Origin of the sequence: Psychrobacter sp. 72-O-c (genome assembly GCF_904846605.1) — a bacterium.
In the GTDB taxonomy this organism is placed as follows: Bacteria; Pseudomonadota; Gammaproteobacteria; order Pseudomonadales; family Moraxellaceae; genus Psychrobacter.
This window is the reverse complement of the sequence record NZ_CAJHBI010000027.1, coordinates 1-46,988: the sequence shown is the minus strand read 5'-3', so window position 1 is coordinate 46,988 and position 46,988 is coordinate 1. Positions and strand designations below refer to the sequence as shown.

Genomic DNA, 46,988 nt, shown 5'->3' with positions numbered 1-46,988 from the left:
CAGATAATGGATGGGTAATACTATTATTATGCGTGACCACAATAGCCTCATCTATAATATGCTGACTGACACCGCGCTTACGTAGCGTCTCAATGAACACCTCATCGTGCGCTAACGTATAGTCTTGATGATCACGGTCAAGACCTTGGCGAATGTATAAACGAATCAGCCATTGAATACGTTTAAAGCCAAGCTCTGATGATGTGGCCTCTAACAGCTCAATCATCTCCTCAGAGAGGCGAATACTAATCGGTCGCATGATTTTTTGCGGATGATCAGAAAATTTATTTTTTATGCGTACAGGTATCATAATAAACCATTACTGTGAGTGAGTAGGAATAAAGAACTTGAACCAGAACTAGAGATAACGCTTAAACATTAGACAACTTTTTAATAAACAGCCTTTAAGCTATTCGCTAACAGCGCCACTACCATCTGAAAATTTTTACGATAGAGGCTATTAACCAAAAGTTATCAATAATACTTACCATACAACAAAACCGCTCAAAAGAAAACTACAGAAGCGCTAATACAGCATCCATAAAAAAGCCTTCATCGGATAATGATGAAGGCTTTCCATAATATGGCTCCTCAACCTGGGCTCGAACCAGGGACACACGGATTAACAGTCCGTTGCTCTACCAACTGAGCTATTGAGGAATAAGCTGTGATAACAAAAAACTGGCTAAACAACAACGGTAATAACCGCTAAGCCCGTTCGCGTTATGTGGTGCACATTTTAGCCAAGGTTTTGATATCTGTCAACCCCAGCCTCATAGATAGTTCTGCTTATTGCTATAAATGTGAAAATTAAGGTCAATAACTCATGGTTGAAAGCGAGAATAGCTTTCTAATCGAGTAGCATCAGAGATATTCAATGTCTTAAAATAGTAGCCATAAAAAAACCCTCATCAAAGTGATGAGGGTCTTGGCATATGCCATAATCGAATCAAAGTTGACTCAAAAAATTTACTAACTACTACTAAAATTTGGCTCCTCAACCTGGGCTCGAACCAGGGACACACGGATTAACAGTCCGTTGCTCTACCAACTGAGCTATTGAGGAATGTGCTGTAAGTGTCTATTATCTTACAGTTAGCTCAACACAGACTCTTTCAAGTTCGTGCTAAGTGGGGCGTATTCTAGCAAAGATAAAAAATAGGTCAAGCCTTTTTTGCACTTTACATGAAAAATATAAGATTTAGTGCTTAAACACTGAATTTTATACGCTAAATTCGATGAACAATAGATTCAGTAATAGAAAGAAAGACGCCCTTGATAGGACGCCTTTCTTTGATTTTAAAACCACTTTTAAGAATCATCTTTCAAACTAGCTAATTATTAACGCTTATTCAGTAACGTCTAAGTCCGCAACGGCTTTTTCGATCCGTGATAGTGCATCTTTTAGCGTGGCTTCATCAGTGGCATAGGAGATACGCATATGACCACCAAGACCGAACGCATCACCAGGAACAACAGCAACGCCAACTTTCTCTAGTAACCACTCTGAAAACTCAGTACAAGAAGACAAGCCAGCAGCTTTAATCAAAGGCACAATATTAGGGTAGACGTAGAATGCGCCGTCAGGACGCAAGCAAGTAATGCCTTTAATTGCATTTAAGCCGTCAACCACTAAGTCACAACGCTTCTCAAACGCTTCTACCATTGGCACAAGGACGCTTTGGTCACCACTGATAGCCGCTTCGGCAGCGACTTGACTGATTGACGCTGGGCATGAGGTTGACTGCGACTGTACTTTTTTCATCGCGCCAATCAATTTGGCAGGGCCACCCGCATAACCAATACGCCAGCCAGTCATCGCATAGGCTTTTGATACACCATTTAAGATAATAGCGCGCTCTTTTAGCTCAGGTGCCGCATTCAAAATATTATAGAACTTATCACCGGTCCAGCGAATGTGCTCGTACATATCATCTGATACGACATAGACTTGTGGATACTTTTTGAGCACTTCAGCGATAGCTTTTAGCTCATCTAAGGTATAAATCATACCCGTGGGGTTAGAAGGGCTGTTTAGTACTAACATTTTGGTTTTGTCAGTGATGGCGTCTTCTAACTGTTCTGGTGTGATTTTAAAATTTTGCTCAGAAGGACATTTGACGATGACCGGCACGCCTTCTGCGATGATGACCATGTCAGGGTAGCTGACCCAGTACGGTGCTGGGATGATAACTTCATCACCTGAGTTAATAAAAGCTTGTGCAAGGTTAAAGAATGACTGCTTACCACCGACTGATACTAAGATTTCATTAGGCTCATAGCTGAGATCATTATCACGCTCGAATTTCTCAATGATTGCTTTTTTAAGCTCTGGCGTACCATCGACGGCGGTATATTTAGTAAAGCCATCATTAATCGCTTTAATCGCTGCTTGTTTGACATGCTCTGGGGTATCAAAGTCAGGCTCGCCCGCACCCAGCCCGATAATATCTTTGCCAGCCGCTTTTAGTTCTTTGGCTTTATTGGTGATGGCAAGGGTAGGTGACGGCTTGATGTTATTGACACGGTCAGACAGTTGCAGTTCGCTCATGAGAGATCCTTTTTATCTGTGGTTGAGGTTTAGGGAAGTCAGATAATGATTATATAACGTTTTGATGATTTTCATAACGCTTTGATAGGTATCAGGGCACGGTAGGGACACGATTAGGTAAAAAATGTAGCTTTGCCTAATCGATACGTAGATAAATGAGTGCAGTTTTGGCATTGTAGCATGCTGATATTATTCTGTCTTAGGCCGCTGGTAACAGAAGAATTATAGTCTGCACTGATTATCTTCGCATTAAAATTACCGCGAGTTAACCGTATTAGTTTTCATATTGTCTTAATAAGTTGGCTCAATAAAAGCTGATAGCTAACCATGCGCTTGCGAAGTTACAACAATAGCCGTGCCACCTTATACTATAATTGTCTAAATACTGATTATTTAGATTTGGTAAATCAAAGCAGTTCTTTGATTAGCTTAGCGTGAATAAAAATAATTACTGCTCGCATACAATAAGGCATATTTTAAAAGTTTGATGTCCCTCCATAGCGATTTAAAAGGATATTTAAGATGACAAGTTCTCCTAAAAAACTTCATATTTTGATTACTGGTGCGACTTCTGGTATTGGTTATCAATTGGCCAAGGACTACCTTCTAGCAGGTCACGAAGTATATGCGGTCGGCCGTGATGATGAAGCGCTTGCCGAGCTTAAAGACCTAGGCGCAACGCCGGTTGATTTGGACTTAATGGACCGTGATAAGGTCATCGAGGCCTTTGAAAAAATCAGTCAGGTTGATTTAGCAATTTGTGGCGCTGGCATGTGCGAATATCTAGATATGCCAAACTTTGATAGCAGCGCATTTATGAAAGTGATGTCGGTCAATATGGGTACCTTGTCACATGCTATTGAAGGCGTGTTGCCACAGCTGATTGCTTCAAAAGGTCGGCTAGTAGGAATCGGTTCAGCGTCTGCTTATGTCCCGTTCGCACGTGCAGAAGCTTATGGTAGCTCAAAGGCGGCCATTCATTATCTAATGAAAACTTTGCAAATTAGCCTTGCGCCACATGAGGTATCAGTAAGCTTAGTCGTACCGGGGTTCGTAGAAACCGCAATGACCAAACAAAACGACTTCCCAATGCCATTTCTTCAAACACCAGAACAGGCCAGTCGTGCTATTCGTAACGGTATTGAAAACGGTGATGAGGTGATTGAGTTTCCTAAAAAGCTAACGTTACCACTAAAGGCTTTGGGTACGTTACCGGATATGGTTTGGCAGCAAGTTAGCAAGAAAATGAATAAAAAGTAGTTAGCAATATGCTATCCAATAGAATGTCTAAATAGAGTACAAAGGAAAGTGTTTATGTCGTTTATTCGTCGCCAGCGAACGCCTGTAAAAAATAGCAGTATTGTCAAAGACTCATTACATACTCAGACAAAAAAAAGAATAGCTATTATTGGCTCAGGGGTATCAGGCCTGACTTGTGCGCACTATTTGGCTAAGCAGTATGATGTGACGGTATTTGAAGCTAATGATTATATCGGTGGGCATGTTAATACTATTGATGTGGCGCTGCAAGACGGTAAAAAACCAAAAGCGAGTAAAACAGAGACTAGCGCGATTGACACTGGGTTTATTGTTTTTAATGAGCGAACTTATCCTAATTTTTTCCGTTTGTTACATGATTTACAAGTGCCATTTCAAGCGACTGATATGAGCTTCTCGGTCAAAAACACTGATCGCAACTTTGAATATAATGGTCATACGCTCAACACGTTATTATCGCAACGTAAAAACATACTTAGCCCCAAGTTTTGGCGGTTTATAAAAGATATTTTACAGTTTAATAAACATATTCTTCAGCTTAGTAGAGATTATGACAATGCTCGCTCGCAAGGACGAGACACCAGTGTATTTACCGAGCAAACGCTGGGTAGTTATTTAGCCAGTAAACGTTATGGCCAGTTATTCACTGATAACTATCTATTACCTATGGTATCAGCCATCTGGTCAACCAGTCTGGAAAAAGTTGAAGACTTTCCATTGGTGTTTTTCGCACAGTTCTTTGATAACCACGGTTTACTGGAGGTCGTCAATCGTCCGCAATGGTTCACTATCAAGGGTGGCTCTAAGCAGTATGTCAATAAGTTGGTGAGGCGCTTTGTCAAAGCGGGCGGTACAGTGCGGGTGAATAGTCCAGTACAGTCCATTAAACGCTATGATGACAAGGTTTCCATAACTTTTACAGATGCTAATGTAAATACCAATATAAATACTGATGCAGAGACTAAAACTAGCGGCGACCTGCAATCGTTAACATTTGATGAGGTTATCTTTGCGTGCCATGCCGATACCGCTTTGCGTTTACTGAGCGATGCCAGCACAGATGAGTCAGAAGTGCTTAGCCATTTTCACTTTACCAAAAATACTGCCGTACTCCATACTGATACCAGTGTGTTGCCCAAGAAGCCTTTGGCATGGGCGAGTTGGAATTATCTGATAAACAACAAGGTAGATATAGAAGCTGATGTAAGAAATAACCAAAAAACTGCTGCTAATGATACTACTGTTAATGATAATAGTAAGCAAGTCACATCAAAACCAGTGCTCACTTATCATATGAATATCCTACAGCGCTTGACCAAGCAACATAACTATCTAGTGACTTTAAACCGTGACATTGATCCGGCACAGGTGATTAAAAGTATCGGCTACAGTCATCCGGTCTTTGACAAGGCGATGATTGCTGCCCAATCTCAGTGGTCACGTATTTCCGGTAGCGGTCTGCATACTCACTTTTGCGGGGCATATTGGTTTAATGGTTTTCATGAAGACGGAGTACGAAGTGGTCTTCGCGTTTGTCAGGCTTTAGGTAGCACTATTGAAATTAAGGATGAGGTTGATCCCAGTCATCTGCCTGATGCTGAGAGTGCGCATACGCCATTTCGCTATCAGGATTTACCGGTAAAAGCGGATAAGCAGCCGCGCAAACTTAAGAAACGTCAGGTGATGACTGCTACTACCAATCAAGAGCTGGTTGATCATATTGCTACCTTACAGACGGATGCTATTAGCCATACAGACAAGGTGAAACGCGGATTTTTCGGACGTCGCCGCTAGGTTGCATATACCGTGAAATAGTTTATAAGTAATACTGTCATTAAGTCACTTTTTATTTAAGAGAACATTATGTCACCCTTGTCACCCTTGTCACCGTCGTCTGAATCTATCCATTCAAAGGTGTCGCAAACGATGCCGCATCAGCTGTTTGATGGTACGACGTGGCATAGTCGCCTGCTGCCAAGTGTGCACAATTTTACTTATCCGTACCGTTATTGGGGCGTGAATATCAGCGCTTTAGCAGCAGGGCAGGCCCTACCAGAGGTAAAGACGCCAACAATAAGTAAGCGTATCCGTTTTAAGGGACTTCCTTTATTCTCGGCAAAGCATAAGGCATTACAGCAGTTTTGCGCCGAAGATTATTTAATGGGTTTAGAGGGATCAGAAGATGTCGATGGCAATAATGGGGACAGTAACGATAACACTGCTAATATTTCTGACAATGCAAATGACGACTGTAACGCCGGCCAAGCAACCGCTCAAAAATTAGCAAAACGTTTACATCATGCGTTTATGAAGCATACCGGTAGCGCGCCGACAGGCGATATCATCGGGCTGGTAGTCTGCCGTAACGTAGGGGTATATTTTAGCCCAGTAAACTTCTATTTGGGCTTTGATAATGAGCAGATGCCGACTCATTTATTAGCTGAAGTCTCTAACACACCGTGGAATAAACGCCATTATTATGGATTTTTATTAGATGGGGTGGACACTGAGTTTTGTCACGATAAAAACTTTCATGTGTCCCCCTTTAATCCCATTGATCAGCAGTATCGCTGGCAGGTTTCGGTAAAAAAACAAAGCAAAGAGCCATCTAATTGCTTGCAAGTTCGTATTGCGATCAATATCAGTGACGCGCGCGGTGAAGTATTAAAAACGGGCATAAAGATGTCTGGCGTACCGATGACTGCTGATTCTGTTCGGTACAGCTTACGGAAAAATCCGCTAATGAATATTAGCTCATTGACGCGCATTTATTGGCACGCTTTTAAGCTCTATGCCATCAAAAAAGTGCCCTATATTAATTATGATGAGAAGTTAGCAGATAGCCAGCAGAAAGAGGGTAGTTCTACCAAAGCGAATGATAAAGAAAAGAATTTTTCAGAATTGCAAGCTCAGTCACAACACCCAAAGCATATACAGAAGGATACTAGTACGATGCCAGCAAGCCCAACCGACCGCACGCCAACTTCAGCCTTAGAAAAAATGACTGCCCGTATGAGCCAAACGGTGAATGATAGTGCCCTCTTAAAGCCTATCAGCCATAGTGTGAATTATTTAGCAAGGCAGGCCGTATTTCGCGCGTTAAATCACCTACAATTCGGCATTATTACGGTGATCGAAGATTTTGATGAGCAGGGCCCATATAAGAAAACTTTTGGAGACACAGCTAAGGATCTGAAAGTCACCGATTCAGCACCGCTTAGCAGCTCGGCAGTAGGGCGGCATAGTCTGAATGTGACTTTAATAGTTCATGATAGCAAGGTCTATCGTCAACTGTTATTTGGCGGCTCAATTGCCTTAGCAGACAGCTATATCGATGGCGAGTGGGATACTGATGACTTGACGGGTCTTATACGATTGGCGGCGCGCAACTTGGCCGTTGTTAATAAGTTAGAGAACCGCTTTGCCGGTATCAGTAAGACTTTAGAGAAGGCCAAGCATCAGCTACGTAGTAATGATAAGTCCGGCGCGAAATCAAATATATTAGCGCATTATGACTTGGGCAATATCATGTATGAGCGCTTTTTAGACCCGACTATGATGTACTCATCAGCGGTATACCCTACGCTTGATAGTTCACTTGCACAGGCGCAGCAGCACAAGCTGGAGCTTATTTGTCAACGCTTGCAACTCAAAGCTGATGACCATGTGATTGAAATTGGCACCGGCTGGGGCGGATTTGCGATTTATGCTGCCAAGCATTATGGCTGTCAGGTGACTACTACCACAATTTCTGATGCGCAGTACCAAGAAGCGCGTCGCCGTGTTGAAGCAGCTGGCCTGTCTGACAAGATTACCTTGCTCAAACAAGACTACCGCGAGCTGACAGGGCAGTACGATAAATTAGTCAGTATTGAGATGATCGAGGCCGTCGGGCATGAGTATTTGCCAACATTCTTCGCCAAGTGTAATAGCTTACTCAAGCCTACAGGTTTGATGGTGCTGCAAGCCATAACCTTTAACGACCAGAACTATTATGATTATGTGGAGTCAGTTGACTTTATTCAGACTCATATTTTCCCAGGTGGTTGCCTGCTATCAAACCAAGAGCTGACCACCCAATTCGCTGAGCAGACCGATATGGTCGTTAAGCAGCTACACGATTATGGCTTTGACTATGCTTATACATTGCGTGATTGGCGTGCGGCTTTTATGTCACAGCGTACAGAGATCAAAGCGCTCGGTTACGATGAGGCCTTTATTCGTTTATGGGAATTTTACTTTTGTTATTGTGAAGGTGGGTTTTTGGAGCGTACCATTGGTGTGGTGCAGGTGACTGCAGTCAAGCCAGATAATATTGATAGCTTGCATTGATAACTTACATTTTACTGATCTACCGTATGCATGGCCATCTGTTAAGTAGATGGACGAATAGTTTTCATACTAACAGCGCCGCATTATAAAAAGCACTGCTATAAGAAAGCACTGTTATAACAAGTCTCATTATAAAAGGATATTATCATGGGTTATGTATTTATCTATCTTGCTGCCGTTGTCATATTTTTAGGTGTCGATGCGGTTTGGTTAACCACCATGAAAAGCGCGTTTTATGAGGAGCGTATCGGGCACTTGCTTGCTGACGAACCAAATATGTTGGCCGCTGGTGTGTTTTACATGTTCTATATACTAGCGCTGTGCATATTGGTGTTGTATCCACAAATCAAGGCCGGTAGCTCAGTTGGATATATTTTCTTGCTTGGTGGCTTAATAGGTCTGATGGCATACGGAACCTATGACTTTACCAACCTTGCATTATATAAAGGATTTACGCTAGATACCGCATTGGTAGACTTTGCATGGGGTGGATTTTTAACCGGATCAGTCAGTGCTATCGTGGCATGGTTGGCTTATCACTTTAATTGGTTAAGCTAGATATTTTAAAGATAGCTTGTATAGTTGGAGCCAATTTAAAACGAATACAGTATGGCTGGGAGAAATTTTCGAAGCCTCTAGAGTGACGCAGTCGCACAGCAAGCTAGAAAATTTTTTACCCGCTATACAAAATCTTATGTGTATCCATTTTATTTGGTACTGACTATAGCGGATTACAAGTTGCTTAGCTGCCGGAAATCAGGTTGAGCATATAAGCCTCGATTGGCTACACTTAGTCGCGTAGTGTGATACAAATACTTGCTTATGTACCAAAGCAGGTATCAAGAGCCTACTATCCAACTGGTATTAATTTGCGCTGGATTAGTTGTTAGTTTATAAACGCTGTTGTATAAATATCTCTCAAAATAAATAAGTCTCAAACGCTAGTAAGGAATGTAATGTCTCAAGCCAATACTACCTCAACCGCCAAAAAAGCCCCTTTAAATCATGAGTTATACATGTCGGTGCTCATGACGCCTGATATGGCCAACTTTATCGGTAATGTCCATGGGGGCGATCTACTCAAAATGCTTGACCAAGTCGCCTACGCTTGTGCCAGTCGTTATAGCGGTAGTTATGTCGTGACCCTATCGGTCGACCAAGTGATGTTCCGCGAGCCTATTTACGTGGGTGAGCTGGTGACCTTTGCTGCTAGTGTCAACTACGTAGGGACCACTTCGATGGAAATAGGCATCCGGGTTGAGGCTGAAGACGTACGAGCACGAACCATTCGCCATACTAATAGCTGTTATTTCACTATGGTAGCCATTGATGATAATGGTAAACCGACGCCCGTTCCGCCACTCAAACTTAACACACCGATTCGCCAGTGCCGTTTTGACGCTGCCCTAGAGCGTAAAAATTTACGCACGGAAGGCTCGAGTCGACCCAGCTGTGATATCTCTAACATAGCCGATGAACAGGCTAATCCTCATGATAACGCCGCTGTAAATAGCGACAGTTAATCATACAAAAACTCAAAATCTAAACAGTGATTCACTAAAAAATTACTGATATCTTTGCCTTCATATTTTAGGCTAAGATATCTTTTAATCTAAGTATCTTTCAACCTAGGTAATTTTTAACCTAAGTAATAGTGCATTTATGGTCAGTATATTCATCATAAACATATCATTTTATAGAGTCTAGTATGAGTTTAAAGCCATCTTTCGCCAATCCAAAAACCACTCTAAATGTCACGCCGCCGTTGCACAATCCTCCTCGTGCTCGCGGTGCTGGCAAGTCTAGATCTCCCAATGATACTGATTTTAATCCCAATCCTGCGCCTGATAGTGATGAGAAGCACTCAAGCTCACTAATCACGGTATTTATTGCCGTTGGTGCCAATCTCATCATCGCTATTGCTAAGACTGTTGCCGCATTTTTGACTGGGTCAGCCTCTATGATTGCCGAAGCGGCGCATTCATGGGCAGACGCTGGAAATGGTACGTTACTGATCGTTGCAGAAAAAAAATCAATCAAACCTGCTGATAGAAGCCATCCATTAGGCTACGGCAAAGAGTCCTATGTTTGGTCGATGATTGCAGCTTTTGGCGTGTTTATGGCAGGTGCAATCGTTTCTATCTATACTGGCATTATAGAATGGAATGCTGCTGAAACTGAGACCAATTACACTATCGGCTTTATCGTGTTGGCGGTAGCATTTCTGCTCGAAGGGTTTTCCTTAATACAAGCTTATCGGCAAAGTAAAAAACATGGTGAGGCGATTAACGTCAGCGCCATTGGCTATGTGATGGATACCTCAAACCCTACCTTGCGCGGAGTATTCTTTGAGGATCTAGCGGCCGTTATTGGTTTGGTCGTTGCCGCTGCTGCCATGGGCATGCACGCTTACACGGGTCAGCCATTTTGGGATGCGCTCGGCTCTATTATTGTGGGCTTGTTATTGGGTGTGGTGGCGATATTTTTGATCAGCCGTAACCGCGATTTCTTAGTTGGCTATAAAGTCACCGATAGAATGCATCACTATATTTTAGGCGAGCTACTGGATCACGCAGATATTGATAGCATATCGTATCTACACCTAGAATGGGTCGGGCCTAAAAAGATATTTATGGTGGCAGCAGTAGATATCGCGGGCAACCAAAAAGAAGAAAAGATTGCGCAAAAATTTGAAGATATTGAAAACCAATTCCGTGCCAATCCGCTGTTTCAAGAAGCTATCTTAACGTTGTCAGTGCCTAATGCCGAACCTTTAAAACTAGCAGACAATCAAGGGTAGCTGAGAAGCCACCAGATACCGTTACAGACCAAGCGAATTACTGCCACAAATTATTAAAGATATTTTATAAAGTAGGGTAAAGTCTAATTTTAAGGGTCTTTTATTCAATATTTTAATTAGAAGCCTTCAATTGATCATGCCCTAAATTCAGAAGATTTATAATCTTGCAAGCATAAAAGAGGTCACCAATATGGTGACCTCTCTATAATCTAAGTTTAAATTTATATTATAAAAGCTTTATTTTTTAGCGCTATTACTTGTTGGGAGCATTGGCACCGATGAACCATGCGTCTTTGTCGATAATGCGGCTGGCTTCTGTAAACAAGTCAGCGGTATCTTCATCACCGGCATCGCCTGCAGCTTCGATTGCTTTACGTAAAGTAGCAGCAACCTTTTTATAGCGACTGGTTAGCTCACGTACATGCTCGGGCACTTCAGTGATATTTGTTGGGTAATCCTCTAAGATAGAGTCTTTGGCAACTCGACTTGCTAGACCATTCGGCTCACCGCCCAAGATAACAATACGCTCAGCGATCATGTCTGATACATCACGTAGACGATCAGCAGTGTCATCTAATAACTGATGCACACCAATAAAGCCAGTACCTTGTAAGTTCCAATGGCACTGTTTGCCATCTAAGGTTAAGTCAATGACGTTTGCTAAGTTAGCATTTAACAAATCTGACATTTTTTGTGCAGTAGCGTCGTCTATTCCACTTGCGTAACGTTCTCTCATATTCTTACTCCGTTATTTGAAATTATTTTATTGAGTTTTTATTTATAAGTAAATTAATTAAGTAATATTTACCTACGGTTGCTCTGAAATATACATGTTCGGAACAACTATCTTGCCTATATATTGTTTGTTAACTATATTGCTCATCAATTCATTATTGATAATACCAGCTTGTATCGAAGATTGAACCCCTAAGCGTTAGGCTTTGTTAAGTGGTCGTGTAACGACTTTGTTAACCATGAAAAGCTTTGTAAAGCTAACTGATAGTGCAGGCAAGTTTATACAGGAAGTTTGATGTTTATTTGTAGATCTTGTTAAGCTTATTAATCAGACTGCTGCTGGGTTAATTTTTTAGTAACGTTAGCGAACTCATAATAGTCGGGCTTTTTATCAATGAAAATTTGACTTTCAAAGTTAAAGTCGGGGTGGTCTTGAAATAGCCCGAGCGATAAGGCGTAGGTCTCAGAGCCAAGCTTATGATAGTATAAATTGGTACCGCAATGGTTACAAAACGCGCGCTCTGCCCACTCCGATGATTGATAGACGGTCATTGACTTTTGACCCGTAATAGCAACTTTCGAATTACTATGTACCGCCATCAGTGGACCGCTACCCCAGCGCCGGCACATACCGCAGTGGCAGGCCTCAAAGGTGTTAATATCTTCTATTTCAACGGTCACATTACCGCACAGACAGTTGCCTTTCATAAAACATTCCTTCATTACTATTATGATTACTGTTATTAATGATTCGCCTTAGACTATACCTGATTTTTTAGGCTTTCCTTTCACCGTGTTTTGTCGTTGGAATGTATTTAGTTCTCATTTACATCTATCATAGCTAGCCATCGAAGAATACTTAAACTTATTGTTTGCAAGGGTACCTGTTCACCTATTTGTCTAGGTTGAAGTGCATCCGTATCAGGCCTTATCTACTGTCAGATTAATCCATTAATCCTAATGACAAATCCCTCAATTGTCCTTTAAAAATAGCCGCTTAGCCCCCACATTGTTATAAACCTTAAGAAGAAGAAAGCCGTTATGCGTATGCCCGAACCGCGCTCATCGCGTCAGTTAAACCAATTGGCCACTCAGCTGCAAGGCGAAGCTGAAATTAGTGGTGTCAATGCATCAGGAACGCAAATAGCGAGTCGGCCCTTTGAGATGGTCACGGAATTTGAGCCCGCAGGCGATCAGCCACAAGCGATTGATAAGTTGGTAAAAGGTATTAATTCTGGTATGGATGAGCAGTTATTGCTTGGCGTAACTGGCTCTGGTAAGACCTATACCATGGCCAAAGTCATCAGCGAATGTCAGAAGCCAACTATTATTATGGCGCATAACAAGACCTTAGCCGCACAGCTATATGGCGAGTTTAAAGCGTTCTTTCCGAATAATGCCGTTGAGTATTTCGTTAGTTATTATGATTACTATCAGCCTGAAGCTTATGTAGCCGCCAGTGATACCTTTATCGAAAAAGACAGCGCTATTAATGATCATATTGACCAAATGCGCCTGTCAGCAACTCGTGCCTTACTAGAACGCCGTGATGCAATTATTGTTGCTTCGGTATCCTGCATTTATGGTTTGGGCGATCCCGAAAGTTATCTGAAAATGCTGCTACATATCGTAGTTGGTGACCGCATAGATCGTACTGCGACTATCAAGCGCTTGGTTGAAATGCAGTATATGCGTAATGAGCTGGATTTTGGGCGCGGTACTTATCGCTTACGTGGTGAGATATTAGATATCTATCCAGCAGAGTCGGAGCAATTGGCCGTACGCGTGCATTTGTTCGATAATGAAGTAGAGAAAATTACTTGGTTTGATCCGTTAACTGGTAAAACGGTACGCAGTGTGCCACGTATTACCATTTATCCAAAGTCGCATTATGTGACCCCGCGTAATAAGCTAGAGGCTGCAACTCATACTATCCGAGCTGAGCTTGAGCCGCGTCTTGAATATTTCCGTGATAATAATAAATTGATTGAAGCGCAGCGTCTAAAAGAGCGTACCCAGTATGACCTAGAGATGATTCAACAGCTCGGCTACTGTAATGGCATTGAGAACTACTCACAGCATTTATCTGGTCGTCCATCAGGGGAAGCGCCGCCGACCTTGTTTGATTATATTCCAGAGGATGCTTTGCTATTCCTTGATGAGTCGCATGTCACGGTATCGCAGATTGGCGCGATGTATAAAGGCGATAGATCACGTAAAGAAAACTTGGTTAATTATGGCTTTCGTCTACCAAGCGCGATGAATAACCGTCCGATGAAGTTTGAAGAGTGGGAGCGTATCAAGCCAACCACTATCTATGTCAGTGCAACGCCAGCGTTATATGAGTTTGAGCACAGCGAACAAGTGGTCGAGCAGGTGGTGCGTCCAACCGGTCTTATTGACCCTGAGATTGAGATTCGTCCGGTATTGACCCAAGTTGATGATGTTTTATCGGAAATCAGCAAACGCCGCGAAAAAGATGAGCGCGTATTAATCACCACTTTGACTAAGCGTATGTCGGAGGACTTGACTAGTTATCTAAAAGAATACGATGTCAAAGTCGCTTATCTCCATTCAGATATTGATACCCTTGAACGCATGCAGATTATTCATGAGCTACGGACTGGCGTGCATGATGTGTTGGTCGGTATTAACTTGCTGCGCGAAGGTCTCGATATGCCAGAAGTATCATTAGTAGCGATATTTGATGCGGATAAAGAGGGCTTCTTGCGCTCTGAGCGTGCCTTGATTCAAACCATTGGTCGTGCTGCGCGTCATATTAATGGTAAAGCCATTCTTTATGCGGATCGCATTACGAACAGTATGCAAAAAGCGATAGAGGAGACAGATCGTCGCCGCGAAAAACAAGTGGCCTTTAACCTTGAGCATAATATTACTCCAAGGGGCGCGCGCCGGAACGTCACGGATAAGATTGATACTGGTGAAGACCTCGATGCCAATGACAATCAAGCTATTCCGGTCAAGAGTAATTTGCCTGATGTCGATATCAGTATTTTACGTAGTCCTGACTTATTGGCTAAAGAAATCAGTCGTCTTGAGAAGTTAATGAAGCAGATGTCGCGTGATTTGAAGTTTGAGGATGCAGCGAAAACTCGCGACAAAGTGTTGGAGTTGAAAGCACATTTGCTTTAAAGGGTGATGTTGTCGAATTTTAATTAGCGATAAAAAAGGTGACTTGCATATTTTGTGGCTCACCTTTTTTATCGATCACACTATTCAAAAGAGGTTCAAGTCAAGCTTAGCTTCTATCGTTTAGTATTTAAAAAAAACAGCCTAGCAATTAGAGCTTGTAGAGCTGGTAACAAACTGTCTTTTTTACCTATTAATATTAATAACTAATTTTTGGGCGCTACAACACTTGTAATCATACGAAATGCGCCTTAACATGATGTTAATTACCCTTATAAAATACTTATAAATTAGACGGATTATCTACTATGCATACCAATAAACCATTGGAGTTGAATGCCAATGAGAACTCACTAGGCATGTCAGATTCTGCCAAACAAGCTGTAACAAACGCTTTAGATGTCGGTTTTCGTTATCCAGATAATCCACGCGCTGCATTAATTGCTAAAGTGGCTGAAATTAATGGCGTGACAGAAAATCAAGTCTCATTAGGCAATGGATCAAGCGAAAATATCCGAGCTGTCGTGCAAATGTTGCAAAACCAAGCCTTAAAAGACGGCAGAAAATTTCAATTAGTGGTGCCCGATCCAACGTTTTCTTGTGCAGAATTGTATGCAAACTATATTGGCGCGCCCGTAGTAAAGGTGCCCCTAACAGCTGAAAATTATGATTTAGATTTTCAAAATCTGCAAAAATCTGCCGACGAGTTTGACGGTGTCAGCTTATTTTATCTTTGCAATCCTAACAACCCAACAGCAACGATCACTTCAACGCCAAAGTTAAAAATGTGGGTAGATACTGCCCCAGAGAACCATTACTTTTTACTAGATGAAGCTTATTCGGAGTACGTCACAGATCCAAGTTTTGAGAGTGGTGTTGAGTGGGTAAAACAGGAGTTATCAAAAAACCTTATCGTTGTTCGTACTTTCTCAAAATTACATGCTCTAGCCGGTCTGCGAGTAGGATATGCAATTGCAAACCCGCAAACTATTGAAGCAGTCGAAGATTTTACGTCGATAGACAACACCAATTTGTCAGGTGCTGTAGCTGCTTTGGCAACGTTAAATGATGAGGCATTCTTAGAGTTGAGTTTGCGAACTACCAATCAATCGCGCCAGATGGTTGAAGCGACGCTAGATGAGCTGGGACTTCGTTATTTGCCCTCACAAACCAACTTTATTCTTCATGAAATAAAAGGTGATGTAAAAACATACATCGACAGAATGGAAGACAATGGCATTTTGGTTGGTCGAGAATTTCCACCCATCACAGGGTTCAATCGCCTAACGCTCAGTACATTTGATGAGATGAAAGTGTTTGTCGAAGTACTAAAATCTTTTCGTCAAAAGGGCTGGGTTTGATTTGGTTGATGAGGTGAAAGAGGCAAGTTAATATTTTGACTTTAGGAAGTTACAGACCCATAGTACATGCTTACTAAATCGCATTGTTTTTTTAGTTAAATAAAGCCAATAATGGTGCAACGTATTTGCTGTTATCAGCTTAAGAGACTGCAGTCAATTGAGGATAAATAGAAACGAAGTTTGGCTAGAAACAAACTTGTATGACTGCTATTTTGAATTGATCACGTTTACAAGTTTTTGAACTTTAGGGATGTAACTATGTTTGATATTAAATCGTTTTTAAAAAGAGGAATAGAGAAAGAACTACTTGATGTGGATGATTATATCTTCATGCCTGAGAATGTAGAGATGGTGGTTGAAGAGGGTGAGCTAAAGTGTGTCTTAAATAGTGATGGCCGAGTCAATATTTTTTATACTAAGCAAGGTGTTACTAGCGTAAGAGCAGCGGCTCGTAAACATCCATTTACCTCTTTTGACCAGGAACTGAATCACGGAATTTATGACGACGTTATCGACGACTTAGTCAAAGAAGTTAACAAAATCCTCGATGGTAAATCTAAATACTTTCACAAAGTTGTCTTACCTTCAACGGCCTCTTTACCCTTAACTGCCCCTTTAAAGCCAGAACCATTTGCAACAGATAAGTTCTAAAATTTTCTGCTTTATATGCCTTCGTTTTATAGAGTCTGATATAAGTCTCTATAGTGGCACAGGGTGCCTTGTAATTTATTAGCGCGCCCTGTGTTACTGTTCATTATTTATTAATAATAAGTTATTTATTTTGTGAAACTTGCATAACAACTCTGTAGAGATTTAGCGACGACTCTAGTAACCAGTCGTGTACGATATTGTGAATCTATTGCCGCATTACCCAACTCAACGATGGTTACTTGCTGAGGTGCTTGTTCACTCACGCAGCCACAGACGTTACTTTGTACCGCTTCTTTTTGTTCGGCAGTCATGACAGCACTGGCAATCCGCCACGCATTTTGCTTTTGGATTTCGCTACGGCACTGATTATCGATAGCCGCTTTAAATACATTCATACCAATATTGTTTGCTGTGCCAATAGCATTGCCTGCAGTAGTGTTTGCCCCTGTTGTCGTCGTGCATCCCGCTAGGGCAAAAGTAGCAAGCATAGTAATTGAAACTAAGAATTTTTTCATGGTTGTATCCTATAATGTTTATGAATATTGTTTAAAAACGGCATAAAAAAGGGCTATTCAAAAATGACAAATACTGCTCAATTTGATGTACTGATAACAACCTGCAATTATTGCATATTTTTATAACTTTGCATTTTTATAATGTTGATTTACACCTTATATAGTAAAATCAGAATATGTTAGAGATGTCCTAACCCACGCTCCACTTATTGATAATCAAAAAAACCAGCCAAGTTATCCTTAGCTGGTTTTTATTTTTGGAAAATTAGTTCCAAGTTCTAGATCTAAGCTTTAGACATTCTTACCCTGTTGCTTTGTTTGAATATCTTTGGCTAGTTTGTAGCATTCTTCGATATGGTCAAAGGCGATTTTCTTAAAGATCATATAACCCATGGTAGCGGCGACCAGTTGTCCACCCAATGGGATAAACTTAGTGACTTGCTTAGCAGCAATACGGCCGCCGAAGCCCTGAACCGTCTTTTTGACAATACCACGCGTTGCCATGAGACCCGCAAAATCGACCGTGCGATCTTTTAAAGCACCCCAATGAATAGCGCGTGACTCTAAGTCCACTGCGGATTCACGATCTTCAATTAATCCAAAGCGTTCACTGATATCAGGTAGCAGTTGGGTTAACATGCCAGCATCTATGGCCACATCAAAGAAGGGTACAGGGACGATGGCCACACCTGCAGAGAACTTGGCGCGTTTTTTGACTATTGCCTTACATTCTTTTTTAACTTGATCAAGGTTTAGATTCGGGTCAATCGTACTTGGGACTTTTTCAGCTTTTGGAGTGGTTTTCATAGCGTCTTCCTTATAAAATGATTAAATAGTAAATGAATCTCAAGTATTACAGTTATTTATCATTCTATGGATTTATGAGCACTATACAATTATAGCTTTGTATCAAAATACAAAGAAGGGCTGTATCTATGCAAGGTTTTTGTAAATTATAAGTGCGATAGAGGACTGAGGCGGCTTGATAAGGGTGCTGTGAAATAAAAAAACCAATGACCTTTTACAATAAACTAATCTGCTATAAATTAGCATTGTGGCCGCCTACTAAAGCCAGTAGAATACGGACATGCTAAATTTAACCCCCCGTTATACCGGCACTCGCATTGACGAGCTGCCCACCGCGCTGCAATCACTTGCGGCTCAATCTTTGACCCTTGCCAAGCTTTATGCAGGTCGCGGTATCCTTGAGCCTGATGAGCTTGAAACCCAGTTATCCGGTTTACTGCCTGCTGAGATGCTGCATGGTGTCACCGAAGCTGTGCGCTTATTGGATGTGGCCATTGATGAGGGTCAGCGTATTCTTATCGTTGGCGACTTTGACTGTGATGGTGCGACCAGTACCGCGCTGATGATGCGTGCCTTAACCAAAATGGGCGCAGTCGTCGATTTTCTGGTACCAGATCGTTTTAAATATGGTTATGGTTTGACGCCTGAGATTGTAGAGTTAGGCATTGAGACCTATCAGCCGCAGGTCATTGTCACCGTAGATAATGGTATCTCAAGCCATGAAGGCGTGGCACGCGCGCAGGCCGATGGCATCACGGTCATTATTACCGATCACCATTTAACCACCAAATCGGTACCGCCCGCTGAAGCAGTAGTCAATCCCAATCAACAAGACTGTAATTTTATCAGTAAGGCTTTGGTCGGGGTAGGTGTGGCTTTTTATGTACTCGGACGCTTGGCAAAATTGCGTCGCGAAGCTGGCAAGTCTACTGTGCAAGTGAGTCAATATTTAGACTTAGTGGCACTTGGAACGATTGCTGATGTTGGGATACTGGATAAAAACAATCGTATTTTAGTCCATCATGGGCTAACCGCTATCCGTCAAGGTCGATGCTGTATGGGTATCTTAGCACTCCTTGAACAAGCAGGTCGTGACCCGAAGCAATTGCAGGCGCAGGATTTTGGCTTTGTATTAGGGCCAAGGATTAATGCCGCTGGACGTATGGACAATATGCGTGTGGGTATCGAATGTTTACTGACCGAAGATTGGTCTACCGCTCAGCGTTTAGCACAGGAGCTTGAGCAGCTAAATCGCGAGCGCCGTCGGGTCGAAGGTGACATGCGCTCGCAGGCTGATAGCATTGTGGAAACCTTAAATGCTAATAGTGAACTTATTGATAATAGCGAGGACAGCACCGAAGACGCTACTGATAACACTATGAATAATGATGACATTATTCCTCACAAAGTAGCGGATCAAAAAACGTTTGATGGTGACAACAATAATAGCAATCGCAGCATTATTTTATATCGAGATGATTGGCATCAAGGGGTCATCGGTATTGTGGCAGGACGCTTAAAAGAAAGTCATTATCGTCCTAGCATTGTGTTTGCACCAGCAGATACGCAGCGTGTAGGTGAGGACGACGCGATTAAAGGTTCAGCGCGCTCGATTGCTGGCGTACATATACGTGATGCTATTGAGCAAGTAGCAGAGCAGAACCCCAATCTAATCAGCCACTTTGGTGGTCATGCAATGGCGGCAGGTTTGACCCTTAAGCGCGGCAATTTTGACGCTTTTGTTGGTGCCTTTGATAACGTCATGGCGCAGCTTGACGATGATGTTTTTGCAGAGCAGAAATTCACCGATGGGTCACTACAGGCCGTAGACTTTAGCTTATGGTTTGTCGATACATTAGCCGAGGCCAGCATTTGGGGTCATGGTTTTGCACCGCCGATATTCGATGGCGTGTTTGAAGTACTTAGCTTTAAAGTGTTAAAAGACAAACATCTGAAGTTATCGCTGCGCTATCCCGATGTACAATATCCGATTGACGCTATTTATTTTAACTTTGATAGTAGTGCTTGGGATTATCGCGCTGAAAAAGTGCACTTATTGTTTGAGCTCGATATTAATGAGTGGAATGGTAAAAAAAGCTTACAGCTAATGGTTAAAGATTTGGCTGTTATTGATGCGTAAAGCGTCGTGACTTTCGAAATATCGTATCTTGCTATTACAACCTGCTATGCTAAGTTAGCAAGTTATGATCGATGTACTGTTCATGTGGTCTCTGCGGCGTTTGGCTTAATTGATGACGCGCCCTAGCAAAATTTGCTACTATGTATTTTTTAGATTTTATGATTTAGGTGATTGGATTATGGCCAAAAACGCCCTACAAGCTCAACTTTTAAAAGCTGGATTGGTTGATAGTAAAAAAGCCAAGCAAATAAGCAAACAGTCTCAGCATGCCAAGCGTACTGGCGATTCATCAGATGTTGAAGTCAAAAAAGCGGTGGCAGAAGCTCAAGAAAAAAAACTAGAAAAGGATCAAAAGCTTAATCAAGAAAGACAACAGGTTTTAGAGCAGAAGATGCTAAAAGCTAATATTATTCAAATGATTAAGCAGCATCAGATTACTGATATACAAGGTGACGTCAGCTATCAGTTTGTTGATTACTCTAAAGTGAAAAAAATCAACATTACCCAAAAATTATATGATCAAATAGTGGCAGGCCATGTGGCTATTGCGCGATTAGAAGAAAATCATGACCTAAGTTATGCTCTGCTCCCTCGTCCCTTAGCAGATCGTATAGATGCAAAATTGGAAGGTTTTATGGTTGTGTCTAACGATACAGCAAATGTTGAGCTGACGACTGATGATCCTTATGCGGCCTATGTGATTCCAGATGATTTAATGTGGTAGTGATTGTTATTTAAGAGAATGATTTCTAAAAGTGATGGTTTTTATTTTTGTCTTATGAACCTAGCAGCTACCCACGTAAACCATCCCTTAAAACGGATGGTTTTCCATTAGTCCAATATCTGGAAATTTCCAATCATAACGGATTGCCAGCATACGCAAGGTAAAGATAGTGCTCATGGCGGAGATATCTGCAATCCACTCAATCACACCAAATGCGTGCATAACGAAGTAGAGCATGCCACCAGCTAAAGCCGCGGTGATATAAATCTCTTGTTGAAGCACGAGTGGAATCTCGTTACAGATCATATCGCGGATGATACCGCCGACAATGATGGTAATCACCCCAAGCAATAGCGCCACGGGGATGTTCGCGCCCATACTGTTTGCAACCTTGATACCAATTAAGGTAAAAGCTGACAATCCAATGGTATCGGATAGCTTGAGGAATTTATCGACGTGCCTTGAGTTGGGATGAAAGAATATCTGCATGACTAGTGAAGATATGGTGATGACCGTAAGGTAGCTCATATCTACCATCCAAAATAGCGGATGACGATCCAAAATAACATCGCGCACGGTGCCACCGCCAATAGCCGTGACTATTGACACCAGTAAGCAACCAAACACATCAAAGTTTTTGTACTTGGCTAGTATTGTGCCTGAGATACTACAAGCCACAATACCAATCATGTCAAATAGATATAGCAAAGATCGTGGGTCAAAAGTAGTGATCAGCGCAGCAGGATCCAAGGTGTTCAATGCGATAGCCAGCATGTGTAAGTCTCGCTAAAATATTTAATTATTGTCAAATCGTAACGTGTTGCTTTGTCTTTATTTCATTTGGCAAGGAGTACCAACTGCTTATTTAACCAGGCGGATAGAGGGAAGGTGCCAATCAAAGCGCAGTGCCAACATACGCACCGCAAAGATGACGCTAAGCATAATAAATTCATTGATTCCGGGATTAACACCGAAATAATCAAGCAGCAAATAAGTCACTGATCCTGCAACGCTCGCACTGATATAAATCTCGCGCTGCAGCACGAGTGGTATCTCATTACAGATAATATCGCGTAGCAATCCGCCAATAATAGCAGTCCATACACCCATCATAACGGCAATCAGGGGTGACATATCTTGCGTTAAAGCGATCTTAAAGCCAATGACACTAAATGATGCTAGACCTATAGCATCAAAGAATTTAAGCGGGTTATCAATCTTATGATAAAGATGAAAAAATACTTGTAAGATAAGAGAGGTAACTGTGATGACAATCACATAATTGAGATCTGTCATCCAGAATAGAGGATGTCGATCTAGTGCCATATCACGTAGCGTGCCACCGCCAATTGCATTGACCATTGCTACCAAGATACAGCCTGAAATATCGAAGCCTTTGTGCTGCGCAAGCAACGTGCCAGCTATAGCGCAGGCAATGACCCCAACCATATCCAATAAGTACAGCAAGATATCGGGGAAAATGAAAGTATGGACCATCGTTATTTCCCTAAATGTTGCTCAACATAAAATTTGCTTATCATAGTGATTATCTATCTATAGTCAAGGCTAAATAAAAGTGATACGTAGATAAATGCCTGCAACTGGTAAAATTTTCTAGCGTGCTGAGCGCTGTCGCCAGACAGAGGCTGCAAAGATTTCTACCAACCACACTGTATCTGTTTTTAAAGTGTACCGACTATATTAGCCATTAAAGTTAGCTATTAAATTGATTTTAGCCGTCTTTTGCAAACAGGATCAACCCCAGCATAATAAGACCAATACCGATCAGACCCATAGCCGAGGGCAGAGCGTTATTGAGCAGTAGTATACCGCCAATCAAGGCAAAGATAACCTCACTAGCTTGGGTAGAGTCCACACCAGCAACTTCGCTGGAAGTCACGGCTCTCTCACGCGCATATAAAAAGATGCTGGTCGCTCCAACCCCTGCTAATAAAGCCACAAGCGATGTATTGAACACCTGTGAGGTACTGGGTAATTCAGGACGCAATATAATGCCTAAAAACAGCCAAAACGGCAAACTGCCAAGGGTCATTAACCACACTTTATTAAACGCATTTTGTAAGAGGTCAGTCTCAATAGCAGGGATGCGGGCGATTAGTTTTTGAAGCATGGACTTGGGCTGAGTTTGGGTCGTGTGCCCTTCTTTTAAAGCGCTACTTTCGCTCGAAGTATTATCGATATCGACAGATAGAGTGGGTGCTTCAGTGACGAGTTGCTGCGTATTTTCGTCAAAGTCGTTTTGATATGCGCGGTTTTGATTAACATTGGCTTCGCGTAGTTTACGCAACTCGGCAGTATGCTTTCGGGAATTGTAAGACACTTGCCAGACCAGCTGATTGCCAATGGGATAACTAAAGGCTGCTACTAGAGCTGGTAGTGCGCCGTAGAGCAGCATATCTGTCATTGAAGCAGAGGAAGCCATATCTGCCACATCGGAAGCACGTAAACCTTCGCTGACGTTTACCAGTACCACACCAAGAAATACCAATAGAGCGTAAATAATGAATTTTTTATCAAATCGCTGTCCAAAGGCTAGCAGTACCAATAAGCTAGTCACCACGGTAAACATAAAGGTGGCTGCTACTACCCAGCCAGCAACGTGGTCGCCAGCATAGCAAATACCGGTATAAAACACCCCAAAGCCAATACTACCGGTAATACACCAAAAGCCCCAATTCTCACGGAAGATAACGGTCAATTCCTTGATGCGACCAAACCCATACTGCATGGTGATAATCATAGTAATCATCAGCCACATAAAAATATAACGTAAGCTGGCTGACCAAAACCAATCGCCACCCGCAGAACTCATTACCTCGTTTAAGACAAACGTTGAGCTAAATAGTGCACCGGCCAATAAGCCCAATAAAATTAGTTTGACCATCCCTGTGTCCTTGCCGTTTTCTGTCTTTGAATTAACTTTGGTTGTTCCGCTAAGGCTTTTCTTTTAATTATTTACCCTTAGCATCTGCCCAAATAATTTTATGCAATTGCAACTGAAAGCGCACCGGTAGAGCATCGGCTAACATCCATTCAGCCAGCTCGCGCGCTAAGAGCGGTACATCGGGACTGTTATTATTTAAAGCATCATCTTCCGCTACATTGAACATCGGTGAAAACCAAACGGTACCAACCAGCTTATCTAACTGGTGTTCGATAAATTTGGCCTTGGCCCAGTCGTAATCTTCGCGGTTCATAATGACAAACTTAAGCTGATCGTGCTGAGTAAGATAATTAAGGTTAGACCATAGGTTTTTATCTACCTCTCCTGAGCTTGGCGTTTTAAGATCCATCACTTTGCTGACTGCTGGCGGGACATTTTGTACTGAAAGTGCGCCTGCGGTTTCTAAAGAGATTTCATAATCCTCGGCAAGCAAACGTTTAATCAGCTCAATTGCATTTGGCTGGGCTAAAGGCTCGCCACCGGTCAGACAAATCCGTTTGCATGGATAGCTTTTGATAGTCGTTATGATGGTCTCTAGTGACTGGCGCTCGCCGCCACTAAAAGCATATTCAGTATCACAATACACACAGCGTAGCGGGCAGCCGGTCAGGCGCACGAATATGGTCGGCAAACCTGAAGTCAATGCCTCACCTTGCAAAGAATAAAAAATCTCAGTAATTCGTAACCCAGCTTCAGGGTCAGTCACAGGGATAGCAGGGCTGCGTAGCGGTAGATCAGTCATAACATTTTCAAATAGGATAGGGTGTCGATACCGCGTTTAAGCATTCTAAATAGAGTAGAAATGCCTATCTAAAAAAACTACTACAATGCGGTTATCAGACAAGATAAAAATAAGACACATGAGAGCTGGCAAGTATAAAAACTTGATGCATGGCATGTGTAAGATTGGGTAGTGCTTATTTGGCTGTTTCTTTTTTGGATAGTGCTGATGCAGGTGCTTTTTATTCAAATACTGCTTATTTAAGACCCGTTTATTCACATACTATTGGATAAAACCATCCATCAAAAAATACCGCGATAGTGGCGGTATTGGATAAGGTATTCGTCTATTAAGATGAATTATAACGTAAGCCATCATATTAAGCTGTAAAAAAGACGCTGAAGTTCACCCTCAGCATCTCATTTTTAATTAATACGGTTATTAAAGATTAATAAAGGTATCGCGACTATCTATAAGGAGTAATCGCTTGTTCGCTAAATAATCAATCTAAACGTAATAGCTCATTTACTGCGGTTTTAGCACGCGTTTGGGCATCGACCTTTTTTACGATGATAGCAGCATATAAGCTATGTGTACCATCTTTAGAAGGTAGAGAACCTGGTACGACTACTGAGCCGGCTGGTACGCGACCACGATGGATCTCACCAGTTTCGCGGTCATAAATACGCGTTGACTGACCGATATAGACGCCCATCGAAATGACTGCACCTTCTTCTACGATTACGCCTTCAACGATCTCAGAACGCGCCCCGATGAAGCAGTTGTCTTCAATAATAGTTGGGTTGGCTTGCAATGGCTCTAAGACACCGCCGATACCAACGCCGCCTGATAGATGCACATTTTTACCAATTTGTGCGCATGAGCCCACGGTTGCCCAAGTATCTACCATTGCACCTTGATCGACGTAAGCACCGATATTGACATAAGACGGCATTAAGACCGCACCTGGTGCAATATATGAGCCTTTACGGGCGATAGCAGGTGGTACCACACGAACGCCTGCTTCTTTAAACTGTGCTTCGCTCCAATCAGCAAATTTAGTCGGTACTTTGTCATAAAACTGTATGTGTTCGCCAGCTGACATAACGTAATTGTCATTAAGACGAAAAGACAATAAAACGGCTTTTTTTGCCCACTGATTGACCACCCATTCACCGTCCTTTTTTTCCGCAACCCGTAGGCTACCGTTATCAAGTTGCTCAAGCACTTGCTCAATCGCATCACGCACGTCTTGTGGCATATTGGCTGGGCTATAATTATTACGGTTTTCAAAGGCTTGTTCGATAGTTTGTTGTAATGACATAAAAATTCCTAAAAGCTCATAGGTGAAGGTAAGTAAAAATGGGGTTGATAGCAAAATGAATAGTGCTGCTTAAACTAAAAACGCTGCTCGCCGTATTGTCGCTAATTTAGTCAGTTTTAGCAAACCATGTAATGACTCATCAGCACTATGGTTGTTTTAACAATTGTTTTAAGTGTTAGACATTAAGTACTTGAGGTGCGTATCCAGTCCAAAATATCCTGATAGACCAGACTGTTGTGCTCCTCATGCAAGGGCTCATGGCGCATGTTGGGATAGAGTTGTACCGTTACTTTGCTAAATTTTTGTTTTGTTAAGCGGTTGACGACATTTTGAATCCCTTTACCCATATCGCCTATTGGATCATTTTTACCACTCACAAACAGCATCGGAAAGTCTTTGTTGATAGTCGTCGCCCAGCCCTTATTAAGTCCGGTTTGCATCAGCGTAAACAACGTCATAAAACCATTATTAGTAAAGTCAAAGCCCGTTAATGGGTCAGCCTCATAAGCCTCAATATTAGCGGGATTTTCACTGATCCAGGCAAACTGGGAGGAGGATATACGATTATCAAGCTTACTATTGAGTACTTTATTCATTACAGAAGCAAACAGGGTGTTTTGCTTTTTAGGCGCCGCCTTTGCTAAGAACTTATTCAGTGGCAGCAGGACTTTGACTAAGGGATTGGTATCTGCTGTGCCCATAAGGATAGCTCCTGTGTAATCTTGAGCATGATGCTTGAGTACCGTACGCACAATGAAGGAACCCATGGAATGACCCATAATAAAGTGTGGCACATCAGGATGACGTGTCTTCAAGCTATCCGCCATGATAATCACATCTTTTAATAACGACTGTACTGGATGCTCATTACCAAAGTATCCCAGCTCATCCGGTGTTTTAATCGTTTGTCCGTGTCCGAGCTGATCATAGGTGGCGACTGCGATGCCATTGTCAGCTAAAAACTGTGCAAAGTCAGCATATCGACCGCTGTGTTCTGACATTCCGTGGACAATGAGCAAGGTGGCTTTCACATTCTTAGGTACAGCTTTTGCGTCTTTTGGCTCAAAAAACTGGTGATGCAGATAATGTGTCTGGTCAGAAGAAGTAATGGAGTTAGCGGTACTCATAAGCGGTTCCTTAAATGGGTAGAAGTTTAAAAATGGACGGCTTGTTATATATTATGAGACTTATTCAGAATAAAGCTGCCATCAGATAAGTCGTGGTTGTACCCAATCTAACTACAAAGCTTTATGGGGTCAATATTATTTGCTGATTTATATTATTTTTGAATTATTGTCATCGTACAACAGTCACACCTCAAATTCTTTGAACTTATGTTTTAATTTCGATTAAGCTTGTGCCTTTATCTACCCACTCCATTGTATTATTAGGATATATCACTAAATAATAGAGCTAATTTTTGAAATGCCTATGAAACCCTTGTCTGTGTTAGAAGTGCCTGTAAAGTCAGAAGCGCCTATAAAAAAATTGTTATTAGTGGGCGCAGGTCATGCCCATATTGGTCTATTTCGTCGACTCCGCACCGAGCACTTAGCGGACGCTGCTACTATGAATGTTGAAGTTACTCTAATTACCGAACAGCCGCAGTCTATCTATTCGGGAATGTTACCTGGTTGGATGGCTGGACATTATGATCTAGATGATATCAGTATTGATGTTAAGTTACTCTGTGAACAGGCAGGTGTGCGATTTATTCAGCAGCCAATAGCTAAAGTAGACGCCGCGTCTTGCACTGTAACGACTATTAATAATGAGCGCTTCGACTACAATGTGCTGTCATTAAATACCGGTGCTGATACCGATATGCACTGGTTAAACGAAACGGCGACAGCTAAAGCCATATCTAACACTAATACCAGCACCAATACTAACACTGCTACTACCGCTGCCGTTATTGCTATTAGACCACTATCAGTATTTATAGATCGTTGGCAGGCGATTCTCCTGGATGCTCAACAATCCTCGTATTATCGACTGGCCATCGTTGGGGCTGGGGCGGCCGCGACTGAATTGGTCATGGCAGCACAATTCGCATTAAAGAGAATTAATCCCAAGCATCAAGTATACCTGGTCTGTGGGGAGCATCTGTTGTCTGGATTCAATAAGCGCTTTAAACGTCGTGTTATCAGCCAACTGAAGCGCCACGGTATTACCATGATTCATGCACGAGCGACAGGGTATAGCGAAGGTCAACTGCTTACCTTACGTGGTTCATCGCAAGAGTCATTGCCGATGGATTCGGTTATTGCTGCTACTGGGGTCACGGGTGCAGCATGGACAGAGTGCACTGATTTAGAAACGGTAGATAATGGGTTTGTAGCCGTTAATGCCACCCAGCAAAGCGTCTCCCATCCCAATGTATTTGCAGTGGGTGATGTGGCGACGCGAGTAGATCAAAAGGTGGCGCATTCAGGGGTTCATGCAGTATTTGGCGGCGCTGTGGAGGCTGATAATTTGCTAACCTATTTAGCAGGTAAGTCGCTGGTAGGAGAATCAATACCAAGTAATTCAGTGCCAAAGAAATCACTGTTAAATAAGCCACTAAAAAAGTATCAGCCGAGAACGCGTACCCTATATCTATTATCCTGCGGCGACAAGTATGCCATTGCCAGTTGGGGCAGAATTAGCTTGCAGGGTCGCTGGGTATGGCATCTAAAACGCTACATCGACAAGGGTTTTGTAAAATAGCATCAAGGGTAATGCCAGTTAAAATATTGCTAATAGCAGTATTCCCAATAGAGACAATACAAATATCAAAGCCAGTGCTAATATGGAATAACGAACCAAAATGCGATTATTAACTACAACAATGTATACATAATAAGGTAGTATTGATTAGTTAAACTTTACATTAACAGTGCATTTATAACGTTACATTTAATGATACTCAGAATATAAGCGACAGCGTATGAAAAAAGTATTAATTGTCCTTGCTATTGCATTAGTCGTCGCTGGATTTTTCTTTTTTGGATTGAATGATTTATTGACCCTCGAAGGGATTCAAGCACGTTTAAGTCAGTTCTACCAATGGCGTGATGACGCGCCACTGTTAGTGGGCGGGGTATTTTTCTTAACCTATGTGGTCATCGCGGCATTCTCATTGCCGGGGGCTGCATTAATGACTTTGCTGGCAGGAGCGCTGTTCGGTCTATGGTGGGGACTGCTACTGGCCTCATTTGCGTCCAGTATTGGGGCGTTGTTTGCTTTTCTCGCTGCGCGCTATCTACTTCGCGAGAGCTTCCAAAACAAATTCGCCAGCAAATTAAAAAATATTAATCAAGGTATGGAAAAAGACGGTGGATTTTATTTATTCACCCTGCGTTTGCTGCCGTTATTTCCATTCTTTATTGTTAATATATTAATGGGTCTAACTACGATTAAGGCGTGGACGTATTATTGGGTAAGCCAAATCGGTATGCTGGCGGGCACTTTTGTGTATGTTAATGCTGGCGTGCAACTGGCGCAAATTGACAGTCTAAAAGATATTATCTCACCGGCGTTGCTGGGTTCGTTTGCCTTGTTAGCTGTATTTCCACTCATCGCTAAAAAAATCCTCGACTGGTACAAAGGGCGTCAGGTCTATAAGGATTGGAATAAGCCCTCTTCCTTTGATCGCAATATGGTAGTAATTGGCGCGGGCGCAGCGGGTCTAGTCTCGTCTTATATTGCAGCTGCTGTTAAAGCAAAAGTCACTTTAGTAGAAGCTCATAAAATGGGCGGCGATTGTCTCAACTATGGCTGCGTACCCAGTAAAGCACTGATAAAAAGTGCCAAAGTTGCCCATAATATGCGTCATGCTACCGATTATGGTTTGCAAAACGTAGACGTAAACTATGATTTTAGATCTGTCATGGCGCGGATTCATCGTATTATTGCTACGATTGAGCCACACGATAGTGTCGAGCGTTATACAGATCTGGGTGTCGACGTTATTAAGGGTTATGCCACTATCATTGACCCATGGACTGTTGAGATTGCTGATGATAAGGGTAAGACTCAGCGTTTAACCACGAAAAGTATTGTGGTTGCGGCCGGAAGTAAGCCATTCATACCGCCGATATCAGGGCTTGAGAGCGTTGACTATCTGACCAGTGACACTCTGTGGGAGTCGCTCAGTAAACAAGAAGCGCCGCCTAAACGCTTGGTCATTATTGGCGGTGGACCGATAGGTTGCGAGCTATCGCAAGCCTTTGCTCGTCTTGGGTCTAACGTATTTCAAGTAGAGCGCGGATCACGTCTACTCAAAAAAGAAGATCAAGAGGTCTCAGACTATACCAAAAATTGTCTAGAAGCAGATGGCGTGCAAGTAATGCTCGAGCATGATGCGGTGCGCTGTGAACGTATAGAGGGCAGTCAACGCATAATAGTAAAGCATGAAGGCACTGAAACTGTGCTTGAATTTGATGCCTTGATTATCGCTGTCGGCCGCAGCGCGCGCATGACAGGGTACGGACTTGAGAACCTAGGTATTGATACCGAAGGCACCGTCGTAACCAACGATTATCTCGAAACCAAATACCCAAATATATTGGCCGCAGGTGATGTCGCAGGCCCTTATCAGTTCACGCATGTGGCCTCACATCAAGCATGGTACGCCGCAGTGAATGCGCTGTTTGGCACCTTTAAAAAATTTAAAGCCGACTATCGAGTGATTCCTTGGGTAACTTTCATTGACCCTGAAATTGCTCGAGTCGGTATCAATGAACAAGAAGCATGCGAACAAGGTATCGAATTTGAAGTCACACGCTATGATATTGCTGAGCTTGATCGAGCCATTACTGACAGCCAAACCACAGGGTGGGTCAAGGTTTTAACCGTTCCCAAAAAAGATAAAATCTTGGGCGTGACTATCGTAGGCAATCACGCAGGAGAATTACTTGCTGAATACGTACTCGCCATGAAACACGGCCTCGGACTGAATAAAATCCTAGGTACCATACATACTTATCCAACCATGAGTGAGGCCAATAAAGCCGCTGCGGGCGAGTGGAAACGCGCCCATGCCCCGCAAACCTTATTAAAATGGGTAGAAAAATACCACCACTTTAGACGGAGTTAATCTGATGTCAATATTGAAATTTGCAGTAAAACCACTTATTGCTATGGCTATGTTGCTACCTGCAGCATCAGTCTATGCTGATTTCAACCATCAAAAATGGGATTCGTTGTTAGATGATCACGTTACCATGACCAATGGCGGTAAGGCGTCAGTTGTGGATTATGCAGGCATGCAAGCAGATAAATCGCAGCTAGCAAGTTATCTTAAGGCTACCAGTCAAGTGAGTCAGTCTGAGTTTAACCGCTGGAATAAGAACGAACAATTGGCATTTTTGATCAACGTGTATAACGCGCGTACCGTTGAATTGATCCTAACTAAGTATCCGAACATTAAATCAATCAAAGATATCGGATCGTTATTTAGCTCGCCGTGGAAGCAAGATTTTATTCCACTTTTTGGCAAAACCCGTTCGCTGGACGATGTTGAGCACAATCTGATTCGCGGCTCAAAACGTTATAACGATCCGCGTATTCATTTTGCGGTCAACTGCGCGAGTATTGGCTGTCCTGCACTACAAGATGATGCCTTTACAGGCAAGCGTTTGGACAAACAGTTGGAGCAAGTTACTGCTAAATTCTTAGCGGATGGCAGTCGCAACCGTCTCAAAGGCAACACGCTCGAGGTGTCGCCACTCTTTAAATGGTACAAAGAAGACTTTGCCAGCAATTGGCGCGGCAGTAATAACTTAGAAGGGTTTTTGGGACGTTATAGCCAATCATTGGGATTAAATAAAACCCAAGCCGCAGCTTTAAAACAAGGTAAAATAAATATTGGCTATACTAATTATGATTGGGATTTGAATAAGTAATAACACAACAAAACATTGAACGTTGCTAAATATGACTGCTATTGCAATCAAGGTCTCTATCATTATTCCTATAATAAATGAGACAGACAATTTACCGAAGCTCATTACGCATGTGGCTAAGCTCAATCCGCCGCCATATCAAGTGATATTGGTTGATGGGGGTTCAACCGATACATCGGTCAGTGATGCCAAGTTGCTCATTGATGGTTTGGTTGACAATATGCAGTCCGCTATTGAGTGGCAGGTCGTCAAGTCTACCACCGGTCGTGCTATACAGATGAATACAGGGGCGTCACAAGCAACTGGTGATGTACTGCTATTCTTGCATGCCGATACTCAGCTGCCAAATAGTGCCATTACTGAAATTGTATCAGCAATGAGCAAATCAGAATGGGGACGCTTTGATGTGCGCTTGGACAGTGTTGATCCAATACTATGGATAGTGGGTGCAATGATGAATGGGCGTTCACGCTTGACGGGAATTGCTACCGGTGATCAAGCAATATTTGTTAAAAAGTCACTATTCGAACAAGTTGACGGTTACCCCAATCAACCCCTAATGGAAGATATTGAGCTGTGCAAACGTCTTAAGCGTATGACTAAGCCTGTTTGTTTAAAGAATAAAGTATCGACCTCAGCACGGCGTTGGCAGAAATATGGCACGTGGCGGACGATTTTTTTAATGTGGCATTTGCGCTTTGACTACTGGCGCGGAATTTCTCCTGAGATTTTAAAAAAGCGTTATTACGATAAATAAAAAATTAGCTAAAAAGGGAAAAGCGGTTAAAAAACAACCATTTAAGAGATAAGTATGGTCAAGCAGTTAGTAGCTCGAACAGCGCATACGGGACAACAAACTATCATCACTGACATTTGCAAAAAAAACATCTGCATTATTATCTTTGCTAAATATCCTGCACAGGGTATGGCAAAGACCCGCTTGATACCCGCGCTTGGTATTGAGGGAGCGGCACAGATAGCACAGCACTTGCTATTACATAGTGTTGAGCAAGCAGTAGCTACCGATTACGTGGTTGAACTATGCGTTAGTCCTGTACCTACTGACCCCTGCTGGCAAGTACTTTATTTACCTGATACGTTGCAATGGTCAGCCCAAACGGATGGCGACTTAGGTGCGCGCTTATTGACTGCCAGTCAGCAGGCGTTAGGGAAGTATAAAAAGATAGCGTTAATAGGTACCGATTGTCCCAGCTTGACGGCACAACGTATTCAAGTAGCCATGCAGCAATTAGATCAGTACGATGCCGTAATGATTCCTGCCTCAGATGGTGGTTATGTTTTGTTAGGGTTCAAGCAAGTTCATGAAAGCCTATTCTCAAATATGACATGGAGTGTTGATAGTGTGGCAGCGGCGACCCAGCAGCGTATTGCGGCGCTGGGCTGGACGCTTGCGATACTAGACCCGCTACATGATATTGATGAACCTGCTGATTTAAAACATTTGCCAATAGGCTGGCACAATAGTGATGTTAATGACGATGCTACTACTGACGAATACTTGCAATAAATCTGCTGAAGGCACACCTTTGTTTTAGTTTTCGCTACTGCTTGATCAAGTTTTTGAACCGGCTTTTACTTTCAATAAGGACATTACCATGCATGACGTCGTGCAAGATTATTATGGCAAACAGTTACAGAGCACCGATGATCTAAAGACGTCGGCTTGCTGTGATGTTAGCAATATGCCGGAGTGGCTCAAGCCATTGTTGTCAAATATCCATGATGAGGTGATGAGCCGCTATTATGGTTGTGGACTGGTGTGTCCGGCGCTACTAGAAGGCTGTCGTATCTTAGACTTGGGGAGCGGCTCAGGCCGTGATGTCTACGCTTTGGCACAATTGGTCGGCAGCATAGGTCATGTGGTCGGTGTCGATATGACCGACGAGCAGCTGGCAGTCGCAAAACAGCATCAAGACTATCATATCGACAAGTTTGGCTATGATAACGTGACCTTTTTGCATGGTTATATCGAAAAGCTAGATGAACTCAATCTAGAGGCCAATAGCTTCGATATTATTGTCTCAAACTGTGTGATCAACCTATCACCGGACAAATCAGCTGTGATGGCTAGCGTGCAACGCTTACTTAAGCCTGGCGGAGAGTTTTATTTTTCTGACGTCTACGCGGACCGCCGTATTCCCCAGCATCTGATTGATGACCCTGTGTTATATGGTGAGTGTCTGAGTGGTGCGTTGTATTGGAAGGACTTTACGCGTTTGGCACGAGAGGCAAGCTTTTTAGACCCACGTTTGGTCGAAGACCGCCCTCTTGAAATCACTGACCCTAGGCTAGCTGCTAAGATTGGTAATATTCAGTTTTTCTCTGCTACATACCGTCTGTTTAAGATTGCAGCGCTCGAAGATGCCTGCGAAGACCACGGCCAAGCGGTGATTTATAACGGTACTATTGATCAGCTGCCGCATCGTTTTGATCTCGATAAGCATCATACTATTGAGACCGGTCGCGTGTTTCCTGTATGTGGTAATACGTTTCGAATGCTCAAAGAGTCTCGCTTTGCCCCGCACTTTGAGTTTATTGGCGATGACAGTCGCCACTACGGTATTTTCGCTGGCTGCGGTGATATGATGCCATTTGGTGAGACTGCTGCTCTGGTACCCAATACGGTTACTAGTTCAGTCGCGGGTTCGGCTGCTGATTCAGGCGGGTGTTGTTAGTATAAAATAATTCAGTTTTCTACAGGTTGTAATCAAACACACTCGTTAAAAATCAAAAAGGCCATCGAATAATTGATGGCTTTTTTATTGCGGAAAGAATCTTTTAAGGGCTAGGGCAGCAAGGCCGAAAGTCTGGCTGTAGTCTGTTCATCCATCGCTTCAATAGGCGTTACCAATGCTTGCGCTAGGGCGTTGTGAGCGATTGATTCAGGCATCTCAGTGGCAACCAACGCCACCGCTTGTTCAATTACCTTTTGAGCGTTTTCAGCATTTTTCATAAGGTTTTGAACGGCGTAGTCTGCACTGACCGCTTCCTCATGGGGATGCCAGCAGTCAAAGTCTGTTACCAGTGCCAAGGTTGCATAAGCAATACTGGCTTCACGCGCCAGCTTGGCCTCTGGCATATTGGTCATCCCGATAATATCTGCCTGCATCTGGCGATACCAATGTGATTCGGCGCGGGTTGAGAACTGTGGCCCTTCAATGCAGACGTAGGTCGCCTTGGAATGGCAATGTCCTTCACTGATATCTGCTTTGTCATAAGCACGCATTAGAATATCTGCTAGGGCAGGACACAGTGGATCAGCCATCGAAACATGAGCAACCGCGCCATCACCGAAGAACGTACTCACTCGCTGCTTGGTCATATCGATCATTTGATCTGGGACGACCATATCCAGTGGTTTCAGGTTTTCTTGTAATGAGCCAACCGCTGATACGGAAATAACATAGCGCACACCTAAGGACTTTAATGCATAAATATTAGCGCGATAAGGCACTTCAGACGGGGTCAGCCTGTGGCCTTGACCGTGCCGCGTTAAAAAGGCGACCGTTACACCCTCTAGATCACCGAGGACAATATCGTCAGACGGATTACCGTATGGCGTCTGTATAGTAACGCTACGTTTATTGGTTAAAGCTTGCATTTGATACAGACCGCTGCCGCCAATAATCGCAATGTCAGCAGAGGGTTGAGCCATATTCTCTATTGTAGTCAGTGTCATAAAGGTTTCCATACGTATAATAATCAGAGACAAGGTTACGGGTTAACACAGTGGAGCATTGGCTAACTCAAGCTGAATTTATTCTAAGCTTACTTCCTCAAAAGATACTGGCTTAGATTTTATATATAAAATATAGCAGAATCGAAGAGATTGTAAAAATAAATCGAAAAATACAATTAAATCACTCTGGATAAGACCAGCAATGTTTGGCGAAGTACCCCCAAAACACAGTCTTGTTGCTATTAGCCTTGTTTTTATTTAAGCATCAATAAGGGTTTACAACACCCCTAAATTTTGCTTAAATGGTTCTATTAATGAAACTAAGTTTCGCATAGCAGAACAATACAGATGGTAATAAATTAAATGAATTATTACCTTTTGGCCCAAGTAGCTCTGTATATAAGGTATTGAAAGCAAAAGATAAAATAAACTGCGGTTTATTTATTATAGAAATTGCTATATTATTACACATCTGTAACGCATTAGTATTCACATATTGATGCAGTTAGATGTATTAAATCGATTACTTCAAGGATGAATTCAATGCTCAACTCTTTAAAATCCCCGTTACTTTTATCAGCGATGTTAAGCGCCACTTTGGGCCTTACAGCTTGTTCATCTCCAAGCTCAGAAAGCAGTGATGATATTGCCACTGATACCGCTGATACACCAGCTGCTACTGATAAGCTTGAGACCGAGTTTGTAACTATCGCTACAGGCGGTGCATCTGGCCCTTATAATATCATTGGCACCTCATTAGCAGAAATCTATGCCAAAACCTTTGACGTCAACTCAAAGACTCAAACCACAGGCGCCTCAGTAGAAAACGTCAATTTATTGACACTAGGCAAAGTTGATATGGTATTGGCCCTTAGTGATGTGGTCACCGATGCGGTTGAAGGTAAAAATAACTTTGATGCGCCAATCACTAATATTCAACAAATTGCCGTATTGTATCCTAACGTGATTCAGTTAGTTGCCACCCAAGATTCTGGAATCAAAAATATTGAAGACCTAAAAGGCAAGCGTATTGCTGTTGGCGATCAAGGTTCTGGAACCGAAGTCAATGCCCGGACATTATTAGAAGGGTTTGGCTTAACTTACGATGATGTTGAGGTGGATTATTTAGGCTTTGCTGATGCTGCTGATGCCATGAAAGCGGGCAAAATCGAAGCGGCATTTTTTAGTAGTGGGCTACCTAACTCATCGTTATTGGAGTTAGAGCAAGGCTTAGATTTGCAGCTAGTAACGATTAATCAAGACACGCTTGGTAAGCTCATTGAAGCAAAACCTTACTTCAAGACTTTTGAGATTCCTGTAGGCACTTATGGTAATGATACGGCCATCCCAACGGCAGCCGTCATGAACGCCTTATTAGTGCGTTCTGATATGTCTGAGGATGACGTTTATAAACTGACCAAAGCTTTGTTTAACAATTTAGAAGGTTTGAGAAATGCCCACCAAGCGGCCGCTGATATCAGTTTAGAGACGGCACAGCAAGGTATGGTAGCGCCTATTCATCCAGGAGCCAAAAAGTACTATGATGAGCAAGCTGCTAAATAAGCGCTCATGGCTATGGTTATTAACTGGCGCAGCACTTGTTGTTGCGCTAGTTTTTTTTACGCTATGGGCCGTCTCTACACACCAGTCTGTAATCGAGGTGCGAGTGGATGGCGTTGAGGATGCTGATGAATCTGATAAAGTAGTCTGTTATTTCATCGAACCCAACTTCCAACTGCGATGGATTCATTCTGTAGAAAAACAGTGGTGGGAGGAACAGTATCTTCGCGAAAGCGATGGGTTACTGCTGACCACTACTTATTTTCAAGCTTTCGGTGCGGGCACCCCGTCAACTGAAGCGCTTGCTCCGGTACAAAAATCTGGCTATGTCGGTTATCAAATCAATGAGAGACTCCCTCATCTGAACTGGGTAGTATCGCGGCTAACTAAAGGTGAAATTGATTATGCTGACTATCGGATTTTGATTCATCAATGGGTGCCAGATTACTCAGAGGTAACGATTACGCCCAAAGCGTATAATCTAATAGATAGATTTAATAAGGACTTATGTCATGAACTCTCAAGTGACGGATCACAGTAGCGCATCAACCATGTCTAGCGAAGATGCCAATTTGTCGAAGCACCCAGACCCTCATGCAGATACTGAGGTTGATAACAGCGTTGATAATGATGTTGATCCTAACGTCACTCAAGCGATATTGGAAAAATATGACCGAGAGTCTATTACCCGTCATATCACCCAAGGACCAGTAAAATATATTATCGCTGGTATTTGCATCTTATATTCGCTCTATCATTTGTATGTCACTTTTGAACCTATGCCAGCCTTGTTACAGCGGGCGGTGCATTTAGGGGTTGGCTTTGCGCTGATCTTTTTAATCTTTCCCGCTAGCAAAAAAAGCAGTCGCAAGCAGGTGGCTTGGTATGACTGGATTTGGTTTTTGCTGTCTTTAACGGGAGTGACCTATCTCATATATGAGTACCAAGACATTGTTACCTCTCGCGGTGGAATGGCAAATCAGATGGATGTGTTATTTTCTATCATCACGGTGATCTGTGTGCTTGAGGGCAGTCGACGCGTCACTGGCTTGATTTTGCCTATATTGGCCTCGATATTTTTGCTCTATCCATTCGTAAGTCATTTGAGTTTTATGCCTGACCGGCTACTCACTCGACCGTATGATTTTGGTGATATTTTTGGTCAGTTATTTTTGAAAACTGAAGGGCTATACTCCGTTGCGATTGGAGCGTCAGTTACGTTTATCTTTTTGTTTATTTTGTTTGGGGCATTTTTGGCTCGTTCTGGAATGGGACAGTTATTTAACGACTTGGCATTAGCGCTGGCCGGTGATAAAAAAGGCGGCCCAGCAAAAGTGGCTGTAATCTCAAGCGGCTTTATGGGCAGTATTAACGGCTCAGCCTTGTCAAACGTAGTTAGTACTGGAGCGTTTACTATCCCTTTGATGAAAAAGGTTGGTTATCATAAAGATTTTGCTGGCGCAGTAGAAGCCAGTGCCTCGGTTGGTGGTCAAATCTTACCGCCTATTATGGGTGCCAGTGCTTTTATCATGGCCGAGACCACAGGGTTGCCTTATAGCACGATTGCCTTGGCAGCATTATTACCAGCAGTGTTATATTATCTGGGGGTCATCGCACAGGTTCATTTTCGCGCTGGACGTCGCGACTTAAAAGGCATTGCCAAAGAAAGTCTGCCACAGGTGAAAGAAGTATTAAAAGCGCGCGGCCATATGCTATTGCCGATTGTATTTTTGATATTTTTATTAATAAAAAATGTACCTGTAGGTTATGCAGCTGCCTATACTATTGGCTTTACGGTCGTGATTAGCATGCTCCGAGCAGAGACGCGCATGGGGTTTACGGATATTTTGGGCGCTCTAGAAGACGGTGCTCGCCAGTCATTAGCAGTAATGGCCGCCTGTGCGGTGGTGGGTATTATCATCGGAGTAGTCAGTCTGACTAGCTTTGGTACGGTGATGACCTCTGCAATTGTGACGTTAGGGGCAGGGTCATTGTTCTTCACGCTAATTCTAACGATGCTAGCGTCGATGGTTTTAGGTATGGGGCTACCGTCAATTCCTGCGTACATCATCACGGCAACCATGGCAGCGCCTGCCTTAGCCGGTTTTGATATTCCTATTCTGTCAGCGCATATGTTCGTGTTTTATTTTGGGGTTTTTGCTAACATTACTCCACCGGTATGTTTGGCAGCCTTTGCAGGTGCTGGTATATCAGGCGGTGACCCAATGAAAACTGGCTTCTTAGCGCTAAAACTAGCATTAGCCGGATTTATTGTGCCGTTTATGTTTATCTATAATCCTGCCATGCTGATGATAGATCCTACAGGTCTAGCCGTAACCGCTAAGGATTTCCCACTGCCGCCTATTATTGACATAGTCACGGTGGTATTGACCTCTGTTACGGGTGTTATTGCACTAAGTGCAGCGTTAGAAGGCTATTTCAAAGGAAGTATGAATTCCCTGACGCGTGCAATATTAGCAATTGGTGCGTTACTGCTCATCTATCCTGAGCTTACGACCGGTTTAGTAGGTGGGGTTATTGTATTAGGAATTGCTGTGCTAAATGTTAGAGCCAGTAAGTCCGTATCGACCTCATCAACCGCTTAGAAGTCGTAGCGTTTAAGAGCCATGAATCCTAAGTCAAAACGAGCGAGATAAACAACCATTAGTGTTGTTTATCTCGTTTTTATTTAGCATTGACTATAAGTTAGCTTGATTTAAATTGAAAGACAAAAAGTCTCAGTAGACCTTTGTTTTAGAAAGTGCTTTTTAAGTTCTAAACGTATTTAAAAATAGCCACTAGCGTTTATTGACTCTCTTATACATACCCTGAGTAAGCGCTTTAACCATCATCGTCTGACTTTGCACAAAGCCATTATACTTGGGCAAGTTATCGTCCATATCCTCGACGCGTCGATTATAAAATAGATGCATGGTAGGTTCAGGCAGTGCAGCACCATCAAGGTAATTTGCCGTAGGTACTAATATGAGATTCCCGCCTACAGCCATTTCTATACTGGGTTTATTGCAGCGAGTACAAAGCCCGCGGCTAATATTCGGCGGGAGTTTCCAGCGACGAAATTTGGTATTAATTAGCTTTAACTCACTCACATCCGACTTAAGCAAAATCGTCACATCATTATAAGCTTGGCCAGTGAACTCTTGGCAAATAGTACAGTGGCAGATAAAGCGGCCAATAGGTTTATTATTGATAGTATAAGTATTGCTATAACAGGAGCAAGAAGCTTGCTGTGGGATAAATTCGCTGCTCATCGGTTAGTCCTTAATAAGAGGGTGGTCATTATTTATTATTCGTTAATCTAAGTTTCAAAATATAGCACTATCTTAGCTTACTAGTGTAATAGCTTTCAGTAAGGGTAGTAATTATTAGTTATTTATTTTTCAGTTATTTAGCACAATGACACTCGCTGCATAAAAAAAAGATTGAGGTATTAATGAAACGCCCATAAAAAAGGAGACCCCTAATAGGTCTCCTTTTGGTCTATAAATAGTGTAATTAATCGAATACTAACAACCCAATTTACCTTCCGCTTCTAAGGCTTTTTTGCTGCGTATTGGTGCTGGGCAATCTTCGCCGTAATACTGACGGTCCGCAAAGTAGCTTGAACGTACCATGGGACCTGCCCAAATGCTAAAGAAGCCAATCTTTTTGCCATAATCCATATAGCGCTGGAACTCATCCGGATGGACATAGCGATCGACAGGTACATGGTCCTTACTGGGCTGTAGATACTGCCCAACTGTAATCATGTCGACGTTATTCGCCTTTAAGTCATCAAGTAAGGCATAGATTTCTTCTTCGGTCTCACCCAATCCGACCATAAAGCCGCATTTGGTGGGAATATCAGGACGACGCTCTTTATAAATTCTAAGCAAATCTAACGAATGCTGATAATCAGAACCCGGACGGAATGCTTTATACAAACGTGGCACAGTCTCGATATTATGGTTAAAGACATCTGGCGCGGTTTCGGTCAACAAGTCTAATGCCACTTCTATACGACCACGAAAATCGGGAACCAAGATTTCGATTAGGCAATTGGGGCTGAGCGCTCTTGCTTCATCAAGCACTTCAACAAAATGAGCGGCGCCGCCATCTTTTAGATCATCGCGATCGACTGAAGTGATTACTGCATACTTCAGCTGCAAGCCTAAAATAGTCTCAGCAGTATGGCGCGGTTCATCGGCATCGAGATTGTTAGGGCGACCATGTCCCACATCACAGAACGGACAACGGCGGGTACAAATATCGCCCATAATCATAAAGGTGGCCGTACCATCAGCGAAACACTGTGGCAAGTTCGGGCAGGCCGCTTCTTCGCAGACTGTATAGAGCTTTTGCTCACGCAAGGTGGCTTTGATACGCGCTACTTCGGCAGGTGATGACATTTTAACCCGAATCCAATCTGGCTTTTTCTTGGCCTCGATGGTGGGAATCACTTTAATTGGGATACGCGCTACTTTGTCATAGCCACGTAGTTTTTCGCCTTGGATGGCTTTTTTCGGCTTGATTCTAGCAGCAGGAACGTGCGTTTGTACGGCTAATGAGCTCATAAACTGATCCTAAACCCTTATAACTTTAAGCTTTTATGAAATACCTAAGCCTTTATTAAATAAGGGTTCTGTTTATTATTCAAGAAGAGTGAACGGTAATATTTTATACGCTGATTATAGCAAACCTTGTATTGTTTTTCATCTTTGTATCAGTAACAAATGCAAGTAATACCACAACCATAATGTACTGAAGTGGTACACCCTAGTGTAGAGCTACCAGTAGCCCACATGAAGATAGGCGTTAGCGCAATTTGTGATAAAGAGACAACAAATGAGTACAAAGCTACTCTATTTAGAGGACAGCATCCTATGTGGTGCATATGGTCTAATCTAACAGAAAATCGGCACGAGAATACAGTTAAATTAACTGAATATGATGATGAGTAATGCTATCGGTAACCCAGAGAAAAATACCTCCCATTTTTATAATAAATGTTGGTTATGGGGAGGAGATTTCGGTTTGCTTCTTAACATTTTGGCTGTTTTAAGCTATATTGTAGGGATAATTATTCAATGTCGTACATCGATGCAGGCAGTCATTCTGACTACTCACGCGATGTACTGATGACCCAACTAACGAGGACGACTATTGTGTTAGAAGCTTATCGTAAACATGTCGCAGAACGTGCCGAGCAAGGAACAGTACCGCTTCCACTTAATGAGAAGCAAGTAGCAGACTTAGTTGAGCTATTAAAAAATCCACCAGCAGGCGAAGATGCGTTCTTAATGAACTTGTTGGAAAACCGCATTCCTGCCGGTGTTGACCAAGCCGCTTACGTTAAAGCCGCGTTTTTAGCCGCTATCGTTAAAGGTGAAGCAACTTCTTCATTAGTTAGTAAGAAAAAAGCAATTGAGATTTTAGGTACTATGCAAGGTGGCTATAACGTACAGCCATTGGTTGCTGCTTTAGATGATGAAGAGCTGGCGCAAGACGCCGCCGACGCCCTGAAAAAAACCTTATTGGTCTTTGATGCGTTCCATGACGTGACTGAAAAAGCAGAAGCGGGCAATGACATCGCTAAAGAAGTTATCCAATCTTGGGCGGACGCTGAGTGGTTCTTAAACCGCGCCGAAGTACCAAAAAAATCAACTTATACGACTTTTAAAATTACTGGCGAAACCAACACCGATGACTTGTCTCCTGCGCAAGATGCGTGGAGCCGTCCTGATATCCCTTTACATTCATTAGCCATGCACAAAAACTCTCGCGACGGTATCACCGCTGATGAAGAGGGTGTTATTGGTCCAATGAAGCAGATTGAAGAATTAAAACAAAAAGGCCATCAGTTGGCTTATGTTGGCGATGTAGTAGGTACCGGCTCTAGCCGTAAATCAGCGACCAACTCAGTATTATGGTTGATGGGTGATGATATCCCTAACGTCCCTAACAAACGTGGCGGCGGTCTGGTATTGGGTAACAATATCGCACCAATCTTCTTTAACACTATGGAAGATTCAGGCGCACTCCCTATCGAAAAAATCAATGTCGATAATTTAAATATGGGTGATGTGTTTGATATCTATCCGTATGAAGGCAAAATCACTAAGCATGACTCTGATGAAGTATTGTCAACGTTTAAGCTAAACTCATCGACGCTACTTGATGAAGTACGTGCCGGTGGCCGTATTCCGTTAATCGTTGGTCGTGGTTTGACCAATCGTGCTCGTGAATACATGGGTCTTGAGCATTCAGATATCTTTGCCAAGCCAGAAGAGCCAGTTGATACGGGCAAAGGCTATACTTTAGCGCAAAAAATGGTCGGTAAAGCTTGTGGTCTAGACGGCGTTCGTCCTGGTATGTATTGCGAACCAAAAATGACTACTGTCGGCAGTCAAGATACCACGGGTCCAATGACTCGCGATGAGCTAAAAGACTTGGCTTGTCTAGGTTTCCAGACTGACTTAGTATTACAGTCATTTTGTCATACGGCAGCATATCCCAAGCCTGTGGACATCGAGACTCAGCATACGCTTCCTGATTTTATCATGAACCGTGGCGGTGTGAGCTTACGTCCAGGTGATGGTATTATTCACTCATGGTTGAACCGTATGCTACTTCCAGATACCGTGGGTACTGGTGGTGATTCGCATACCCGTTTCCCAATGGGTATCTCGTTCCCAGCTGGTTCTGGTCTAGTTGCTTTCGCAGCTGCGACTGGTGTGATGCCACTTGATATGCCTGAGTCTGTGCGTGTTCGCTTCGTAGGCGAACGTCAAGCGGGTATTACGCTACGTGATTTGGTTCATGCGATTCCGTACCAAGCGATCAAAGATGGCTTATTGACGGTTGATAAAAAAGGTAAAGTTAACGAGTTTAACGGTCGCATCCTTGAGATTGAAGGTCTTAATGACTTAACGCTTGAGCAAGCCTTTGAGTTATCTGATGCTTCAGCCGAGCGTAGTGCCGCTGGTTGTACTATTGCCTTATCAGAAGCATCAATCACTGAGTATTTGACCTCGAACGTTACCTTGCTTAAATGGATGATTTCAGAAGGTTATGGCGATGCACGTACTATCAGCCGCCGTATTGAAGCCATGCAAGAGTGGTTAGCAAACCCAAGTCTAATGCGCGCTGATAAAGATGCTGAATACACCATTGACATGGTCATCGATATGAGTGACATCAAAGAGCCTATCCTTTGCTGCCCGAATGATCCAGATGATGCCAAAACATTGTCAGACGTGGCAGGTAATGCCATTGATGAAGTATTCATTGGTTCATGCATGACCAACATCGGTCACTTCCGTGCGGCAGGTAAACTGCTACAAGAAGTACAAGCAGGGAGTTTAAAAACTCGTCTATGGATTGCGCCACCAACCAAAATGGATGCGCGTCAGTTGATGGAAGAAGGTTACTACAACATCTACGCACAAGCCGGCGCTCGTACTGAGATGCCAGGTTGTTCACTATGTATGGGTAACCAAGCACGTATCGCACCGAACTCTACTGCGGTATCGACTTCAACGCGTAACTTCCCGAACCGTCTGGGTCAAGGTGCGGATGTATATCTCGCCTCAGCTGAGCTTGCTGCCGTCGCTGCGGTATTGGGTAAACTGCCAACCAACGATGAGTATCAGCAGTATGCTGGCATGCTCAACAGTATGGGCGATGAAGTGTATCAATACATGAACTTTGACCGTATGGAAGAGTACACTGAAGAAGCGGATAAAATTAACGTTGCTCAGTTAACCTAAGTTTTTACTCTAAACGAAATTTAATCTGTTTATAAAAATAAAACCCCGTATCGTAATGATGCGGGGTTTTTTAGGTGGTGAACGTTAGAAATTGCAGTCAGATACACACATTTTTTTATGAGCTATTTACCCTGATAAACCGGTTTACGCTTGTCCACAAAGGCCATAATTCCTTCTCTAAAGTCGTCGGTTTTGGCCAACATGGTTTGCTAATCCATTTCCATATCTGGGACTTAATTGAAGCTAGTGAATGTATATCTATTAATTATATATTATTTGATACAACCATTCAATATTGAATGGTTATAAGCTATAATAGCCTTTAAGCTATCAAATATGAATGGTTGCTATGATATGAGATTTGATTTCTATACGCCAAGCGAGGTTACCCAAATCTTGGGAGAGCGTCTAAAAAAGCGGCGTCTTATCCTAAATCTAACACAATCAACGCTAGCAGAGAGAGCAGGTGTTGGCATTAGTACCGTCGTTAGAATTGAGTCAGGCCAAGGTGGTACATTAGATAATATGGTGCGAATGGCAATAGGTCTTGGCTTAATTAATGAATTTGCTGAGTTGTTTGATATTGCCCCTATAAATATTAAAGAAGTCATGGAGCAAAAAACCCTGCGCCAACGTGCCTCTACCAAAACGCCATAAGGGGCTCATTTATGTATACACCTATACCATCAATTAAGGTGTTTTACCAAGGGTTCGGTGAGCATCGATTAGTGGGCTATTTGACTATAGAGGGGCATCGCCCCGTTTTTGGTTACGATGATTCATGGGTTTCAGATGGATTTGAGTTGTCGCCAATAGAGATGCCGCTGCGCTCCACGCCTTATCGTGGGCTTAACAAAAATGCTTATTATTTGTGCGGATTATTAGCCGATAGTTTACCTGACGGTTGGGGTATCCTATTGATGGATCGGTTTTTTCGGCAGATATCTGATGAGTCTTCTCGAAACATGACGGTATTAGAGCGTTTTGCCTATGTTGGTGAGTCGGCGATGGGTGCATTAACCTTTGTGCCTGAGCAACCGCTCATCCCTGACGCTGTTGAAGTCAGCCTTGCTAAGCTTGCACATGCCAATCAAAAGCTTCTTGCAGGGCAAGAGAGTGACATACTGGCAGAGCTGATTGCAGTGGGTGGCTCACCACAAGGAGCAAGGCCAAAAGCACTCGTATTATTTGATAAAGACTCTAAGTTTATCACCACAGATTTCAATACCCTTCATCCATCAGCCACGCCTTGGCTCATTAAATTTCCAGCGCAAAATGAGCATAAAAGTGTGTGCTTATTAGAGGCTATTTATGCAGATATGGCCAAGCTATCGGGTTTAAATATGCCTTGTCATTATTATTTTGATATTGACGAAAACCACAGTGCATTTGGGGTTGAGCGTTTTGATAGAGCGGGCAATCAGCGGGTACATATTCACACGCTAGCAGGGTTGTTAGACCTTGATTTTCGCCTCCCTTTTTCTTTAAATTATTTGCAGTATTTACGCTGCGTGCGCATGTTGACTCAATCGCAACAGCAAGTTGAACTGGCTTATAGACAAGCCGTTTTTAACGTGGTTTTTAATAATAAAGATGACCATAGTAAAAACTTCTCATTTATGATGAATAAGCAATGGGAGTGGTCTTTATCACCGGCTTATGACTTGTCTTACAATACAGGATTTGATGGCTGTCATCAGATGGATGTTGGCGGTGAAGTCACACATCCAACCTTAACGCATCTGATTAAACTTGCCACACAGGCAGATATTAAACAAGAGACTGCCAAAGAAATTATTGAACAAGTCACAGCCGCCGCCAAGCATTTTTTGACTGAGATTGAAAGTTACTGTGTCGATAAGAATTTATTAAACCAAGTAATTCACGATGTATAGTCAAAGAACCTAACAACTATCACAGATAAAGAACCATAAGAAGAACAACGTATCAATACAATCTAAACGCCACTCTTTACGCTTTTGTTTAATCCATGCCCATGTCTGCTCGATAGGGTTTA

At 42.7% G+C, this 46,988-nt stretch carries 38 protein-coding genes and 2 tRNA genes; 23 read left to right on the top strand and 17 right to left on the bottom strand.

What is annotated here, in order from left to right:
* From JMX97_RS10435 to JMX97_RS10420, 4 genes are all read right to left on the bottom strand, one after another.
* On the bottom strand, positions 1 to 310 hold a 310-nt coding region (locus JMX97_RS10435; protein WP_201557868.1), incomplete at its 3' end, for a CopG family transcriptional regulator.
* A gap of 274 nt (positions 311 to 584) precedes the next feature.
* A tRNA-Asn gene (locus JMX97_RS10430) sits at positions 585 to 660 on the bottom strand.
* Between the two features lie 330 nt (positions 661 to 990).
* Positions 991 to 1,066 (bottom strand) — tRNA-Asn (locus JMX97_RS10425).
* Between the two features lie 282 nt (positions 1,067 to 1,348).
* Entirely contained in the window at positions 1,349 to 2,551 is a 1,203-nt protein-coding gene (locus JMX97_RS10420; RefSeq protein ID WP_201557866.1) for a pyridoxal phosphate-dependent aminotransferase, read from the bottom strand.
* A gap of 522 nt (positions 2,552 to 3,073) precedes the next feature.
* On the opposite strand from JMX97_RS10420, the gene JMX97_RS10415 reads away from it, so the two are divergent.
* From JMX97_RS10415 to JMX97_RS10385, 6 genes are all read left to right on the top strand, one after another.
* Complete coding sequence (locus tag JMX97_RS10415) at positions 3,074 to 3,811, top strand: SDR family NAD(P)-dependent oxidoreductase (RefSeq protein ID WP_201557864.1); 738 nt, start codon at positions 3,074 to 3,076, stop codon at positions 3,809 to 3,811.
* Between the two features lie 54 nt (positions 3,812 to 3,865).
* Positions 3,866 to 5,623, top strand: coding sequence for an NAD(P)/FAD-dependent oxidoreductase (locus JMX97_RS10410; protein ID WP_201557859.1), 1,758 nt, complete (start codon positions 3,866 to 3,868; stop codon positions 5,621 to 5,623).
* A 69-nt stretch (positions 5,624 to 5,692) separates the two neighbouring features.
* Positions 5,693 to 8,161: a DUF1365 family protein gene (locus JMX97_RS13805; protein WP_227671471.1), complete on the top strand. Its 2,469-nt coding sequence runs from the start codon at positions 5,693 to 5,695 to the stop codon at positions 8,159 to 8,161.
* A 147-nt stretch (positions 8,162 to 8,308) separates the two neighbouring features.
* A complete protein-coding gene (locus JMX97_RS10395) occupies positions 8,309 to 8,719 on the top strand; it encodes a DUF2177 family protein (protein ID WP_201557858.1) in 411 nt (136 codons plus the stop codon).
* A 398-nt stretch (positions 8,720 to 9,117) separates the two neighbouring features.
* The gene (locus JMX97_RS10390; RefSeq protein ID WP_201557857.1) at positions 9,118 to 9,684 is read left to right on the top strand and encodes an acyl-CoA thioesterase; all 567 of its coding nucleotides are present in this window, start codon (positions 9,118 to 9,120) and stop codon (positions 9,682 to 9,684) included.
* A gap of 185 nt (positions 9,685 to 9,869) precedes the next feature.
* On the top strand, positions 9,870 to 10,961 hold the full coding sequence (locus JMX97_RS10385; protein WP_201557855.1) for a cation diffusion facilitator family transporter: 1,092 nt from the start codon (positions 9,870 to 9,872) through the stop codon (positions 10,959 to 10,961).
* A gap of 253 nt (positions 10,962 to 11,214) precedes the next feature.
* Here JMX97_RS10385 and dps read toward each other — a convergent pair whose 3' ends face one another.
* The gene (dps, locus tag JMX97_RS10380; protein WP_201557853.1) at positions 11,215 to 11,697 is read right to left on the bottom strand and encodes a DNA starvation/stationary phase protection protein Dps; all 483 of its coding nucleotides are present in this window, start codon (positions 11,695 to 11,697) and stop codon (positions 11,215 to 11,217) included.
* A 323-nt stretch (positions 11,698 to 12,020) separates the two neighbouring features.
* A complete protein-coding gene (locus JMX97_RS10375) occupies positions 12,021 to 12,404 on the bottom strand; it encodes a GFA family protein (protein WP_201557851.1) in 384 nt (127 codons plus the stop codon).
* 333 nt (positions 12,405 to 12,737) lie between these two features.
* Between JMX97_RS10375 and uvrB the strand changes: the two genes are divergently transcribed.
* From uvrB to JMX97_RS10360, 3 genes are all read left to right on the top strand, one after another.
* Entirely contained in the window at positions 12,738 to 14,849 is a 2,112-nt protein-coding gene (gene uvrB / locus JMX97_RS10370; protein ID WP_201557849.1) for an excinuclease ABC subunit UvrB, read from the top strand.
* 305 nt (positions 14,850 to 15,154) lie between these two features.
* Entirely contained in the window at positions 15,155 to 16,207 is a 1,053-nt protein-coding gene (locus tag JMX97_RS10365; RefSeq protein ID WP_201557847.1) for a pyridoxal phosphate-dependent aminotransferase, read from the top strand.
* Positions 16,208 to 16,465: 258 nt separating this feature from the next.
* Positions 16,466 to 16,858 (top strand): hypothetical protein, encoded by a 393-nt coding sequence (locus JMX97_RS10360; protein WP_201557845.1) that lies wholly within the window; start codon positions 16,466 to 16,468, stop codon positions 16,856 to 16,858.
* A 125-nt stretch (positions 16,859 to 16,983) separates the two neighbouring features.
* Here JMX97_RS10360 and JMX97_RS10355 read toward each other — a convergent pair whose 3' ends face one another.
* The gene (locus tag JMX97_RS10355; RefSeq protein WP_201557843.1) at positions 16,984 to 17,373 is read right to left on the bottom strand and encodes a hypothetical protein; all 390 of its coding nucleotides are present in this window, start codon (positions 17,371 to 17,373) and stop codon (positions 16,984 to 16,986) included.
* A gap of 291 nt (positions 17,374 to 17,664) precedes the next feature.
* Positions 17,665 to 18,180, bottom strand: coding sequence for a hypothetical protein (locus JMX97_RS10350; protein WP_201557841.1), 516 nt, complete (start codon positions 18,178 to 18,180; stop codon positions 17,665 to 17,667).
* A 280-nt stretch (positions 18,181 to 18,460) separates the two neighbouring features.
* Between JMX97_RS10350 and recJ the strand changes: the two genes are divergently transcribed.
* Positions 18,461 to 20,320, top strand: coding sequence for a single-stranded-DNA-specific exonuclease RecJ (gene recJ, locus JMX97_RS10345; protein ID WP_201557840.1), 1,860 nt, complete (start codon positions 18,461 to 18,463; stop codon positions 20,318 to 20,320).
* 178 nt (positions 20,321 to 20,498) lie between these two features.
* The gene (locus JMX97_RS10340; RefSeq protein WP_201557839.1) at positions 20,499 to 21,044 is read left to right on the top strand and encodes a DUF2058 domain-containing protein; all 546 of its coding nucleotides are present in this window, start codon (positions 20,499 to 20,501) and stop codon (positions 21,042 to 21,044) included.
* 87 nt (positions 21,045 to 21,131) lie between these two features.
* Here the strand turns inward: JMX97_RS10340 and JMX97_RS10335 are convergent, their stop codons facing one another.
* The 6 genes from JMX97_RS10335 to JMX97_RS10310 all read right to left on the bottom strand — a co-directional run bounded on the left by JMX97_RS10335 (position 21,132) and on the right by JMX97_RS10310 (position 27,181).
* Positions 21,132 to 21,818 (bottom strand): trimeric intracellular cation channel family protein, encoded by a 687-nt coding sequence (locus JMX97_RS10335; RefSeq protein ID WP_201557838.1) that lies wholly within the window; start codon positions 21,816 to 21,818, stop codon positions 21,132 to 21,134.
* 87 nt (positions 21,819 to 21,905) lie between these two features.
* The gene (locus tag JMX97_RS10330) at positions 21,906 to 22,541 is read right to left on the bottom strand and encodes a trimeric intracellular cation channel family protein (RefSeq protein ID WP_201557837.1); all 636 of its coding nucleotides are present in this window, start codon (positions 22,539 to 22,541) and stop codon (positions 21,906 to 21,908) included.
* A gap of 235 nt (positions 22,542 to 22,776) precedes the next feature.
* Positions 22,777 to 23,949 (bottom strand): multidrug resistance efflux transporter family protein, encoded by a 1,173-nt coding sequence (locus JMX97_RS10325; RefSeq protein ID WP_201557836.1) that lies wholly within the window; start codon positions 23,947 to 23,949, stop codon positions 22,777 to 22,779.
* 67 nt (positions 23,950 to 24,016) lie between these two features.
* A complete protein-coding gene (gene queE, locus JMX97_RS10320; protein ID WP_201557835.1) occupies positions 24,017 to 24,751 on the bottom strand; it encodes a 7-carboxy-7-deazaguanine synthase QueE in 735 nt (244 codons plus the stop codon).
* A 481-nt stretch (positions 24,752 to 25,232) separates the two neighbouring features.
* On the bottom strand, positions 25,233 to 26,054 hold the full coding sequence (dapD, locus tag JMX97_RS10315; protein WP_201557833.1) for a 2,3,4,5-tetrahydropyridine-2,6-dicarboxylate N-succinyltransferase: 822 nt from the start codon (positions 26,052 to 26,054) through the stop codon (positions 25,233 to 25,235).
* A gap of 182 nt (positions 26,055 to 26,236) precedes the next feature.
* Positions 26,237 to 27,181: an alpha/beta fold hydrolase gene (locus JMX97_RS10310; RefSeq protein WP_201557831.1), complete on the bottom strand. Its 945-nt coding sequence runs from the start codon at positions 27,179 to 27,181 to the stop codon at positions 26,237 to 26,239.
* Between the two features lie 304 nt (positions 27,182 to 27,485).
* Between JMX97_RS10310 and JMX97_RS10305 the strand changes: the two genes are divergently transcribed.
* The 6 genes from JMX97_RS10305 (at position 27,486) to JMX97_RS10280 (ending at position 34,638) form a co-directional block, all read left to right on the top strand.
* Entirely contained in the window at positions 27,486 to 28,763 is a 1,278-nt protein-coding gene (locus tag JMX97_RS10305; protein ID WP_201557829.1) for an FAD-dependent oxidoreductase, read from the top strand.
* A 220-nt stretch (positions 28,764 to 28,983) separates the two neighbouring features.
* Positions 28,984 to 31,134, top strand: coding sequence for an FAD-dependent oxidoreductase (locus JMX97_RS10300; protein WP_201557827.1), 2,151 nt, complete (start codon positions 28,984 to 28,986; stop codon positions 31,132 to 31,134).
* A 4-nt stretch (positions 31,135 to 31,138) separates the two neighbouring features.
* Entirely contained in the window at positions 31,139 to 31,942 is an 804-nt protein-coding gene (locus JMX97_RS10295; protein ID WP_201557825.1) for a DUF547 domain-containing protein, read from the top strand.
* A gap of 31 nt (positions 31,943 to 31,973) precedes the next feature.
* Positions 31,974 to 32,699 carry a TIGR04283 family arsenosugar biosynthesis glycosyltransferase gene (locus JMX97_RS10290; RefSeq protein ID WP_201557823.1) on the top strand — a complete coding sequence of 242 codons (726 nt, stop codon included), beginning with the start codon at positions 31,974 to 31,976 and terminating at the stop codon, positions 32,697 to 32,699.
* 54 nt (positions 32,700 to 32,753) lie between these two features.
* A complete protein-coding gene (locus JMX97_RS10285; RefSeq protein ID WP_201557821.1) occupies positions 32,754 to 33,470 on the top strand; it encodes a TIGR04282 family arsenosugar biosynthesis glycosyltransferase in 717 nt (238 codons plus the stop codon).
* Positions 33,471 to 33,558: 88 nt separating this feature from the next.
* On the top strand, positions 33,559 to 34,638 hold the full coding sequence (locus JMX97_RS10280) for a methyltransferase domain-containing protein (protein WP_201557816.1): 1,080 nt from the start codon (positions 33,559 to 33,561) through the stop codon (positions 34,636 to 34,638).
* Positions 34,639 to 34,748: 110 nt separating this feature from the next.
* Here JMX97_RS10280 and mtnP read toward each other — a convergent pair whose 3' ends face one another.
* Positions 34,749 to 35,642: an S-methyl-5'-thioadenosine phosphorylase gene (gene mtnP / locus JMX97_RS10275; RefSeq protein WP_201557815.1), complete on the bottom strand. Its 894-nt coding sequence runs from the start codon at positions 35,640 to 35,642 to the stop codon at positions 34,749 to 34,751.
* Between the two features lie 543 nt (positions 35,643 to 36,185).
* On the opposite strand from mtnP, the gene JMX97_RS10270 reads away from it, so the two are divergent.
* Genes JMX97_RS10270 through JMX97_RS10260 form a run of 3 tightly spaced genes read left to right on the top strand, consistent with a single transcriptional unit; the run spans position 36,186 to position 39,808 of the window.
* On the top strand, positions 36,186 to 37,205 hold the full coding sequence (locus JMX97_RS10270) for a TAXI family TRAP transporter solute-binding subunit (protein ID WP_201557814.1): 1,020 nt from the start codon (positions 36,186 to 36,188) through the stop codon (positions 37,203 to 37,205).
* Entirely contained in the window at positions 37,183 to 37,743 is a 561-nt protein-coding gene (locus JMX97_RS10265; RefSeq protein ID WP_201557812.1) for a DUF1850 domain-containing protein, read from the top strand. Before JMX97_RS10270 ends, JMX97_RS10265 begins: the two co-directional genes overlap by 23 nt.
* A complete protein-coding gene (locus tag JMX97_RS10260) occupies positions 37,715 to 39,808 on the top strand; it encodes a TRAP transporter permease (protein WP_201557810.1) in 2,094 nt (697 codons plus the stop codon). The genes JMX97_RS10265 and JMX97_RS10260 overlap by 29 nt, the downstream gene beginning before the upstream one ends.
* A 192-nt stretch (positions 39,809 to 40,000) precedes the next feature.
* On the opposite strand, the gene JMX97_RS10255 is transcribed toward JMX97_RS10260, so the two are convergent.
* Together JMX97_RS10255 and lipA are read right to left on the bottom strand one after the other, a co-directional pair.
* Positions 40,001 to 40,474 carry a GFA family protein gene (locus JMX97_RS10255; protein WP_201557808.1) on the bottom strand — a complete coding sequence of 158 codons (474 nt, stop codon included), beginning with the start codon at positions 40,472 to 40,474 and terminating at the stop codon, positions 40,001 to 40,003.
* A 255-nt stretch (positions 40,475 to 40,729) separates the two neighbouring features.
* Positions 40,730 to 41,776 (bottom strand): lipoyl synthase, encoded by a 1,047-nt coding sequence (gene lipA / locus JMX97_RS10250; RefSeq protein WP_201557806.1) that lies wholly within the window; start codon positions 41,774 to 41,776, stop codon positions 40,730 to 40,732.
* A 591-nt stretch (positions 41,777 to 42,367) separates the two neighbouring features.
* Here lipA and acnB point away from each other — a divergent pair.
* From acnB to JMX97_RS10235, 3 genes are all read left to right on the top strand, one after another.
* On the top strand, positions 42,368 to 44,971 hold the full coding sequence (gene acnB / locus JMX97_RS10245) for a bifunctional aconitate hydratase 2/2-methylisocitrate dehydratase (RefSeq protein WP_201557870.1): 2,604 nt from the start codon (positions 42,368 to 42,370) through the stop codon (positions 44,969 to 44,971).
* A gap of 354 nt (positions 44,972 to 45,325) precedes the next feature.
* The gene (locus JMX97_RS10240; protein ID WP_201557804.1) at positions 45,326 to 45,628 is read left to right on the top strand and encodes a helix-turn-helix domain-containing protein; all 303 of its coding nucleotides are present in this window, start codon (positions 45,326 to 45,328) and stop codon (positions 45,626 to 45,628) included.
* A gap of 11 nt (positions 45,629 to 45,639) precedes the next feature.
* Positions 45,640 to 46,866 (top strand): type II toxin-antitoxin system HipA family toxin, encoded by a 1,227-nt coding sequence (locus JMX97_RS10235; RefSeq protein WP_201557802.1) that lies wholly within the window; start codon positions 45,640 to 45,642, stop codon positions 46,864 to 46,866.
* The last annotated feature ends 122 nt before the right edge of the window (positions 46,867 to 46,988 follow it).

What these genes read in the sequence shown, in the direction of transcription:
- JMX97_RS10420 (WP_201557866.1), bottom strand. Translation starts at nt 2,551, where the DNA reads ATGAGCGAACTGCAACTGTCTGACCGTGTCAATAACATCAAGCCGTCA.
- JMX97_RS10415 (WP_201557864.1), top strand. Translation starts at nt 3,074, where the DNA reads ATGACAAGTTCTCCTAAAAAACTTCATATTTTGATTACTGGTGCGACT.
- JMX97_RS10410 (WP_201557859.1), top strand. Translation starts at nt 3,866, where the DNA reads ATGTCGTTTATTCGTCGCCAGCGAACGCCTGTAAAAAATAGCAGTATT.
- JMX97_RS13805 (WP_227671471.1), top strand. Translation starts at nt 5,693, where the DNA reads ATGTCACCCTTGTCACCCTTGTCACCGTCGTCTGAATCTATCCATTCA.
- JMX97_RS10395 (WP_201557858.1), top strand. Translation starts at nt 8,309, where the DNA reads ATGGGTTATGTATTTATCTATCTTGCTGCCGTTGTCATATTTTTAGGT.
- JMX97_RS10390 (WP_201557857.1), top strand. Translation starts at nt 9,118, where the DNA reads ATGTCTCAAGCCAATACTACCTCAACCGCCAAAAAAGCCCCTTTAAAT.
- JMX97_RS10385 (WP_201557855.1), top strand. Translation starts at nt 9,870, where the DNA reads ATGAGTTTAAAGCCATCTTTCGCCAATCCAAAAACCACTCTAAATGTC.
- dps (WP_201557853.1), bottom strand. Translation starts at nt 11,697, where the DNA reads ATGAGAGAACGTTACGCAAGTGGAATAGACGACGCTACTGCACAAAAA.
- JMX97_RS10375 (WP_201557851.1), bottom strand. Translation starts at nt 12,404, where the DNA reads ATGAAAGGCAACTGTCTGTGCGGTAATGTGACCGTTGAAATAGAAGAT.
- uvrB (WP_201557849.1), top strand. Translation starts at nt 12,738, where the DNA reads ATGCGTATGCCCGAACCGCGCTCATCGCGTCAGTTAAACCAATTGGCC.
- JMX97_RS10365 (WP_201557847.1), top strand. Translation starts at nt 15,155, where the DNA reads ATGCATACCAATAAACCATTGGAGTTGAATGCCAATGAGAACTCACTA.
- JMX97_RS10360 (WP_201557845.1), top strand. Translation starts at nt 16,466, where the DNA reads ATGTTTGATATTAAATCGTTTTTAAAAAGAGGAATAGAGAAAGAACTA.
- JMX97_RS10355 (WP_201557843.1), bottom strand. Translation starts at nt 17,373, where the DNA reads ATGAAAAAATTCTTAGTTTCAATTACTATGCTTGCTACTTTTGCCCTA.
- JMX97_RS10350 (WP_201557841.1), bottom strand. Translation starts at nt 18,180, where the DNA reads ATGAAAACCACTCCAAAAGCTGAAAAAGTCCCAAGTACGATTGACCCG.
- recJ (WP_201557840.1), top strand. Translation starts at nt 18,461, where the DNA reads ATGCTAAATTTAACCCCCCGTTATACCGGCACTCGCATTGACGAGCTG.
- JMX97_RS10340 (WP_201557839.1), top strand. Translation starts at nt 20,499, where the DNA reads ATGGCCAAAAACGCCCTACAAGCTCAACTTTTAAAAGCTGGATTGGTT.
- JMX97_RS10335 (WP_201557838.1), bottom strand. Translation starts at nt 21,818, where the DNA reads ATGCTGGCTATCGCATTGAACACCTTGGATCCTGCTGCGCTGATCACT.
- JMX97_RS10330 (WP_201557837.1), bottom strand. Translation starts at nt 22,541, where the DNA reads ATGGTCCATACTTTCATTTTCCCCGATATCTTGCTGTACTTATTGGAT.
- JMX97_RS10325 (WP_201557836.1), bottom strand. Translation starts at nt 23,949, where the DNA reads ATGGTCAAACTAATTTTATTGGGCTTATTGGCCGGTGCACTATTTAGC.
- queE (WP_201557835.1), bottom strand. Translation starts at nt 24,751, where the DNA reads ATGACTGATCTACCGCTACGCAGCCCTGCTATCCCTGTGACTGACCCT.
- dapD (WP_201557833.1), bottom strand. Translation starts at nt 26,054, where the DNA reads ATGTCATTACAACAAACTATCGAACAAGCCTTTGAAAACCGTAATAAT.
- JMX97_RS10310 (WP_201557831.1), bottom strand. Translation starts at nt 27,181, where the DNA reads ATGAGTACCGCTAACTCCATTACTTCTTCTGACCAGACACATTATCTG.
- JMX97_RS10305 (WP_201557829.1), top strand. Translation starts at nt 27,486, where the DNA reads ATGAAACCCTTGTCTGTGTTAGAAGTGCCTGTAAAGTCAGAAGCGCCT.
- JMX97_RS10300 (WP_201557827.1), top strand. Translation starts at nt 28,984, where the DNA reads ATGAAAAAAGTATTAATTGTCCTTGCTATTGCATTAGTCGTCGCTGGA.
- JMX97_RS10295 (WP_201557825.1), top strand. Translation starts at nt 31,139, where the DNA reads ATGTCAATATTGAAATTTGCAGTAAAACCACTTATTGCTATGGCTATG.
- JMX97_RS10290 (WP_201557823.1), top strand. Translation starts at nt 31,974, where the DNA reads ATGACTGCTATTGCAATCAAGGTCTCTATCATTATTCCTATAATAAAT.
- JMX97_RS10285 (WP_201557821.1), top strand. Translation starts at nt 32,754, where the DNA reads ATGGTCAAGCAGTTAGTAGCTCGAACAGCGCATACGGGACAACAAACT.
- JMX97_RS10280 (WP_201557816.1), top strand. Translation starts at nt 33,559, where the DNA reads ATGCATGACGTCGTGCAAGATTATTATGGCAAACAGTTACAGAGCACC.
- mtnP (WP_201557815.1), bottom strand. Translation starts at nt 35,642, where the DNA reads ATGACACTGACTACAATAGAGAATATGGCTCAACCCTCTGCTGACATT.
- JMX97_RS10270 (WP_201557814.1), top strand. Translation starts at nt 36,186, where the DNA reads ATGCTCAACTCTTTAAAATCCCCGTTACTTTTATCAGCGATGTTAAGC.
- JMX97_RS10265 (WP_201557812.1), top strand. Translation starts at nt 37,183, where the DNA reads ATGATGAGCAAGCTGCTAAATAAGCGCTCATGGCTATGGTTATTAACT.
- JMX97_RS10260 (WP_201557810.1), top strand. Translation starts at nt 37,715, where the DNA reads ATGAACTCTCAAGTGACGGATCACAGTAGCGCATCAACCATGTCTAGC.
- JMX97_RS10255 (WP_201557808.1), bottom strand. Translation starts at nt 40,474, where the DNA reads ATGAGCAGCGAATTTATCCCACAGCAAGCTTCTTGCTCCTGTTATAGC.
- lipA (WP_201557806.1), bottom strand. Translation starts at nt 41,776, where the DNA reads ATGAGCTCATTAGCCGTACAAACGCACGTTCCTGCTGCTAGAATCAAG.
- JMX97_RS10240 (WP_201557804.1), top strand. Translation starts at nt 45,326, where the DNA reads ATGAGATTTGATTTCTATACGCCAAGCGAGGTTACCCAAATCTTGGGA.
- JMX97_RS10235 (WP_201557802.1), top strand. Translation starts at nt 45,640, where the DNA reads ATGTATACACCTATACCATCAATTAAGGTGTTTTACCAAGGGTTCGGT.